The sequence below is a fragment of the Leptospira sp. GIMC2001 genome (genome assembly GCF_028462125.1).
GTDB lineage: Bacteria > Spirochaetota > Leptospiria > Leptospirales > Leptospiraceae.
Genome location: NZ_CP115468.1, coordinates 1,531,454 through 1,589,124, shown reverse-complemented (window position 1 = coordinate 1,589,124; position 57,671 = coordinate 1,531,454). Strand labels below are relative to the sequence as shown.

Here is a 57,671-nt window from a genome sequence, read left to right as displayed (position 1 = left end):
GAAGCTGCCATTTCGAGTTGGGTTGTATGTCGCACTTTTTTATTCAATACTAATCTTGGGGAATTTTAATAAAAATGAATTCATTTATTTCGTTTTTTAAAGAATCTAAAGGATTTCTCTGGGCGCTAGTTATTGTACTATGCTTCGAGCTTTTTCTAGGTTTATATCCGAAGACAGATTACATCGATCCAACAGGAGTTTTCTATACTACTTTAAAAAAAGAAATCGCTGAAACCAAGAATGATTTCGACTATATCATGTTAGGAGATTCAAGATCTCTTTCGATCCGAGGCAAAAAACCAGAAGGCAATTCCCCTAGTTTTTACAACTTTTCACTTCCAGCAGCTGGAACAAGGTATCTAAAATATTTTGTAGCCAAGTATCTTGAACACAATGCACGCCCGAAAGCAATTATTTTCGCTCTAGACCCAGAACAATTTCGTCCTGCACAGCAAACATCTGGTTTCAATGTGGATACAAAAATATGGGCACTTTTCAAACATAGATTGTTGAATCTTTTCTCAATTAGTGAGAACCTTCAGCAGTATGAAGGTAAGGAAGCCTATTTTATATTCAAAGAAGCGCTACCTAATATTGTACCAAGTGTACGGCATAGAGACGGTTTAGACAAAACATTTACAGGAATGAAAGGACGAGAAGTCTTAGAGGGAGATTTCCCTTATTATAAATCGAATACAAAATTAGCTGAGTTGACAAATGAAACTTATGGTCAGGTGAATCTGGGAACCTATTTGGAGATTCCTCCAGGGATCACTCTTGATATGATCCAAGAAACTGTAGATAGCTCAGTCAAAATTTTAAACCAGGAATCTGCTGATCTGCAGACTTTGGATGAATTTTTGGATTATTGCGAAAACTTGAATATTCCAGTCATACTTCTAGAAGTTCCTCATGCTGAAGGATTTACTTCCACGCGATTGTATAAGGAAGTGAGATTGGGATTTCTCGAACGAGCCGACAAAAGAAAGAATGTTCACTGGGTTCCTTTTCCAGACGCGAACTATCCATTGGATCATTTTGCCGAAGGCATCCATTTTAATGAAAAAGGTGAAGTTCGTGTGAATCGTGATTTTGACAATCATATCTGGCCGAAAATACTTCAACTTCCCTAAGCAAAACCTAATCGAAACCTAGATTTCTTCCGAAAATATAGAAGTGACATCTTCTAGAATCTTATTTATATTTTGCATTATTTTCTTTGGGACATTTGCACATATCCATTCCGAAGTAGATCTAGATTATAATTACGAATACGAAAAAAACGGACCTTATATGAAGTTTTCGGATTGGATTCCGTACAAACTCCATAAATGGGAACCACGCAATTTAGAAGACTTCTACGAATTGGTTGGATTGAAGCAACATTTCGGAGAAAATGAACTGAGGCGCGATATTTATTTCCTAAAGATTGCTTTACAGAAAAAATTCCGCCATCCAAGAAATGCATTATGTAAAATCGAAAGTGAAGAAGAATATTATAAATATCGAAATTTACTTTTCATGCATCTGAATTTGAGAATCATGCGTTCCTATATGAGGCTTGCTTCTCTGTATGACAAAAGACATTTGTATTTCTACAATCTCGACTTCGCAGAAGACTTAAACAGTTCATTCCAGATAGCTGAAGGATTCTATAAAGAAGCTGTTCCCTATTGGGAGAAAGCAAGAGAACATGCTGATACAGCAAATGAAATTCCTTTTGATTTAGATATTGGAACCATTGAGACCGAACGTTTCGAGATAGTGACAGGCAAATTAAACTATGGCTACATCATAGAAGATCATCTTGAAAGATTGTCAAAAAAACAAAAAACTGTTCGAGATGAATTGGCGAGAAGAGAATCCGAAGATAAATAAATATATCTATTACAATCTACCTGTTTATTTATGTTGATCTAGCCGATTCCAATTCACTTCATCCCAAGTCTTCATCTCATCTACGAAACGAACAGATTGTTCCAGAATCGATATAGCCAAAGTAGATCCCGTAGCTTCGCCCAATCTCAATTGTAAGTCCAAAATTGGTTTGACCCCCAGCCGATCTAGAACCAATTTATGTGCTTTCTCGAAAGATAGATGTCCGAAAAGAAGCTTATCTCGAAGACTCGAATCTATCTTTAAGGCGATGACAGCTGCCATCGTCGAGATAAGTCCATCTAACACTATTGCTATGGGTATATTCTTTGCACCAAGAATCACTCCGACCATTCCAGCAATTTCCAGTCCACCCACTGCAACAAGTGCTTCAATTCCTGGACTTTCACTATTTACAACGCGCTTTTTGAATTTCTTTAGTGCTGTCCCAACAACTGAAATTTTCTTTCTCAACTGCGAATCATCAATTCCCGTTCCACGACCCACAATTTCCTCGGGATCTAAATCATAGAAAAAACAAGCTAGAATCACAGAGACAGTTGTATTTCCAATTCCCACTTCACCCAAGGAGAGTACGTCAATACTTGAGTCCATTTCATTCCATAAGTTCTTTCCAACTTCAATAGCCGAGTTCACTTCATCTAAAGTTAGAGCATCTTCTTGCAAAAAATTACGAGTTCCCATTCGAATTTTTTTTCCAATTAGATTTGCGTGTGTTGCAAAACTATGATTCACTCCGAGATCAGCGATATAGAGTTTAGCTCCAACTCCGCGTGTAAGACTTGAAATTGCACCACCACCCGCAAGATATTGATATACCATCTTGTAAGTTGTATCTTGTGAATAGGCACTGATATTTTCTGCGGCGACAGAATGATCACCTGCAACAATGAGTACAGCTTTATTTTGTATAGTTGGATGATTGGTATTCTGAATCCGCGCCAATTGGAATGCAATTTTTTCCAATTCCCCTAAGCTTCCCATAGGCTTGGTTAGAGAATTCATCCGCTCAAGAAAAGCTTCAGGATCAAATTCAAAATTATTCGTATTGATGAAATTGTTTTGCAACTGAGTAGATTTTTTCTCCGAATCATTTGTAAAAATGTTAGAGGCCTCACCCCATTCTTCTTCAAAAACTAAATCTGAAAGATTTTCCCGTCTTGCCCATCCAGTTGACTCTAATATAGGATTATCAGGAAAATCAACGGGATAACCTAAGCATAAATAGGCGATAATTTTATATTCCTCGGGAATTTTTAACAATTTAGGCAACTCAATCGGGTCATAGATACTCATCCAACCAATGCCGATTCCCTCACTCCTTGCGGTAAGCCAAATATTTTGTATCGCAAGACAAGTTGAATAGATGTCGGAATCCGTTACAGTTGTTCTGCCAAGTCTATTGTCTGGGTTTCTTTCTTGATTGCATGTAACAACAAGATGGTGGGGAGAATCAAGAAGTCCTTGGAGCTTGAGGGATGCATATGTTTCGGATCTATCACCTTGCATGGAATGAATCACTTTCTTATTTTCTTTGGTGAAATGATCATAAACCAACTTTTTTGTATCGGAATTGGAGATTAGAAAAAAGTTCCAAGGCTGAGAGAAGCCCACGCTGGGTGCATTGTGTCCAGCTTCTAGAATTTTTTTTAATATTTTCTTAGAAACAGGAGCCGGTCGAAAGTTACGCACATCTCTTCTTCCATAAATTGCCTTGGTCAGACCTAATTTCTCCGCTTCATTAAATTCCATAGACATAAAGTTAGAATTTTTCAGTTTATTTAAGAGGAAACCGTAAAATCTTGGTAGCTATGGCAAAACAGGAAAAAGAAAATCCCTACTCACATACGGTCTTACTCCCTCAGACAGAATTCCCAATGAAAGCGGGACTAGCAACGAGGGAACCAGAACAGATTCGTATTTGGAAAGATGGGAAAATCCTACACAAAATGCGAGACCGCAACGAAGGGAAAAAGGAATTTAACCTACACGATGGGCCTCCCTATGCCAATGGGAATTTTCATTTAGGACATGCACTCAATAAAACTCTAAAAGATATCATCATCAAATCCAAATCACTTGCAGGCTACAAAGTAGATATGATCCCAGGTTGGGATTGCCATGGCCTTCCGATTGAAGTTCAGGTGCTAAAGAATCTAGGCAAAGAAGCTCGAAATATTTCACCGAGTGACCTAAGACAAAAATGTCGCGACTATGCAGAAAGTTTTGTTAAGAAGCAAGGAGGCGATCTCGACAGATTTTTATGTTTCTGGGATGAGGATCATCTCTATAAAACAATGAGCCCAGATTATGAGGCAAAAATTGTCGAAGTCTTTGGTGATCTATTTAACAAAGGCTATATTTATAAAGGCAAAAAACCAGTTTATTGGTGTATCGATTTGGCAACTGCTCATGCGGAAGCAGAAATTGAATACAAAGATCATACTTCTCCGTCAATCTATGTTTTATTTCCAGTTAAAGGAATGAACAATACGTCCTGTCTTATCTGGACAACTACTCCATGGACTTTGCCTGCCAATCTTGCCATCGCATTCAATCGAGAATTAGAATATTCTATTTATTCAACTACAGATTTTGGTGATCTAATCCTTGCAAATGGATTGATCGAATCTGTTACACAAAAGACTGGAGTTCAATTTACTTTTAAGAAAAAATTAACTAATGATGAATTGAGCAAATTTGTATTTCGCCATCCATTCTTAGAACAAGATTCCATTCCCGTTTTCGGAAGCCATGTTACACTAGAAGCTGGAACCGGCTGCGTACACACTGCACCCGGACATGGAACAGATGACTATAAAGTGGGTCTCGAATATGGTTTAGATACTTTTAGTCCTGTAGATCAGTATGGAAAATATACAGACGAATTCCCGATGATGCAAGGTGAGAAAATTTTTGCCGCCAATCCTAAGATAGTCGATCTACTAAGAGAAAAAGGAAAATTGCTACATTTTAGTGAGTTCCAACATTCTTATCCGCATAGTTGGAGATCTAAGAAACCTTTGATCTTTCGTGCAACTCCTCAATGGTTTTTTTCTATGGACGAGAAAGATCTTCGAAAGAACGCATTAGAAGAAATTGATAAAGTAAAATGGATCCCTGACTGGGGAATCACTCGGATTCGTTCCATGGTGCAATCCAGGCCAGACTGGTGCTTATCAAGACAGAGAAATTGGGGAGTGCCCATTCCATCTTTCACCTGTAAATCATGTGAGAAACCCCATATCAATGAAGAATCCATAAGATTTTTCACAAAGCTTGTTCAGAAAGAAGGAATCGAAGTATGGTATACTAAAACCGCGAAAGAGCTACTACCAGAAAATACAAAATGTACGGGCTGTGGATCAGACGATCTTGTCCAAGACAAAGACATTTTAGATGTATGGTTTGATTCTGGGGTTTCCAATTTTGTTGTATTCCCAGATTCATATAACAAGGAATCTACGAATAAACCAACTCCACCCGCAGACCTCTATCTAGAAGGATCTGACCAGCATCGAGGCTGGTTCCAATCTTCTTTATGGCCGTCTATGGCACTTCGTGGCATTCCTCCCTACAAATCGGTGTTAACTCATGGATATATCCTAGATGAGAAAGGACATGCAATGTCTAAATCTCTCGGCAATGGAGTGGACCCTACGACAGATGTAATTGATATCTATGGAGCAGATGTTCTTAGATTATGGATTTCCAGTCTTGATTTCCGTGATGATGTGAAGGCAAGCAAGGATGGAATCAAGGCTGTTGCGGAAAATTACCGAAAGCTAAGAAATACTTTTCGTTATCTATTGGGCAATACCTCTGTGGGAGACGACTCAATCGATCCAAAACAAATGACAAATGTTGATCGCTACTATCTCTCTAAATTGGCAACTCTTTCGGATGAGGTTCAAAAAGCTTATGAGAACTATCAATTCCATATTGTCTACCACCGAATTCTTAACTTCTGCACAGTAGATCTATCACAAGATTACTTCGAAATCATTCGTGACAGAATGTACTGTGATAGCAAGGATTCACTTGAACGAAACTCATCTGTTTCTGCTCTAAAGATCGTTCTAAAGACTCTAACATCACTACTCGCTCCAATCCTAAGTTTTACTTCAGAAGAAGTCTGGAAAGAAGCGGGACTTGCTCAGTCTGTGTTTCTAAATGATTTTCCAAAGATAGACCATCTAAAAGATCCTAATTTAGAATCATCCATGGAATGTATTTTTGCTTCCAAAGATGAGGCTCAAAAAGTTCTAGAAGAAGCTAGAAAAACAGGAAAGATTGGAAAGTCTTTAGATGCAAAGCTTACCATAAAACCTAACAAAGATGATGTGAATCCTCTTTCGAATTTTGATATATCCGAATTGGAACTCTTCTTTGTTACAAGCCAAGTCAGTTTTGAAAAAAGCGATTCCGAAGAAGTTGTATCGCAATTGCAAGGAACCGAATACCAATTTTCTGTAGTCTTACCACAATCAGAAGCCTGCCCAAGATGTTGGAGACATACGAGAGATATGGTAGCAGGAAAATTATGCAGAAGATGTGAGACGGCTATAGCTTAAGACAAATTGCTAGATAGTCCGATTGGTGATGAATGAAACAATTACTATAATCATCACCATAGGATTGTAATTACTTTTATTTCCAATTTTCCTTTTCCCAGCCTTGTTGGAATTTATGGCAATTATCTTCGCTATGGGTTTTTTATTCCGACCAAAAAGTATTTCTACCTATTCACCCTTGCGGACTAACTCTAAGACAAATGAAAAATTATGTTTAAACTCACCTACAGGAAATCACTTCATTCTTTGATATTCACTTATCGTGACAACTTGTTAAGATAGAAATTAGGATTTCAATATCTATATTCAGGGGAAAATATGTCATTCCACTACCTCTAGAATCTGGTACCGTGTTGCCAGAAAAAAATGAAATTCCGGGGGATCAAAAAGTCCAACACTCCTCTCACAAGAACTATACAATCCAGAAAAAGTTACGATCCATTTCGCGGTAATATTCTGATCAATCTTTAGAGGTACTAAATATTGTTTAAACCTGCTATCACGCGCATTGATCAACTCTTTGTGAGCAGAATCAGTTGGATTTTGCTTATGAAGTAATTTTGTGGCGGATCTTGTATCTGGGTTGTATTCAAATATGGATTTGTAAATAGAACTTGTATCCAATGTCGTTTCCGAATCAAAAATACATACACTCGCAATACTGACATTCTGTGTTTTAGAAACTTGATTAGCAGATAACTTGGATATAGTGATAGAATCAGCAGTCTCATTAACTATACGAAATAGATCACTTCTATTTTCAACAAAACAATGTCCGTTTAAATCTTTAACAGAATTTGGATCGGCACAACGACCTATGGAAGCGAGTATTGAGTATTCAAAACTTCTAGTATAATGATCATCTTCCATTTCACACTCTTTATCACCCATTGCCAATCCGATATTTTTGCAGTATTCTGTACTTCCAGGATCTGAAGAGTCTTTATTGTAGCAGTTTATCGCTGTTAGAAAAATTAAAATAAAAATTGTATATTTCATAGTCGGTTGATTATCTCATTACGTATTTGTATGTTAGCTATATTGAAAATATAGTATTATTGAATACAATAATGTTGAAAATCATATATTTTAGAAATATAGAATTTTCTAAATAGAGTATTAATGCCAATTTCGCAATAAATCGCAATTTTTAGTATTTTAAATAACTAATAGAGAAAATGAGGTTTGTCCCAACACAAAAAATGTTATTGTGTCGGTTGCTTAAGAAATGGGAGCTTAATGAGATTAAGTCGTTTCGTCTAAGTCTTGCGGAACTATAGAATCTGATTCAGATGTTGGGGCTGTATCAAGCTGATCCATTTCTTTTGGACTTTCATCGGAATTTTCTGAAACAGATGGGTTCAATTCATCGGAACCTTCAGATCCTGGTTCACCTTTATTTTGTTTTTTTAGACGCTTCTCATCTTGTTTTTTTTTCTTAGCTAGGTCTTTTTGGCGCTTTTCGTAGCTGTAGTTGTTTTTTGCCAATTTGTCTTCCTTATAGTGTCATTTTTACAGAATTTCAAACATCCATGAGCAAGACAGAAGAATTCTATAGTCAATTCAAAATTCAGTCATATACCTACACAATTCTGCAGAATTAAAACTAATTTAAATTTTTCTTGAGTCGTTTTCCACCAAATCTTTTAAATCAACTTCCTTAAGGCCAGTAATTTCCAAAATCTGATTCATCGCGATACCGAGATTTGACATTTTTTTGGCAGTCTCTAATGCTTTATCACGGATACCTTTTTCAATACCTTCTTCGAGACCTAACTGATACCTAGCTGCCAATTGATATACATAATTTTGATCTGTTCGCAGTCTTTCTTCAACTTGCCTTCTCATCTCAGGATCGGCTGAATAAAGCTCGAGAACTCCGTAAGCGTTTTTCAAGTCTGGTTGTTGTTTCAAAACCTTTAACATATCATCCTACGTCGCCTTATGTATATTATTGAATAGCCATAGCCAAATCTCTTGGGTATTCGAAAGTTTATCGACTTGTTTTTTTTGAAAACGCCATAATTCAACATATACAATTTTAAAATCGTTGGTGAGAATCAGATTAGGATTCAATTCTTCTCTAAGTTGAAATATCTTAACAATACTTTCCTCCTTAAATACGGGAAAGTCAACTAAATTTATCTGAATTATTGGATTGATTTTTTGATAGGATTCGCCAGCTTTCAGTTGGCTAGAAAGGTATTTCTAAAAATTGGAAGTAAAAGTGGATAGAGCTAGAAAAAACTTTATAAAAATTGTAAATAACAAAATAATTGAATCAAACCTAATGATCCAAAAATACACTCAGCTATTCGGCTAAAATTTAATTCTAATGTCGATTAGTCGACGTCGCGAATGATAATTTCTGACTTTGGTTTTTTGGAATCTTCGGCAAGCTTGTTCGATTCTTTATCAATCTCAGGCTCTTCTGTTTTCCTTTTTTCGAATTTGAATTTTGATGGATCAGTTGTGTCAAACTGCAACCACATCCGATTCTTGAAACCATTCACTAAAGCAAAATCAAAGAATTTATTTTCTACAATATTGATCGGATCATAATTGTTGCGAAATTGAATCTCGGGAATAACCGACCATTCATAATAGTTCGATGTTTCAATTCCGATCATATCTTGGTGAATCTCAGAAAATAATATATTGATTCCTTTTTTATTTTGGAAAAGAAGAAAAGTGGTTCGAAGATCTCTAGATACTACACCTTTTACATCGTTGAATTTAGTGATAACAATCAAAGTCTTTGTCTCATCCAGATCCGATACGGCAACTTTGAGATCCGGGATAATATCATTCAATTCATCTTCTGGAAAAATATAATAGATCATATCTCCCACGGAACTTTCTTTCTTAAATTTCAAATTGCCAAGAATGCCTTTCCATTGATCTTCTGTTATATTTTTGATAGGATGCTTTAAAGGACTTTCTTCCAAAAGCCTTCTATCTCTAGTTGCAATCGCATCAACCTCAAGACTGTAATAGCCCGCCTTATAGCTTCGATGGATCAATTTCCTTGCATTCACTCCCGATGCGCAATTCAGGACGAAGGTAAGGATCAATAAAGATACGGATAAGTGAATTCTATTCATGGTATTTACTCAAATATTTTTGAAATTCTGGAAATCTGTCTATGTATTCGTTCAATGTTAAGGTGGTTAAAATATGCTGCAAACCAGATAATCTAAAAACAGAAAAAAGTGTTTTGTTGAGATTGAAAACAGTGATATCAATTCCCTTTTCTTTGGCAAGATTTGTACACTTGATGATTGCTCCGATGCCAGAGGAATCCAAGAATCGAACTTCTCCGAAATTGATACTCAGATGCTTTACTTCTAAATCTTTACCAATTCCCATTCCTTCAAATTCTAGGAAAAAATTTCTAGAATTATCCATCAGGATATCTTCCATGATCGTCAGAAGTAAATGATTATTGGATTTATGAGACTCAATCAGCATGCCTTAGCCATGGTATGCGATAATATTCTGATTGTAAAGCAAACTGTCAATATTTCTTCTAAGTGAGAAGTTCCAATTCATTCGGAAGGAATTCAATCTCATGAGGAAATCCTTCCTTATCCAAATACTTGGTCTTAATTTTCTCAGAATTGATTTCTAATATCTCAACCGTTGAATTGGTATGCACAAAGATTCCTTGATTGAGGAAGGTTCTTTTTAAAATTTTGGCCTTATCTCCTGGTTTCAAGCAGGTGCTTCCTCTTTCTTCATATAGATATCCTTGCCTTCTTTCTTCATAACATCAAAAATATGCAAGTTCTTGGGATCAACTCGAGTTCCAATATCATACAATGCACCAGTAAAGTCCGCACCTTCCAAATTGGCACCTGTGAGCTTTGCCCATCTTAGGTCGGCTCCACGAAAATTTGCATTTGTAAGGTTCGATCCGTTGAAGAATGCTCCTTTTAGATTAGCCCCAGAAAAATTGGCACCTGAGAAATTGGATGTCTGCAAGAATGCATTGTGTAAGTTAGCATTTGTGAAATCTACATTTGATAGATCTTCTTTTTCTAACATAACACTTGATAGGTTTACATTCACCAAATTGCCTTGCTCTTTCAATGTGTTCAACGCCATAGATTTAGTGATTCTCTTTTCAGGAGGGACACCTTGTCCGGTTTCATGATCATTGACAGCTTTATGCAAAGCTTGAATCGCTGATTCGGGATAATTTTTTCTTCGCTCTGGGAATTCGAAGTAGGATTCAAGATCACTCGAAGTTAGAGCTTTGATTTCTTCTAAAGTTTTGCCTTTTGCTGCTTCACATGCGAAAGCAAGAGCAACGATGCCAAAACCACAGCCAGTGGTTGTGTAGCTTGCATCAGAGACACGATCGTTCTCATCAATTTTTAAATAGATTCTGTATCCGTCGCCACAACCAGTGTTTCTATAATAAGAAACAACTGTTGCATCTTCCATCTCGTGGTAGTTTAGACGTTGGTCGTTGATCTCTTTGTATTTGTCAAAATCCATGACCTTGTTCATGATAAACTCCTAAACGAAACTAATATAAAGATTAGACGATACCAAGTATCATCTATTTCATTTTATATTTTTTCTTAAATTTGTCAACTCGACCTGCAGTATCCAGAATCTTAGCCTTACCGGTAAAGAATGGATGGCAAGCAGAACAAATTTCTACAGAGATATCACCAGCTGTGGATTTGGTTTCATAAACCGCACCACATGCACATTTGATCTTGGCAGCTACATATTTAGGATGAATATCTACTTTCATAAGGATTTCCTGGATTAATTCGTGTTCATGCTGGCTAAAAAGGCTTCGTTGGTCTTCGTAACCCTCATTTTCTCCAACAATAATTCCATGCTTTCTGTGATGCTCATAGGGGAAAGTACTTTTCGTAACACGAAAACCTTCTGCAAAATATCTGGAGGAAGCAACAATTCTTCCTTTCTTGTTCCCGATTTATTGAAATCAATGGCAGGGAAAATTCGCTTATCCGAGAGTTTTCTATCCAAATGGATCTCCATATTACCCGTTCCCTTGAATTCCTCGAAAATAACTTCGTCCATTCTAGATCCCGTGTCTACAAGAGCCGTCGCAATGATTGTAAGCGATCCGCCCTCTTCAATATTTCTCGCGGCACCAAAGAATCTTTTCGGTTTATGAAGAGCATTGGAGTCAACACCACCCGAGAGAATTTTACCTGAAGTTGGAATTACTTGGTTGTAAGCTCTAGCAAGTCTTGTGATAGAATCGAGAAGAATTACCACATCTTTCTCGTGCTCGACTAGCCTCTTAGCCTTCTCAATTACCATCTCGGCCACTTGAACGTGGCGCTGAGCTGGCTCATCGAATGTAGAACTCACAACTTCCCCTTTAACATTTCTTGCCATATCCGTTACTTCTTCTGGACGCTCATCAATAAGAAGAACGATCAGAACAACCTCAGGATGATTCTTGGTAATCGCATTTGCAATATTTTGCATAAGAACTGTCTTACCTGTTCTGGGTGGTGCAACGATAAGTGCACGTTGCCCTTTTCCAATCGGACACATAAGATCCATGATTCTTGTGTCCATATGGGATGGATCAAATTCCATTTGGAATTTTTCCATTGGATAGAGAGGAGTTAAGTTATCAAAAAGGGCTCTCTTCTGAGCTTGGTCAACCGGATAACCGTTGATCGTCTCCACACGAAGCATAGCAAAGAAACGCTCAGCTTCTTTTGGTGGACGAATGAGGCCAGTGATCGTGTCACCAGTTCTCAATCCAAATAGTTTGATCTGAGATGGAGATACATAGATATCATCTGGTCCTGGCACATAGTTGTAGTCAGGCGACCGAAGGAATCCATATCCTTCGGGAAGTTTCTCCATTACGCCGGCTGCATGGACTTGTCCATCGCGCTCGGTCTGAGCTTGGAGAATAGCAAAGATTAAATTTTGTTTTTTGAGACCATGAGTGTTCTCAACTCCAAGATTTTTTGCAATCTCGGTCATTTCATTGATGCTGCGTTTTTTTAGTTCTACGATATCGATTGGCTCTGGGGCTTGGCCATCAAAGGATTTTCTTCGCTTCTTACCGCGATGTCCTTGGGGAGATTCACTGGGCTCTGTTTCAACTGTTGAAACACCGTTGGATACGGCTTCGTCTTGTTCTAGGTAATCATTTTTGTTCTTCACATGGGTTCTCTTAAGATGTTAGATTTCGGAATTTCAGGTTGAACCTGATAGATTAGTATTGAGAAGTAGAAACACTTGATTACAGCATTTCTATTCATAAGGTTTTTGCCTATTGGATAACAGTCAAGGGTTTATTTGTTTTTTTTAGCTTTTTTTGAAGGCTTTTTCTTTGGTGCTTTCTTGGTTCTATTGATCTTATTGCTTGATTCTAGCTGCTTTTTCGAATTCGATTTATTCTTTGTTTTAGATTGTATTTTAGATTTAGTTTCTAATTTAGATTTGTTTTCTATTTTTAACTTGGATTCAGTTCTAGATTGAGATTCAATTTTTTTCTTAGACGCAGGTTGCTTTTGGGAAGTGGATTTCCGATTATCCGAATTAGAATCCTCTGAGCCAGTTGGTTTTGTAGTCGATTCATTCTTCTTGGTTCTAGATTGAGGTGCCCTTTTTCGTGGAATCGGATCTTTGGAATGATTCGAGAATCTTTTTTCCAGCTCAAGAAATCGAATCCGATTCTGAAGAGTGGACCTAGGAATTCCCAATTCATCAGAAGTATGTGATACATTTCTATGATTTCGCAGAAGACTTTGGTAGATGTAAAAACTCTCCGTCTCTTTGAGGACTAACTCTAAAGGCAATTTATTGGCAAAAGCCTCTTCCAAAGATGGAAAAACAAATCCTTCATCATTTTGATTCTGGATACTCTGTCTAAGTAAACTAAAATGGTAGAGATAACCGACCATTTTGTCCGCTTGAGAGAGAGTTACAATTCGTACCATATATCCTATTTTGGGTAGAAGAGTCTGTAGAACTTTTCCATGCTCGTTGCTTGCATTGATATCTAAATCATTTGCTTTGAGAAATCCAGCGAATACGTCTTTGTTTAGATCACGAAGAAATCTCTCCGCAAAGGATACACTATTTCGGAAATGAGGTTGGCTTAGAATTCCTTTCTCAAATTTCTCATTATAAAAAATCGTATGACCATCTAAATCCGTTGCAAAAAGCGGATCGCTAAAACTTTCCAAAATCAATTGCATAAACCACTGAACTGGATTTTTTTCTTTTGATTCCTTTTGGTCTGCCCGCGATTCAGAATTTCGATCACCTTGTGCGGATCTATTACGAACAGTCTGTTCGGATTCCAATTCTGAGGCAGCAAGTTCATTGGTCGCCATTTTCGAATATTCGGCAAGTAGTCTTGGTTTATCCCAACTGTCCTTTCGAGTCCCTTGAAGATCGATAACAGGAATTTTGCCATGAATGGAAAAATAGCTTATCAGAGTCTCAGAAAGATCTTTGTCAATAAATCCTTCAGGAATAGATTCTATTTCCATGGATGACCTTGAAAGATCAGACATTTCTATCTGCAATTTTTCTTTGGAGAGAAAACCAATAAGCTTACTTGCTTCGTCGATCACAGGAATATGTGATACCTGTGTGAGCATAAAATGTTTATATAAAGACTCAGTCCGCATTCGTTGTCCCAATATCCAAGAATGCTCTAAGATGGTAAAGATTTTTTATTGAATCTTGTTAGTTTAGAACTTCGAATGTGGAAGCAGGAACTTTTCCCGTTTCGAGGTTTTGGCTCGAGCCTGGGATCATATCTTTCATCCAGTAACTATAAGTTGTGTGGTATTTGGTAGGAAGAGCCAACTCAGCTTCTCTATATGAATGAAAAGAATACAAAATTGAACGTTTCAATGCATGTAAAGAAAGATTCGGATTGTTCATAACTAAATATTTTTTGGCATTTTCTTTTTCTTTTTTAGCCATATCATAATAGCGTTGAACTTTTTCTTTTCGATTCAAATCTTTTGCTGTCTTATCGTGAGTCGCTGTGATCTGAGATCTAGCATAAGATTCAATCAATTCTTGACTGTATTGAAGAGTCGCTTCCGCATAGGAAATCTGCAACATATGCAAGTCACCCTCAAGAAATGTCATCACTCGCCCAATTTCGGCAGCGGTGTTCTCGCGGTAGGCTAGATCCAATTTTTCCTTAATCGATACAGATCTCTGAGAGTAACGTTCTAGATTCCAACCACCCATTGCAATATCCACTTCATCTACAATTTTCAGTTTAGAATCTATCTGTTTTTTACGTTCTCGAATAGAAAGCGTTGTGCCAGAAGCAACCAATTCCAGTCCTGCAATCAAAATTAGAAATAGGATAATTTTCTTATTCATACTTTGGTGTGCCATCCGTATTGAACTTAGGAATAGGCGGAACTTTTTCTCGGTCTATGGAATCGGTTTCTTTGATTTCGAAATTTGCTTCCATAATCAAATCCAAACGATTTTCTGTAATCATTCCATAATTATCATCGTGTTGCTCGAAAAGATCAAGCGGAGTTGCTTGAGGATTTGCTGGTGGAACAACTTTGCGTTCAAGCCTCTTATTATCAACGTAGTTGGACAGATTGTTCTTGACCTTATCATAATTTGGTTCTTTGGGCTCTTCCCGAGCCTCCTTTAAATCATCCAATGACCAATATTGGTATTCCGCTTTGTCTTCATCTGGAGTTTTGGATGCAAGCATTGCAAGAATTGCGTATCTTTTGCCTCGTCTTAGTATTGTTATACCTTCAGAATACAAAAGAATTTTATAACGATATTGATAGGGAGATGAATTGAATCCCATTAGAAAACGGTCTTCGCCAGTTCGCAAATCACGAAACCCAAGTCTGAGAAGTGCCTTTGCAACATTGTCATCTGAACGAATGATCGCAGGCGCAGTTGACTCAAGCAAAGCTCTAGTATCTTCTAAATACTTCTGAATAGCAAGTTCATATCCCTCTTTCATTCTACCTTGAGCTTCTCTCAATTGGCGGAATGCTAGACTGTAATTACTTTGAAGATACCACATATTTCCATTGAAGTCTAGTTGGTTGATATCTCGAATGATTCGATAGTAGTCGTGGTCAATATTTTTCTGAGCAGGTTGTCCTTCGGCTTCTCCAGATGGCTTACTTTCTTGAGCCGGAGCAAGATTGCTCATACAGACATTGAGAAAATTGATATTCTTCTTATTCTCATCAATCAATATACCAAGATTGGTTTGGTCTGGAGATACTGCCCCGATATGGGAGAGTTGTAAAATTGCTAGAAAGAAAACGAGTATGATTCTTATAGTTCCCATGATGTCTCCTTTAGAAATATCGGAGACTTGGAAAATTTCCTAGGTTTTTTTTTGGTGAAAAATTGCTCATCCAAATCTCTCAACTGGAATATGAGCCGATGCGGAGTATTTCATAGATCGATCTGCCCTGCAATGATGCATAGAGAACGTAAATGATTCCGAATAGATAGCTCATACCAGCCAAATAAATTATACCAATAGCCAAGTATTTATGCAAACCAATTGCGAATAGAATCCAAGCTAGTAGAGGCAGTATCTGCATTCCGTGCAGTCCAAAGAAATGAGCAATCCTTAGATCCCCACCTGTTTTCGCCCATCGGGTAAAGGGAATTTTTTGCGATGGATCTTTCTCGTTTACAGAATGGGATCCAAGAGTAAGACCAATTGGACTTTTGTTTTCTTGGATTTTTTGAATTTGTTCAGCTCCAGGTTTTGTCATCGCAAAGGCAACTCCCATGGATAGGAAACTGATCAAGAGACCAACTCGCATTCCATGATCAAGTATTGCATTTCCCGTTAGTGTTTGAAAAGAATTGTAAACATAGACCGACATCACAATCCATACAATAGTTATTGCAACTGCCATAATTTGAAAAAGAATCATATCTTCAACGGTTGTATAATTGAAATGACTCATTCGTCCGCGGTAGGCTTGCATGGAAATAATGATAAGCTCGATAGTCAAACAAATTGATATTATCCAATTCGTATAAAAGAGAATTCTGGTTTTGTCAAAATAAGAACTAAAAATTATAAAGGTTATCGCAAATATTAAACTTGATATCGCAAACTTCAATGGCTTAAGCCAAATCGGAGAATAGTCCAAGATACGTTTGTCAAAAATGAGTCCACCCAAAGAGAGAATCAAGAATCCAATTGATACAATTACAAGTATCTGTAAGCTATTATCACTCGCTTTGATATTCACAAATTTTGCTAATTCCATAATCGAAAATCCTCCTAACGATTTATAAACTTGTCTTAAGCTCTGATATATTTTCTAAAATGCGAACTATATAAAATAACAACTCAAAACTAGATTCCATATCATGACTGCTACCAATATTCAAAATGATATGCATATCAAGCTTCGGTGAATAAAAAAGATGGGTTCCCAAAATTCCAGAATGCCCATAGAAGATAGCAGTCTTAGGCATAAAAAATGACATGGCACCAAAATCCAATGTCATAAGCCCTAGCCCATAAAATATTCCATCATGGAAAAGGTATTCACCTTTCATCGACTCATACGTTTCTAATCTTATAATTTTACCTGAGACCAATGCATTCTGAAATAGAAAAAGGTCATTGGTTGTTGATATGATTCCTCCACCTGCCCAGTCAGCTGATACGCTATCTGCCTTTGTTAGATCGGCTTCATCTAACATAATCGTAGATAGTGGATAAGGGTTAGATACTAAAGGTTTCGATCTAAGATGCACATAGGTATTTTGCATATTCAATGGAAGAAAAATTTCCTGCTTCAGTTGATCCTCCCAAGAAGATCCATTCAATTTTTCTAATAGCAATCCCAATAGAATGTAGCCCGTATCAGAATAGTGGAATTGTTTACCTGGAATACCAACTGCTGATTGGTTCTCTCTAGTATAATTCAAGAGATCCTTAGGTGTCCAAAATCGATTTCTATCTTTTTTTATTAGATCAATCATTCTCTCTTCGTTCGAATTGAACGATTCAAAATAATCAGGCAGACCAGATGTATGATTAAGAAGCTGTCGTATTGTAACTTCATTTGAATAATCAACTCCTTCAAAAACAAAAAGCTCTCGAAGAAAATCTTTGCCGAGAATTGAAATTATTTTTGTATCTAAATCCAATTTTCCTTTTTCGATTTCTCTGAGAATTAAGACAGATGTGAATATTTTACCAACGCTTGCGATATGAAATGGAATTAACGTTGGATTATCTAGCGGCTTCAGTTGCGACTCATCAGATTCAACTCCAGGTCTTTCATATGCATTTGCAAATTGAAAATTAAGACTAGGAGATCGAATCAGGATTGATGCTGATTTGATATATTTGGATTCCAATATGGTATCTTTGAAATATTCATCTAACTTATCTCTTCCCTCTTCTTCTGACTGAATTTTGCAATTTGCAGAAAAGAAAATTAGGAATATTAAAAACATTCTAGCAATTATCGAGATCGGATTGGATGATATCAGACTATTTCGTTCAATGAGGTTATGACTTATCAAATTCATTTTTTGTTTTTCCATTTTTTTTCGATATTTTGAATGGTTTCATTCAACCATTGAATGTACATTTCTTCATACATTTCACCCATTCGACGAGTTGATTCCCAAAGCAGTGTATCATTTTTCCATTCAGGATGTGATTCTCTGGATGCTTGAATTATTTCCTTAGTTGTTGTCTGATAGACTTTTAATTTGTCTTCGTGTAACTTATGCATCAATCTTAAATCCATTAGTATATCAGATTTATTTAAACTGCCTCCGAAGAATAACTTCAGCAACAATTCATCCTTGGTCTGTGATAGAGTCATAAGTGGAGTCGCAAGCCAATTGTCCAAATCGGCGATCCCGGATTGTGTAATTGTATATCTCTTTCGGTCAGGTTTATCATCTTGATTCTCTATTTTGGAAAGAAGTTTTTTCTCTGCCTCTAGAGTTTTGAGTGTTGCGTAGATTTGGCTTAGCTTCGAATTCCAAAAATGCTGGATAGACCCATCCATCGCTTGCTTGAGCTCATAGCCGAACATGGGTCGGTATTTTAGAAAACCGAGAATTGCGTATTTTAACAATTTCTGACTCCTTGTACAGAATTCTATACAACTTAAAAAAAACTCTATTTGATAAACTTTCGCTATATATCAGTAGCTACAAAAACCAAATAAAATGGGGCATCCCTTTATTCATTTAATTTACTATAAATACACATATATAAATATTTATATATGTAATCAATAACTTTTTTAGGAGATTCGGTATTTTTTTAGTTTGTTGAAAATAACTTAGAAATTAAAATTAATTTAAAAAATAAATGGATAAAGGCATTTTTGTTTGCTTTAAAGTATTGGAATTAATTAATTGATATTTACGAAAATAAGGTGGTTCCATCGTGAATTATATTCAAATATTAAGGTTTTCCTTCTTTGTAATGATTGTTTCATTGGGTATGATTCAATGTCAGCAACTAGACGGTGGAAGCTCGATTACGGGTAAGGAAGCAACCCAACAAATAGCTGCTGCTGCTTTTACTGGTGCTGCAATAGGAGAAAGTTCACCAGAATATCCTGTAGGTTCGAGCATTACTTGCAATAATGGAACTGTTCGATCAGTTACAGAAAAACCGATTTCCAGTGGAATTGATACTCTATCGGCATTAATTTTGGGCTCTGCGATAGGTCTCAAGGAGACAACCTACTATTCAAAAGCTGATGTAAACGATTGCTCGAATGCTGTCACTTTTACTTATGCGCAATCAGTTAGGTCTTCGGCTGCAGTAACTCAAAAAAACAGATTATGCAGCGAAGAAAATCCAAGTCCAATCAGTTCGGTAATCACATCCATACTGGCTTGCGACATTGAAACCAAAGCGAGAATTAGGATTACTACTGGCGACGATTCATCTTCATCAGAAGAGGAATGATGAGTATTCTTCAATCAGAGAATCAATGGAATCGTAGAAACCTACGACAATGATTGTATTTATAAAAAAAACAATTGTTGCATTTTAGGCAAATTTATCGATTAACAACCATTTGATTGAACAGTGCAAGTTCCGTTGGATCATTCTCGAGTGTTTTTCTCGAGAACTCAAGCAAAGACTCATCTGCATGTTCAAAAATTATTTTAAACTGATCGAATAAAGTTGGGTTTAGTCCAGCTTTTAGAACTTCAAGAATGCGAGTTTCTCCAAAATTTTGAAAAAGCTTGAGAACTCGCGACTTGTCTTGGCAATTGTAAGTTATCAGTATCAAATGATCTGGATTAGGAATTCCCCGAGCAATCTTGTCCACAGACTCAATTGGAGTATAATCAATAAGAGAACCTATTACAAAAAAATTCCCTCGATTGATCAATTCATTCACAGCTCTACGCATTTGATCAAATGGTGTCAATGCGATCATCTCACTGATTCTTTCAGGTACAAGATGTTCGATGATATCAGAAAAAAAGGAAGTAGAGAAATGACTGGCTATACTAATCGCTTCTTTCGGTGATAAAAAATAAGATAGGTTTGCAGTAATTTGAGGTCCCAGAATATCATGCGAGACTTTTGCATTCAGGAAATTCGGCATAAATCGACTGACTTTTGCTATAGTCTCAAATATTTCTCTTTGTCCATCTTGCATAGATGTTAGAATTTGATTTTTTAAAAGAGCAAGCTCATCGACATTTAATTTTGTTAAAAAATGAAAATCTTCAGATGAGACACCCAATAAATTCCTTAAAGAATGAAGTTCAAATTCTTTTTTTTCTTTGTCTTCTTGCATTAATATCAACATACAATTGGACATTTAGACGTAAAGTTGGTTTCATCACTTATTGCGAGTTCAAGTAAATTTTTTATTGAGTTAAATATTTACGTTAGAAAATAGTTCTGTATCCTATTTCAATTACAAAAAGATTGCGAACAATTTTCTGACTTGTGATACTTTGATACACAATGTTTGCCATTGCGGGATCATTAGAAACAAAAGACAAAATTTGATCTTGAATAATTTGATTATTGAGACCGTATAATTTGGACGGATCGGCAATTCTGCCATCATTGCTATTGGAGTCGTAGCGATCATAGACATCCAATTCCGGTCTGTATATCCAAGAACCTCCGAAGTAGAATTTATCAATTATAAAGCGTAGTGAGTTTGTGATATTTGAAACTCCAGATCTGCGATTTAAATTATCATTCTTGATTAAATAACCGAGATTGTCCCAAAAACCGTTAGAAATCAATTAGGCGGATAAAGATATATTCATCTCTGTAAAGTTTTCTTCAATTACTTTTTTATTGGCTAAATAATTGGATAGAAATTTTTCTATTTCTTTGTATCCTTTTACTTTTCTGAAATGAAGCTCTTGTGCATATAGGAGAGCTGCTGTCCATCGTGTTGTCATGTCTCGATTTTTACGCCACCTTTTTACTCGGTTCATTTGAAATCTTGGATGTGAAAAGGCTGAATCAATGGGATTCGTTGATTGAAATGTTTTTCGAATTTCGATTGGTAATTGGATTCTATGACAAGTCAATAGATTGTCTTGACCTTCTAACAGACTCATCTTAGCTGTTTCACTGATATTCCCTAACCAATGTTCCATTGCTTTCAAAGATTCTTTAGCCTTCGAGTATTCATTCAAATTGAAAATTGCTTTATATTCAATTTGAAATTCATCATGATATTCTTTGGGCAAGCACGCTTTTATATTTCTCATTTTATGTAAAATACACCTTTGGTGATCATAGTTTTCACCAAAGTATTGCTTAATGCCTTTCTCAATTCCTTTTGAACCATCTGAGACAACCAAAACCCGTTCAGTAAGTGAAATTTCACGATCTTGTAGTTTCCTTAAAGCAGATAATACTATTTCAGAATGTTCACTTGAGCCTTGTACCACCGACAAAAAATGCTTGTGTCCTTCTTTATCTACACCTAATACAACTACTATCACTTCATCCGCTACATGAATACCATCAATGAAAATGGAAAAGAATTCTTTGCCTGGAAATTTTCTCGTATTCAGTTTGTTAAAATGTGCTCTAGAAGCATTTACAAATTCTCTGGATATCTTTGATTTTGAAACTCCAAGTTGCTCAGATACATCTTTCAAGCATTCTCTAAATCGCCGTGTCGTTAGACCAGATACCATCAGTTTGAAAACAATTTCTCCAAGATCTGCTTCGGATTTTAAATTTGCATAGCTTTCTAGTAAAACTTCTTGTCCAGATTTTCTGACTCTTGGTTTTTTGATTTTATGTTTCTGACCCAATATTGGAACAAAAACATTCTCTGAACCTGCACGATATGCTAGACTTTCTTCTACTTTACGGCTAAATCTTTTTCCGCATAGGGCTTCGATTTCCTCTTCCATGATCTCTTGGATAAATTCTAAGGATTTTTTTCGGATTTCAGTTTCTATGTTTGATTTTAAAAAAGATCGAAAACTATCAATATTCGATTGACTATTCGATGTGGTTGTGTTTTTATTTTTCATTGGTGGAACCCCTTTATGATTTTGTTGTCCAAAACTATATTATGGACGGGTTCCGCTTTTTTCAATTCCTAACGGTTTTTGAGTCTAGCTCAAATAACCAAAATGGCTGGATACTTCAACTTCAATCAAATTACCTTCCCAAAAGCTATGCTCCAGATCTAGAGAAATATATTTTTGACCATTTACATTGCTGTTCTGCTGCAAAGCATTCACTTGGTTACTTGCAGAAGTATTTATATAAAAACCGAATTCTGGATTGAGAAAACTGAGTATGGGTGGTCTGTATCTAAAAAACCATTCATGCCATATATACTTGCTTGCGGGATCGGAACTTGCCCAAAACCAAGTTCCAAAACTAAGACCTCCAAGCCGTGTATCCCAAGAATAATCAGATCCCAAAAATGCACTATTCCAACGTGCTGCTCCATTTTTTTCTTTATATCGTTTCACTTGATTGGGATCAAATCCCAAATCTCCATTGTTCAGCATTCCAAGAATTTCATTCGTGCGATCAAGCTCTCCTGCACCATTTTGGAACAAATATTGATCACTGTCTCGGTCGCCATAATGTTGAAGATTGATATTTCCCCATAGAAATACTACTAAACCATCAATCGGTGTTAAAAATCGAAGCTCAGGTTGTAAGTTCCATGCGTCCGAGTAGGATGAACTCTTAGTATTGTATTTATCATTTACCAAGGCACCATTAAAGGATTCACCTCGAAATATTAAATCATTGGAGATTAGAACATCCAATTCCAGAAAAGGTTTATCTTCCGCATAAAGGGAAATGGTCAAAATAAACAAAATCCAAAAATATAAATGCTTCATGTATTCAATAGACAGAAGAAATTTATAAACTAGATATCAATTTAAAAATAAAATTGGGATTTCGAAATAATCGTCACCCGCTAAAATATTTCGAAGTATCATTTCTGGCATTCAACTAGATATTTCTAATTCAATAGTTTTCTAAATCAAGAGATAATGTTAAAATTCTATTAGCGAAAATTCACCTAATCGTCGCAAATACATTGGTCCAGTAATGAGAATACTGTGCATTTGTATTGATCGTAGACTTATCTGTATATCCGATACCTACATGTGTATAATTGCAATTCTCAATATTCGATCGATGTCCTGAAGAATTCCACCATTGATTGAAAGTATTCTCTGCACTTGCATTGCCAGCTGCTATGTTCTCACCTGCTCCAACATTCAAGCCTTCTGCTCGAACGCGACTTGAAGGAGTCGAGCCATCTTGTCCCGTATGTGAAAAGAAATTCAATCTTACCATATTGTCATTGTGCTTTTGTGCTGCTCGATTGAGAGCTGGGTTCTGAGCCGTTCCTCCACTGCATCGAGAAGAATTCAAGAATGTACGTGTTGTTCCATTTGTAAGAGTGTAAGATCCATTAGATCGATAAGATTCCAAAATATTATAAAACTCTAATGCCTTGCCCTCTAGAGAATTCCCTGATACAGAGCTTCCCGCCGAAGCCGAAGCAGCTGCTATTCCCAAAATGAGTAATAGATTCTGTTCTTCCTCTTTCTTCGCTGCTTCACATTCTGTCTTTAAAGTGATAGTGTCCATAGGACATTCAGCAAGATTCTGAATACAGTTTAATGATAATAGTAAAGAAGGAACTAACAAAATAATGAGTTTTTTCATAATATTAAATCCAATCTAAAATCCAATACTGTATTGTAAATCGAATATTAGAAATAAATTATAAACTGTGTCCTTAAAAAGCTATGATGGAAGTTTAACTGTCGATTGAATGAATTGGTAATACGCTAAGCACAAAAAAAGAAGGGGAAGGAATCCGTTTTAGAATCCTTCCCCTTCTTGCGGGAATACAATTTTGCCGAAGGCTTAACCTTCGTCGGCTTAAGAGGAAATAACTTCCTCGACATCTTCTTTGCGAATTTGATTTGGCTTTTCATTACCTTTCTCCATTTCTTGATATTAGATTGTCTCGGTAGAAAATAAGCAAGAAAAAAAATAGAGACTCAACTTGATCATATATTCCTATTGCAATATAAATTATCTTGCCAATTGATATATTTCTTATCTGCGCTATGCCTTGGGAATTGGAGATCTTTGATTACATTTATTTCTATTTTTTCTAAGGATTTCAAATTAGGAAATCTGTAAATGAATCCGTATAATTTTCCTTTTCTTTCAAAAATGTTTAAAGACTCATTAGATTTATTTGTAAATTTAAAACTAAAGTTACGCGAAGGATAACCTATAAAAATGGGTCTCTCAAATGTAATTCCGAAAAAACTATCAATCAAAAATGATCTTTCATACTGATATAATAATTCCAATTCTTGATTCAAATTGTTCACCTTAAAATTATTTGATTTGTATTCTGTTCTATAATTTGTGTAGTCTTCAAGCAAAATATAATGAGCAGTATTCTCCAAAAAAGAAAACTCTTCCGATTGCTCATCTTCGTTCAATGTAAATGCGAGCACATCTCGAACTTGGTGAGACCTCAGTATATAGACTAGCGGATTCACCTCAACAGAAATGTCGTATGTAGAATAAAGTAAACAGTCACTGTGAGTAAAGTCTCCAATTTTCCATTTAGGGCTATAAACACTTCCAAATGTACAATGATTCAATAAAAACAGTAAAATCCATAGAAAAAAAATTCTGAAATTAGATGTCGTGATCATTTTCAATAATTTGAGATTCATAATGTTAAGGTAAGATAGTTTCCAGGATTCGAAAACTGATTTTTTTCCCAAATTGTATCTTAAATTACAAATCCCCACATATATTCAATTCCAGGATAATTTCGAATCATTTTTTTAGACGAGTCGAATCAGAAAACAATTTAACATCCGTTTCAATTTTACTCTATTAAATGTATTTATTATGCATTAATTGTGGCAATTATCGCTCGGAGCAAACACTAAGCTGCCTCAATCTATGATTGGAAATAATTTTTTGACAAATTGATTTTTTCAACAGGAATTCAATTTTTATTTAGAATAATTTCATCTAATCTTATATAAGTTTTGTAATGTTGGTCAACTAAATGTATACAAATTTTTTCAAAAGAAAGTTTTGGGAAGAAAGTTCGATAAAGTTCATTCAAGAAAGAATCGAAGAATTATTTAAAGTAAAGGATCTCAGTTATTTCTTTTCTCTATTAAATTCTAATTCAAAAACTAAGGATTACTTTATTTACTATTGTTGGTTTTTTAGCAATGAGTCTTCAATAAGTGTTTATCTGAGTAGAAAGGATTTACCTTTGGAGCATATACTAGATATAATTCTTGCAGGCCTATCGTTAAATGAAGCTGAAATGCGACCCATTGATTATTACTCTTTCTGGTCAGAGAAATTGAATTCAGAGCAATCATTGAGGTTACTTGAAAAATCGAAAAAGCTTGAACTGCATCCTGTCTTTATAGCTTGCTTATTAATCAATCTAAATGCAAAATCTTGGGAAGACTATTTCAACTCTCTAGCAACGGATGATAAAGAAATATATGATTTGTTGAAATTATATGAAAATTTTTCTATTTATGATCGAGAGAAAGTTTTCGCAAGGAACTCGATTTTATATAAATATTTTAATTTATTGATTTCTTTGATCATAACTAGTTATAATGATCAATTCCTTTTGTCACTGAAACAGTCCATCGATAAGCTTGTACAATGGGAGGATTATGTGAATGGAATGAAGTCTGCCTTTTCAATAGAAGCAGAAAGAACTCTGTCTCTAAGACAGCGAAATAGCAATAGGATTTCTTGTATTATTCATGATGCAAATACTATGAATGTTGAAGACTCGTCCGTCTTCCTGACTTTTCTTCTTCAACATTCTGTAATCATAGACGAAGCTGAAATGAAATTGATAGAGACTGTGATTAATATGCAGAATTCTACTCCAAAATTTCGTTTAAAGAAAGGCATGACGCGCAAACGTTGATTTTTATTAAGAGAATAACAATTTGGATCGAAATTGGAAGTCTATTCAGAAAAAGTTAGACTTCCAATGAGCTAATGCTTTCAATCAGAATGCAATACTTAGTAAATTTAACAAGAATGAAAAAGTGAGTTTATTCATAGAAATTTGGAAACATTTTCTATTTTCTTACTGCCCATGCCCAATATATAAAAACAGCTTGGAAAGGAAGTCTTAAGACTAGTCCCCACACAGGCACTGTTGGGTTTGTTGCGTTCATAGCCTCTGTCAGCATATATATATTGGCTGGAAATACCGCTAATAGAAGTGCGATCACTCCATAGCAAGACCAGAGACGAAGCTTGGGAATAAATACTCCAATGCCAAGGGCAACTTCTGCAACACCGCTCAAGTAATTGAGAAGTTCTGGACTCGGCAGATACGGTGGAATCATTTTGAGATAGAATTCAGGTGAGGCAAAATGATTCAACCCTGCCACTATATAAAAAATACCCATTAAAATTGTAAAAAATTTCTTCATCATTTTAGAATTATACAATCAACATTTATTGGAAACTTCTTTTTGATTCACTGATAGATTATTCCATATCCTCCTTAAAAAAAAGCTCTAGGATTGGCATACCAAACTAGCCACTGGGCGCTGGGGAGGTATGCACTACAACTTACAAACTCGCAATTCTCTTCAATGCTTCTGTGACATCTTCTCTTTTGCCAAATGCACTGAGACGAAAGAAGCCCTCGCCTGCGGGTCCAAATCCAGATCCAGGAGTTCCAACAACTTGCGCTTCATTTAGCAAATAGTCAAAAAATTCCCAAGATGTTTTGCCTTTAGGCGTTCTTAGCCAAATATATGGAGCGTTGATTCCACCAAAAGTTTCGAATCCGGCAGCATTGAGTCCTTCGCGAATTAAGTCAGCATTCTTCATATAATACTGAATAGACTCTTGGATTTCTTTTTTGCCTTCAGGAAGATAGCATGCTTCTGCCGCTTTCTGAGTAACATAAGATACACCGTTGAACTTAGTTGAATGTCGACGATTCCATAAACTATTCAGTGTTACAGCTTCGCCCGAACGAGTTGTACCCTTCAATTCTTTAGGGATAACTAAATAAGCACAACGAAGACCAGTAAACCCTGCTGTCTTGGAAAAAGATCTAAATTCCATTGCAACTTCTCGAGCACCTTCAATCTCAAATATCGAATGAGGGATATGATCTTCACGAATGAATGCTTCGTAGGCTGCATCATAAAGAATGATGGAATTATTTTTCTTGGCATAAGCAACCCACTCTGCCAATCTTTCTTTGGTTGCAACCATTCCCGTTGGATTGTTTGGAAAACATAAATAAATTATATCTGGTCTTTCAGTTGGGAAATCTGGTTGGAATCCCGTTTCTGCAGTGCAAGGCATATAGATGATACGATCATAGCGACCATCACTTCCGACTTCACCTGTTCTTCCAGCCATGACATTTGTATCAACGTATACTGGATACACAGGATCAGTCACAGCAATCTTTGCATCAACAGGAAACAACTCTTGGATATTGCCACTATCACACTTGGAACCATCCGATACAAAAACTTCATCGATAGAAAGTTTAACACCTCGAGGTGCATAATCATTATCAATAATTTTCTGAATCAAAAAATCATAACCTTGCTCAGGACCATAACCATGAAAACCTTCACTCGATCCCATTTCTTTGGATGCCCCAATCATAGCTTCAACAATGGACTTGGATAGTGGAAGCGTTACATCACCAATACCTAAACGAATGATTCTCTTGCCTGGGTTTGCTTCTGAATAAGCTCTAACTCTTCTTCCAATTTCTGGAAAAAGATATCCTGCTTTTAATTTTAAATAATTTTCATTGATATGAGCCATGCGTTTACTCGATCCTTGGTAATTTGATTCCGCTGTGGAAAGCGTCTCTATACCAAGAATTCAAAAATAATTCTAAAATACAGAAAAAAAATACAAAGTTTAGTTTTTGAATCGGCAAAAATTCCAATATGAATTGATTATCCGATTAGGTTCTTTGCTAACATGAGATCAAAAGGAATTGGATCCAATGATTATTTAAGAATCAGTTAAGATTAGGTATATTTGGAGGTATTCATGGATTTATTTTCTAGTCTCAGTGCAACTTTTCTTACTCCGATGGTTCTAGCTTTTTTATTAGGAATCATCGCTTCTGTTCTGAAAAGCGATCTCAAATTTTCTGACGGTCTCTATCTGGGACTCACAATCTATCTATTGTTTGCAATTGGTCTCAAAGGTGGAGTAAAATTATCCAAATCTTCTATTATCGAAGTCTATCCGATCTTTTTGGTTGCGATTGCATTTTGTATCGCAATTCCCATTTGGTGCTTTTATATTTTAAAAAACTTACTAAAAATTGATGGAATCAATGCTTCCGCAATTGCAGCTCATTACGGTTGCGTTTCTGCTGTGACCTTTAGCAGTGCAATCATTTATCTAGAAACTCTGAAAGTAAGCTTTGAAGGTTTTATGCCAGCTCTTCTCGCGATTATGGAGATACCTGCTATCATCATTGCGCTTTTTCTTGCAGCAAAATACAATACCCAACAAACAACATCTATGCGAAGAATTCTCCACGAACTCTTGACTGGTAAGGGAACCATACTGCTTATGGGTGGGATTTTGATTGGTTTACTATCTGGCGAAACAGGTTTTACAAAAATTGCTCCTCTTTTTGATGCCCCATTCAGCGGAGTTCTAACGTTGTTTCTCTTGGATGCAGGAATTGTTGCTGGGAGAAAATTGAAAGATACTCTCTCTGCTGGAATCTATCTCTTCCTATTCGCAATCATCATGCCTGTATTGCATGCAATTCTTGGATTATTTGCAAGCCATGCGATCGGTTTGTCATTAGGCGGGGCTACAATTTTTGCCACTTTATGTGCCTCTGCATCCTACATTGCAGCGCCTGCGGCTGTTAGGATGGCACTGCCAACTGCCAATCCAAGTTACTATCTGTCCATGTCACTTGCGATCACTTTCCCGTTCAATGTGATCTTTGGAATTCCTCTCTATTACAAAATCGCTGGAATGGTATACGGAGTATAAAATGAAATTAGAAAAAAGAAAATTAGTTACAATCATCATTCAAGATACGATGGAAAAAGATGTGATCGAGAATATAAAAAGTCTTGGTATCAAAGGATACACAATCAGTCCAGCTTCAGGAGAAGGAATTTCTCAAGTGAGAAATAATGCTTGGGAAGGAAGCAATGTTCGAATTGAGACAATTCTGCGAGAAGAGACCGCTTTAAATCTTATGAAGTTAATGGGTGAATTGTATTTTGACTTATATGGAGTTATCGTATTCAGTCAAGATGTAGAAGTGATTCGAAAGGATAAATTCGATTCTTGAATTAATCAATCACCAAAAGGAACTTTGAGCAAGGTGCACAAAAGAACCATCCTCATAACAACACCATACTTCGCCTGACGAAAGTAAGCTGCATTAGGTAAGTCGTCAATATCTGTCGATAATTCATTCACGCGAGGCAATGGATGCAGAACAGTTGTATTCTTTTTGGATGCAAGAATCAATTCTTTGTTGACTTTGTAAGTTTCCTTGAGCCTTTCATATTCCATATGATCGGTAAATCGTTCCTCTTGAATTCGAGTAACATAGGCAACATCACAATCCCAAATAGCTTTGATGTCTTTGGTTTCTTCAAAGCTAATTGGAAAACCGGAAAGATTTTTCTTGTAACTATCAGGAAGCTTCAATTCGTCCGGACTGATAAGATACAAATGAACTTTATAATGTCGTAATAGATTGATGAGAGAATGGATCGTTCGTCCGTATTTAAGATCTCCAATAAAAGCTATAGATAGACCATCGATTGTCCCTTTCTCGCTTATGATTGTATATAAATCCAAGAGTGCCTGCGTTGGATGCTGACCTGCCCCGTCCCCTGCATTGATTACTGGAATGGAAACAGCACCCGCAGCTATGCGAGACGAGCCTTCTACTGGATGGCGAATGATTGCAATATCTGCATACGCTTCAACCATTTTCATTGTATCATACAAAGTCTCACCTTTGGATATTGATGAGAACTGAAAGCCTACAGTGGAAATAATTCTTCCACCCAATCTCTCCATAGCAGCCTCAAAAGAAAGCCTCGTCCTTGTTGATGCTTCAAAAAAAAGTGAGGCGAGCAACTTGCCTCGAAGAATTCCAAATGATTTACCCGACTCAAGTAACTTTTCCATTTGCTTGGTCTTTGTGATTAGAAAGTCTAAATCTTCTTTCGAAAATTGGTCTGTATCAAGGATATTCTTATGTTTGAATTCGAACATTTAAGACAGGGTTGATTGACGTTGCATTCGTGACAATTCTAAAACACCAAACAGGATTCAAAGTATTCTCGTTCTATTGTTTCAATTGCATCAAGCATCAATTCTTTCTCATGGCTCTCCAAGCTACCCAAAATATCTCGACCTTGAACGAGAATGGAAAGCCCGAGTGCGATTCCATCTTTCTCAGATTCCGTATATAAATCCGAACGTGATGTCATCTTAGCCAAAATATTTTCCATTATCAATATGATTCTTCCAACCAACTCATCATTGGAAAGCGTTCTAAACAAAGATACTGTATCCTTACGAAATTCATCTGCATCGGCCTTGGGAATTCTAGAAAGTAATTTCTTGAAATTATTCTCTAGATACAAATCTTCATTCTTTGCGATAAATTCCTTTGCACCTTCAAGAAGAATTTTCTCGAATTCATGAACCGTTAGATATGAAGATAGAGCAGCTATTCCCGCACGAAAAGCTTGTGGTAGATAGCGTCCGATTTTCCAAAGAGAAATCCCAAGACTTCCAATGAGTCCAAAAACTTTTGCAGGAGAATGGACAAATCCTTTTAGTGAATCAAAAGCCTTATCCAATCTAAGTCTTTCATTCAATTCTGGATATAGAAGTTCCAGAAAAAATCGCACTAAAGTCTCTACTTTTTCCTGGCGAATCGCATTGAATTTAGGATATTTTTGTATATGTTCAAAGTTGTATTTAGTTAAAATATTATTTCTATAGGCACCGATAAGCAATGGAAAATCTGGATCAGAAGTAATAGTTGTTTTCATTCGCTTACAATTTTGAAATAGTTCTTGCCTTCATAATTCTCATATCGCTTGAAATTTACTTGCTTGCCTTTCGGAATATACGGCATTCCTTTTTTATGAATTGGCTTGACGCCACGAAACAACGAATAGATTCCAACTGCTAAGGATTCTGCAACCTGCTTTTTATGACCTTGTATGTATTTCATATCGCGATCATTATCAATATATCCAATTTCCAAAAAAGCACATATCGCATTTATGTAAGTAGGAAGACTGTATGTGGAAATATAGGGTGGTTGGATTGGTCCAAGTGAAGGTGGATTGCCTTTCTCATCTTTTACATGCCTTCGAAGACCATACTGGACAAAACGTAACAATTCATTTGATGCGTACAAATTATCTCCACCCAAGCCCTCCCGTCCATAATCGCGCCTCCAAGCCTCTGCTTGACCTCGCTCCCGATTCCAAAACTTTCCTCGTGCAATAAAATCATTATGATTCTTAGCGTAAGCTCCACGGCCACCTAGCTTAGCTTGCTCTTCCCATCCGATCGGATCAGCATATCTCCATGTAACCATATTTTGACGATAACCAGCAAATTTATTGAGATCAGTTTTCTTGCCAGAACGATCCGACCAATACCCATTGAAGTATATCCATGTATCTGTCATCGCATTTTCCAAATGGTTCCAACTAGATACAAATTGTAGCCAGTTGCCGTATGCAGAATTAGTAAAGCTTGATGATTTGCCTTTACCATTCGATATCAACCTCAACTGTTGGAAAACTCTGTATGGTGGTGCGATAACAGCTGCCATTCCACCCGGATGTCCTGGATAACTGGGATTTAGATGAATAGAAACCACTAGATAGGGTTGAAATTTATTGATAACAGACATTCGCCCTAATACTTTTTTTCCAGACTTCTTATCTGGAAAATCGTAGAGTCGATATTTATAATTTTCATCTAGACCCGACTCTTGCTTTAGGGAAGTATAATCATCCGTTCTTGTCATGAGAACATTAAATTGGATTGGAGTAATTTCAGATTTCGTATAATTAGATGCAATTTTTTTGAATTTTGCAAAACCTTCTTTTGTTTTGGTCAATTCAAGAATTTCTGTTACTTCTTTAGATAGCTCAAGAACAATTTCGCGTTCCGTGCGACCTTTGTAACTTGTTCCAGGTTTGTATTTTTCTAAAAATTTACCTGTTATCGTATCATATTTATCTCCAAACTCTTCATAGGGATTCTGGTTATTGCCACCATGTCCCGGATCAATTACAATTTTATAACTTGGAGCGTCCCAAGAATAAATTGACTGATTCCATAAAAGTATAAAACCCAATAAGATTGCGCAAAGAAAAGGCATATGCTGTCCATGATTTGAATAGGAATCTGCATTTTCCACTCTAAAAAAACCTAAATCCAACCATTTCGTTTTTTGGTCTGAGAGTTTTTTTAAAAAAGTCCTTGCACGATAATTTAGTTTCAATAAGTTAAAAAGATAAACATTGAACCAATAAGTTTATTAGATTTTTCGAATATATTAAGTTCAATATTTAGGATTATTCATTTTGAAAAAAATTGAAGCATTCATTAAACCTTTTCAGCTGCAGACAGTTAAGCAAGCCCTTCTCGATCAAGGAATAACGGGAATGACGATCATGGAAGTACAGGGTTTTGGAACCCAAGCTGGTCATCATGAAACTGTAAATGGAACTGAGTATCGAGTCGATTTCCTTCCAAAAGTCTTAATCATTTTGGTCATTGAAGATCATCTCGAGGACACAGTTGTTAATCTTATTTTAGACCAATGTTGTACAGGCCATATTGGTGATGGTAAAATTCTAGTTACAAGTATAGAAAAAGCAATCCGTATTCGAACTAGAGAGGAAGGTGTAAAAGCTATACGGTGAAGTATACTCATTACAGTATTATAATTTTCCTTTTCTCTTTTATTTTTTACCCCATTCAATCAAATCCTTTTGATAATAGGCAAGACGAATCCAGATCCTTTCCCAAATTTATTCAGAGAGATATTACATCCGACACAGGATACTTCACAATAGAATGGAATCCGAATTCAACACCGATTGTGTTATATTCAATACATAACAAAAAAATCCAAATCATCTATTCAGGAAATGATCATTTAACTACACTTAGTGGACTAAAATCCGGGAATTATGATTTAGTCCTCTGTCCTTTCGAAGAAGATAAAGATTCTAATAATATAAACTTATCTGAATTGGATCTACAGACTATAAAGTCCAATCCCGATACAAAAAATTGTGACAGAATTCAAGCAAAAGTTCAGCATCATAGCGATTTTAAAACTATTTTATTTTTTGGGACAGGTGCTTTTCTTTTCCTTAGTATTCTTAGCTTTCTGTTCTATTCACTGAGATTCCAAGACAAGGAGAATTCATAAGTATGATTGAATCTTCTATTCTTTCTTGGCAGTCAGGTATGCTTCTCATTGCTGGGTTCAGTGTAACCTGGATTGCTTTAGGTTGGTATTGGGGTCGTAACAATAAATCCAGTGATGACTTCCAACTTGCAGGTCGAAATGTTGGATTCGCTCTTGCAACAGCTACTTCGATGGCAACTTGGGTAACAACCAATACGACCTTGGTTGCGCCAGAATTAACATACGAAATGGGAATCTGGGGAATGGTAGGCTATTCGATGGGTGCTGTCGGATTGATATTATTTGCACCACTTGCGAGAAAGATCAAGAAAATTCTTCCCAACGCTTATACATCCGGAGACTTTTTTCGTATTAGATATGGCAATGCGTCATGGCGCCTATTTCTCGTTATATCATTGATCTATAGTATTGGATGGCTTGTAAGTCTTGGAATGGCTGGGGGAATACTTCTGCAATCACTCACTTCCATTCCGTATGAGATAGGTCTCACTGTGATTTTATTTGTATGTGTAAGTTATACTCTATTAGGTGGTCTAAAAGCAGTAATCGGAACGGATTTCTTGCAAACGGTTTTGATTCTAATTGGTTTAGTAATAATGGGGACTCTCGCTTGGCAGAAAGTTGGAACGATGGAAATTCGGGAGACGATAATTGCAGAGAGGCCAGAACTTCTCAATATTTTATTTCCAGCCGCATTGATATTTTTATTTAACAATATACTTTTTGGAATTGGAGAGATTTTTCATTCCAATGTTTGGTGGACTCGAGCTTTTGCATTCCGAGATGGAATCGGATTTCGAGCATTTTTATGGAGTGGAATTCTCTGGATACCTGTTCCAATAACCGCCGGATTCATTGCTTTTCTTGCACCTGTTTACAATATAAATGTTCCCTACCCTGATATGGTTGGTCCACTTGTTGCGGGTCAGATCTTAGGCAAGACTGGAGCAATCATTGTTTTTGTATTGGTATTCAGTGCGCTTGCATCTAGTTTAGATTCCCTGCTTGCAGCTACATCAGATTTGATTTCAGAAGATATTTACAAAAGGCATATCAATCCTCAAGCATTGGATGCTCAGATGCAAAATGTTTCAAAAATTAGTATTCTTTTACTTGGTTTTATTGCTTGGATAATATGCCTTCCTAGGATTTCGAATCTTGCGGCTGTCCTGCATTTCTCAGGTGCATTAGTTGCATCAACTATATGGCCAGTATTGCTTGGACTGTATTGGGATCGAGCCAACCGCAATTTTATATTCTTTGCAATGTTAGTTGGCAGCATTAGTGGACTTACTGCCTATTTTTATATTGGATTCTATACTGCAGCCTTAGTCGGAACGGCAGTATCGATGGTCATATCAATCAGTTCTGGAATTATAAAACCAGAAAAATTCAATTGGGATAAAATTAAGGGATAATTATGTATATAAGTTATGAATGGATGGAAGCCTTACGTTTGAGTAGTTTAGCTCTAATTTTTTTTGGTGTGGGCTTTCTTTTATATTATTTTATCAAAGATTTCTTACAAGGTGAAATCTGGTGACGCATTCATTTAGAAACGATTTACCAGCGAATCTCCGAGAAAGCATTGGCCCTCGGGATGGACAGACAGGAATTGAGAAACCTAAAGCATTTCTCGACTTCGTAACAGAAAAACCAGAAGAGCTATTGTATCTAGCACAACGTCATATAATCTCTGCTAAACAATTTACCAAAGAACTTGTAATACAATTGTGCAGATTGTCCGCACATTTCGAGGTCTACCCAACACTTTTTCACAGACCTCTCCAAGGTAAAATTTTGATATCTGCATTTTATGAACCATCGACAAGGACAAGGCTATCCTTCGAAAGTTCATGGCATAGACTCGGTGGAGACATCATGTCGATTACAGATCGCTCAACAACTGGAATCGCTAAGGGAGAAAGTCTCGAGGACATCGGAGAGATGTTCAATAATTACGGCGATGTTGTTGTACTTCGAGATAATTCTGATGATTCGGTAACTCGGATGAGCGAGAAACTTCGGATTCCAATTATCAATGCAGGAAATGGAACGGATGAACATCCTACACAAGCTCTTTCCGATATCTACGCTATACTCAAATGGAGACCAGATTTAACTCTAAAAAACTTGCCCGAGAAGGATAAAGTAAGAATTGGAATCATAGGAACTCCTGGAAGGATGCGAACAGTTCGTTCACTAATGATACTTCTGTCTTTATTTTCCAGTTCCATTTCGGAAGTTGTGGTGATTAATCCAGAAGAGGATCCCTTTGCAGATGGACAGAAAGAAGAATTAGAACAATCAGGATTGAAAATAGTTAAGACGAATTCTCTCAAAGAAATCCTTCCAAGTCTAGATATTATTTATATCAATAGCATTGCATGGGTTGGTGAAAGTTTTGAAACATTGACTGGTGATATTAAGTTAAGCAAAAAATTACCAATCAAAGAATCTGCAATCATCTTACATCCATTAGCTCGAGGGGATGAGTTAGACAAAGATTTGGATGATACACCACACAATTGGTATTTTGCTCAGGCTCGTGGCGCGGTATTTCTTAGGATGGCATTGCTTACATGCCTAGTTCAGAGAACAAGTCTTGTTACCGATATGAGCGATCCTAACCTAGAACCCAATCCTTTAAAACGAGAGATCTTATGAATGTAAAAGTTAATTTTGACAGATTGAAAAATGACATTCAAACTCTAGCTGAGATTGGCAAAAGTCCAGATCGCGGGATCTATCGAATGGCTTTTAGTCCAGGTGACATTGAAGCTAGGAAATGGCTAATTACATTGATAAATAAAGCGAATCTGGAATCGAGAGTTGATTCGGCAGGAAATATTTTTGCAAAGCTTACAGGAGCAGATGATTCCAAATCATGGATAATTGGATCTCATATTGATACTGTTCCAGCTGGCGGTCATCTTGATGGAAGTCTTGGAGTATTGTGTGGAATAGAAGTTCTTAGATCCCTATTGGAAATAAATTATAAACCAAAAAATTCAATAGAAGTCGTAGCTTTTACGGATGAAGAAGGTCGATTTGGAGGATTGTTTGGCTCTGAGGCGTTTATCGGTGAGTTGACACCTGAAAGAATTCACAATGCAATTGATCTCTCAGGAATTAGCATAACGGACGCTATGTTAGAAATCGGACTTCATTCTATGGATGCTCTAGATGCCAAAAGAAATCCACAGACTATTGCAGGATACATCGAACTTCATATTGAACAGGGTCCAATCTTGGATCTTTCAAAAATCCCAATCGGAATTGTCGAAGACATAACTGGCTTATTCAAATGGCAAGTTAGGTTAACTGGAACTGCTAATCATGCAGGAACAACTCCAATGAATATGAGAAAAGATGCATTTCAAGGTCTTGCAGAATTTTCTTTGGAGATACCGCGGATTCTAGAAGAAATCGGAAGCGAAAAGTCCGTTGCTACTATTGGTCGAGTCAGTCTTTTCCCAGGTTCCGCAAATACTGTTCCGGGTCGGGTGGATTTCTCTTTGGACGTTCGGGATACTAGTTCAGAGGTTCTACAAGCTTTGTCGGATAGTTTTAGAAAAACCATTTCAGCCATAGCTAGAAGAAGAGGATTGATGTTTGATTTTGAAGTATTGAGTTCTGTCACACCTGCTGCATCAGATCCGAAAATTCTATCCGCAATAGAAAACGCATGTAACAGACAAAAGGTGAAGTATATCAAAATGAGCAGCGGAGCGGCACATGATGCGCAGATTATGGCTCGGGTAACAAATATGGGAATGATTTTTGTTCCATCTAAGAATGGAAGATCTCATAGCCCAGCTGAATGGACGCCTTGGGAAGATATACAAATCGGGGCAGACATACTATTGGAAACAATACAAGAGCTGACAAAATAAAATTAAGCAAAAATGAGAAAAATATGGAATTAAATACAGGAACAGAAATGGAATTAAACATTGATATGATCAATGAAGATCCTCTTAAAGATATTTATCTTGAATCAATTATCGAGAACCCCGAAAGAGAGGAATCAATACAGCAAAAACATATCGCCTTGCTAGTAATTGATATGCAGTATCTGGATGCCGCACGTGGTTGCGGAGTCTTTGCAGAAACTGGCAAATCTGGAGTTCCGCCTGAAGCAGAAGAATACTATTTCTATACATTAGAAAATACTGTAATTCCCAATATCCAAAAATTACAAAAATTATTTAGAGATCAAAAATTAGAAATCATACATACAAGAATCCAATCACTCACAAAGGATGGTAGAGACAGGAGTCCAGGACATAAGCGACTCAATCTTCTTGCATCCCCTGGTTCAAGAGAAGCTGACTTCTTAGATGAAATCGCACCGATTGGTGATGAGATCATAATCAACAAGACAGCCTCAGGAGTTTTTACATCCACAAATATTGAATATATCTTAAAAAATTTAGGGATAGACACTTTGTATGTATGCGGAGTTTACACAAATGAATGTGTATCGACAACAGTCCGAGACGCAAGTGATCTTGGATTTTATGTAAATTTAATTGAAGATGGATGCACAACTGTTACAGAAGAATTCCATGAATTCACTATTCGAATATTAAAAGATCGTTATGCTAGGGTTTTGAATACTGAGGAAGCAATTGCCGAACTCAAATCCAAAATATTGACAAAAGGTAAAAACTAGGAGTTATACATGTGTGGAATAGGTGGAATTTTCAATAAGGACAAAGGCAATATCCCAGATCACGATACTTTGCTCGGGATGGCTGCGATCCAATATCATAGAGGTCCAGACGGTTTCGGAGTAAATATTTTTGACGACTCAGGTGTTGGGTTCTGTCATACACGTCTCTCAATAATTGATCTTGAGTCTAATCGAGCAAGACAGCCATTTGTGTCAGATAACAAAGAATTAATGCTTGCACATAATGGCGAATTTTATGACTACCAGAGAATTCGAGCAAGACTCACTTCGAAAGGATATAAATTTCGTACTAAATCGGATTCTGAAATTCTTCTCCATCTATATAAAGAATATGGCTTTGAGAAAAGTCTTGAGCATCTACGAGGAGAATTTGCATTCTCTCTTTATGATAAATCAACAGACAGTTTGTATCTAACTCGAGATCGATTTGGAATCAAACCTCAATACTGGGCTCTGACTAAATCTGGTGATTTGGTTTTTGGTTCAGAGATAAAGGTGATATTAGCCCATCCAGATATTGAGAGAAAACTTTCTGAGTCTGGAGTCTTTCACCAATTGATTCAAGTGATGGTTCCTGGAAGCACAACATTCGAAGGAATCAATCAAGTTCTTCCTGGACATTATCTAAAAGTAAAACGACGTTCTGGCAAATTGACAATTCAAGAAATAAAATATTGGGATATCGATTTTCCTACTTTAGAAGAGAGAATGACCGATAGGACTGAAAAATATTGGGTGGATGCTGTACGAGATCAATTATTGCAAGCTGTAGAACTACGCCTCAATGCTGATGTTCCTGTTGGATGCTATCTGAGTGGGGGAATTGATTCTTGCTCGATATTAGGTTTGGCTTCTGCAATTCGTCAGGATAGCGTCAAGGCTTTTACAATTGGTTTCGATAATGATGCCTACGATGAAAGTAAGATAGCAACGAGAATGGCAAAGTCCGTTGGTGCAGAACAAGATATTCTAATGTTAGATGCAAATCAACTCTATGATCACTTCATAGAAACTCATTGGCATACAGAACGCACAATTTACAATACATTAGGGGTTGCTAAATTGCTAATGTCTCGGCATGTCAATGCTTCCGGATATAAAGTAGTTATGACCGGTGAAGGATCGGATGAATTGTTTGCTGGATATCCATCTTTTCGTAAAGATTTCTTTCGATATGGCTTAGATGATCTACCTGCTAAAGAGAAAAAGGAATGGGAGAGCATGCTCAATCAGACCAATAAATTATTTCGTGGAGCAATGCTATCATTGAATGATTTTAATCATCCTGCACTAACTGCAAAAGTGGGATTTATGCCTGCGTGCATAGAGAATTGGGTTTCACTTACACCGAATGCAAGAAAATTATTGAATTCAGATGTTGCTAAGCATTTGAAGAATTATGATCCGGGAAATGCGATCGCAAGCAAATTGGACTCGAATCAGCTTTCCAATAGACATGCCCTTGACAAAGCACAATATGTTTGGATCAAAACAATGTTGGAAGGACAGATTCTTACTTGGGGCGGAGATCGAGTGGATATGGCAAATTCTATGGAAGCAAGACCGCCTTTTCTAGATCATCACCTCGCTGAACTCGCAGTACAAATTCCTCCTAATCTTAGAATTAAAGGTAAAACGGAAAAATATGTTTTAAGAGAAGCGATGCGCGGAGTTCTTCCGGACGAATTGTACAAAAGAGAAAAGTTTGCTTTTATGGCTCCACCAGCTCATACAGATCTCTCAAAACTAAACGCGTTAGACAATCTAAAATCTGAATACCTAACTGCCGATCGAATCAAGGACTTAGGTCTTTTAGATTATAAATCCATAGAGAGTCTGTGGAGTTCTTATACGGATAAGGCAACTCCGGTTGGAGAGCTAGTACAGCAAGACGCAATTCTAAATCATGCTGTTGGAGTTCAAATCCTCCATGACCAATTCGTAAAAACGGATATACCGAAAAAAGCCGCACAACTTGTTCGTAAGAAAGTAGCTAATAAAAAATCAGGTACCTATGCTAATTAAAAAGATCTAGTTCATCCATGACAAGTTCTCGGGAGCATTATGATGAGCTCCCGAATGTTTTCAATCTGCAGATTTTGAAAAAAGTCGGTTTCTATTATCTGCAAGATGCTTATTGTTTTTGTTCAAAAGATCTTTCTTCTTATCGTCATTCAATTCCAAATCAGAAGAAAGCTTGATTGCAAAATCTTTCGCCAAACGAAAATGTACGAGAGCATCGGAATATCTTCGATCGCGGATCATTTCATCTCCGCGAGCCATTTGGAAATATGCAAGATTGAGTTTAAATTTTGCTTCTTCCATATCTCTATATCGAGATTGCCTCTCACTTGTCTTTTCTCGACGAATTTCATCCTGTTCAAGCTTAGATAATTCATCTACACTTGATATCAACAGTTCTTCAGCTTGTCTTTCATAGAGTAGAGCAAACTTCTGGAAAAGATTTTCTGACTTTTTATAAACCGATAGAAAATTCTTACCGGACACAACGTACGCTCTTCTATAATGATAACGAATTCCAATTTGATAGTCTTTTTCTAGGGTTTCTAATTCTTCTTTCGAGCCTGGAACTTCATCTCCAAAATTGCCAACGATTACCTGTAGAGATCGTAAATCCTGCAACAATCTATCTTTAAAAACAAATGAAATATTTCTATATTGAGCTTTTTCTAAATATGATGCAGAATTCTTTTTATCAAGTTCTTCTCTGGATTCTTTTCCATCTCCATCCTTACTAGATTCTGGAGGTGTAGCCTCTTGAGCTAGTACGGAACTTGTTAACAAAAGAAGAAAGAGAGCAGAAAAGCTAAATTTTGAATAATTGGATAGAGACATAGTGTCAATTTAGATCCGACTGCTATTTCAGATCAAACTTTTTTCTAGAGTTCCACATACAAAAGTCCGTCTCCAGACGGAATCAACGTGAAATTAAGATTTTCATTGTGAATCATTGCAAGAAATTCCCTCATTGCCAAATCAGAAGGTTTAGTTGACGAAGTATCCAAAATTCTTCCATGCCATAAAACATTATCAAATATTAAGTTAAACTTATGATTCGGATATGTTTGTTTTCGATTCAAAATTAATCTCAAAATTTCCGGATAGGCAACTTTGTCGCAGTCAATAAATATTAGATCCCAACCATCTAATGGAATCAGACCAGCTTTTATATCATCCAAAATCCATCCACAATGGAAACGAACATTCTGCACTCTTTTGAAATCACTCGATTTCCACAATGCTTCAACTTTCTGAACGAAGGCTTGATTGCGATCAACTGAGAGAATTTTTATAGCTTCGATATCTTGAACAGAACTGATATCACCATTTGAAATTTTTCTACCAGTATCCGATTGGCTTTCAAAAGAATGGCTATTGATGATTCCTAAGAGCATCCAAAAAAGTGAATAGCCTGCACCCATTCCCAATTCCAATATTGATTTCGGTCGAATCCAAGAAACCAACTGAGAGAGGATTGCACCAGACACAGGACTCAAAATTGGAATGGATTCTGAAATTGCCCATTTTTCTATTTCATCAAAAATCGGATGAGATCTCATTACAAGATTCTCATTCATATATGATTCTAGTTCTTGAATAAAAATAGTTCCAGATTTTTTCATTTCTTCTTAGAAGGTAAGAATAATTCAACGCGATCATAGAGAGAAGATGGCAATTTATTTTTTACGGTTTCTCGTATTTGTTTATAACTGTAACGAGGTGAGAAATGTATAAGAACGAGTTTCTCATTTTTAAAAGAATCAGCATAGTGAGCGATTTCATCCAAATGGATATGTCCCCACTCTCTTGCATCAGCTGTCTTTTTTTTATCATCAATATAAGTACATTCTAAAAAAAGAACCTTTGATCGACTAACATCGTCATTTTCCAAAACATATTCAATCTTTGTATCACCCGAAAAACTAAAAATTGGTAATTCAATCAACTCTGTCACTTGAGTTTGATTTTCGCGGAGTTGCTTAATTGCAGCACCATCTAAGTTTTGGTATTCGGGACGAAGCTTGTATTTTGACTCATACACAGTATATCCTTGACTTGGTACTCTGTGAAATGTTGGATGCGCAGAGAAACTAAATTGCTTATTGATAGGAAATCGCTCACCATGTCGCGCTTTCACCAAATTCAGTTTATACGGAAAATTTTCCAATTCTGCATAAATTTCAAGAAGCTTACTCACCTTGTCGTAAATCGCTTCCGGAACATAAATATTAGGAGGCTTTAATCTTTGCAAGGAACGCTGCGACACATAATAAGGCATCCCAGCAAAATGATCCAAATGAGAATGCGTAAGCAAAAGATTGTCATACTGAATCTGACCTGGATAGGTGTTACCCATATCAAAGATAAGACTCAAGCTTGGCCAGAACACGGAAGTTCGAATCCCGCCCTCCGAATAACCAGATACTTTTATTTCGCCATATTCAAAAAAAGCAAGATCCACTAACGCAAAATATCCTCTGGTTGACTTACTTGAATTTTTTCATTGGCTAGATCTTTGCCAATTGATTTTGGACCAACTATGATGGTTCGAAAGTTTTGAGGTTGAAAGTACATTTCCCCCACTCGCTTCAAATCATCCAAACTCACCGATTCTATTTTAGACCGAAAGCCTTCCAGGTAACCTTCGGGCATATCATGATCCATAAATCTTACTTGGTTTGTAAGAATCTTTTTGTTAGAATCGAAAAGAAAAACAAATTGATTCACAATAGCATTCTGTGCGCGAACCAATTCATCTTGCTTGATATTGTTTACAGTATTCAATGAAAGAATTGACTTCATCAAAGATAATACTTCTGCAACTGATTCATTCTTGGTTAGCGTATAAGCAGTAAAAACTCCATGAGTCCTTTCAAAACTTATTTGGCTTGCTGAAGAATATGCAAGACCCCTATTGTTTCGAATCTCAGTCATCATATAGGAATTGAAACCACCGCCACCCAAAATATAATTTAGAACTTGTATCGCATAGAAATCAGGATGATTGTGTTCGGGCATAATACCTGTTAGTAAAACCATAGATTGATTGGTTTCTTTATCGATCAATCGAATAGATTTATCTTTAGACTTTATACTTTTTAGCAAATCATCATACTGAACATCCTTGCTCAATTTTGATTTCTTTTGACTCGTCTTAGCAAGAAAAGATTTCACACGAGTTGTCAATGATGAAGGATTGCCATCACCACTTACTGTGACGTAAATCTTAGATGCATTCAATACTCTAGAATGGAATTCTTTGATTTGTTGAATAGAGACAGAATTAAGAGAACTCAATTGTTCTGTTTTTCCCCTTAAGTGATCTCCATAAATAAATTCTTTTGCTTTGCGCATTCCAATTCCTGGAACCGAATCGTTTCTTCTATATAAGGCTTCGGCAAGTTGCTTGCGAACTGTTGCAACATTACGCTCTTCTAATCTTGGATTGATCAACCAATCTTCAAGCAATGCAAAAATTTCTTCTTCATCACGAGACAGATAAGAAATTGATAATACAACCTTTTCAAAATGTCCTGATAGATTGATTTTTGCACCAAGGAATTCTAATTTCTCTTGAAATTTGGAATCCGGGAATTTGGAAGTTCCACCTAATTTCCAAGATCCATACAGCAATGGTCCTGCTTCTAAAGGTAAATCCAATTGATCACCCGAATAAAAATGAAATTCCATGTAGGTAAGTGGGAACTCATTAGAAGTTAGGCTTAAAATTTCAGCTTCATTATTGATTTTTGTTCTTTCAATTTTTGGAAAAACAAAATTCAAACTTGGGAATTTGATATCTTTTACAAATTCTCCCATGGCTCTTCCATTTGCTTCGAGAATTCCAAAAGTTCCGAATAATAGTAAACCGATCAAAACTAAAAGATTGAAGTAGATCATTTTTGTTTGGAAAAAAAATTTAGAATGATTTTTTAAATTTTTAAATAATATATTCATATTATAACTCACTTCTTTCCTTTATCATTTTCTTTTAGGTTCTTAGCTTGAAGTCTTGGATCTTTTAAATATCCAATCGTCACATTATCTCGTTTGAGATAGATGCTAGCTACTCTTTGTAAATCTAGTGAAGTTACTGAATTCATTTGGTCATAAATACGAAATAAATTTCTCCAATCTCCTGTGACCAATGCATAGTATCCGAGAGAATCGGCAAGAGAGCCATTAGAATCTAGATAGCGAAAGAAATCAGATATTGCATCATTTTTTACTTTTTGGATTTCTTCTGGATTCACTCCGTCCTTGGCAATTTTTTCTATTTCTTCCCAGACAATAGATTCTATTTCTGAAGTGTCAGCTCCTTGGTTATTTCTCATAGATATTAGAAAAATATTTGTATATCTTTCTCCAGGATAACCATTGGATGCATTGACTTCCGAACAGAGATTTGCATCCAAAACCAATCTTTTATAAAGTCTAGAAGTAGAGCCTTTTGCGAGAATTGCATCTAACATATCAAAGGCTGAATTATCAGGATGTGGAATTGTAGGTTTACGCCAACCCATAAGAATGGATTCACCAGCTGGATAGAAAACTTCAACTTTCTTAGCTCCGCTAGATTGGATTTCTGAGATCTTGATCTCCTTTCTTTTCTCACCACGAGCTAAATCAGAAAAATATTTCCGAACAATTGATTCTGTATTCTCAAAATCCAACTGACCAACGATCGTAATTACCATATTGCCTGAATGATAATTCTTCCTGAAAAATTCCTTGGTTTCAAAAATATCCAAAAATGGAATCACGGATGGATAACCGATAACAGGTCTGCGATATGGGTGAGCCTCCATTGCAACAGACATAAAACGCTCTCGAAGCAAACCCGCACCAGAATTTTCTGTCCGCATTCTTCTCTCTTCAATTACAACGTCTCGCTCTGTATAGTATTCGCGAAGGATTGGATTTTTCAATCGATCACTTTCCATCTTAGCCCATATTTCAAGACGATTCGAAGGAAGTTGGATCTGGTAATTGGTTACATCTTGGGAAGTATATGCATTGAATCCAACTTCGCCATTCTGTTCATAAATATAAGAATCTTCGCTTTTTATAATAAATTCATTTTGTAATTTTTCTAGATTCCTTAAGCGTCGAGACTGGGCTGTAATTTTATCAGACAAATCTTTTGGAACGAGAATTCCTTTTTCCTTATATGATTTTTCTTCTAGGCGAAGTTTATCCAGCCGAGAACCCCATACTTCGATTTGATCTTGGTATTTTTTCTCACGAGCATAATCCCTAGTTCCAACATTGGGAGTACCTTTAAAAAGCATATGTTCAAGCAAGTGGGCCGTACCTGATATCTCGGGAGTCTCATCAACTGCACCCACTAGAAATTTTGTATAGATTGCGATCGTTGGAGATTCATTTCTTTGCACCATAATCAAACGAAGACCATTTTCAAACTCGACGGTTTTTATCTTTTTTTCAAGATCAATCGAAACTTGTTTGAAAAGATCATCGGATACAATTCCAGAGAGTGGAATGCATATAACTAACGCTGATAATAAAAATTTATAGATCTGTCTCACAGAGCCAGAATACGGGAAAGGAATGGATTGTCGCTTTCTTTATTGAAGGTTTGAATATTACTTGCGAAGCCAAACCTGATAGAAACAATAACAGAAAATGCCTAGGAGCGGTGACGAAACTAGGATAGTCAGGAAATATGGTAGTGTTTCAATTGCAGTGTTCATGGTTCCCTCAATGTCAACGGTAAATAATTTATTTCAAACTATCACAATTGTCAATTTATTTTTTATAATAAATTGTTCTTTTATTAAGCCCGCAGATCCAAATTTTCGCATCAAACCATTAGGCAATGAAGAACACAATGGTTTCATATCTAGGGATTTTTTCCAAATTGTTGTCGATGTGGATAAGACGAAAAAAGAGATTCCAATCCAACAAAAAAGAGAAGATTGTAAGAGAAGATCCGTATTGATTCGAAATGAGAAAACCATTCCAATTCTCTTCAATGTTTACAAAACGGAAAATGATACGCGCTGGAAAGGAATCAATTCATTGGGTAATGATGGAAAATCCTTTAGTAAACTTGCCCCATCCGGACAAACATCAAACCTCCCTCAGGCTCCTGGCCAGCAATCAAATCAGCAAAATTCGAATCAAACCAACCAGACAAATAACAATCAAGCAACTGGAACAACTGGGAATACATCAAACACAAATAATTCGAATAATGCAAATAACTCTGGTATCCAAGGCCAAAATTCTGGTCAAAATCGTCAGGCTCAAGAATTATCAGAAGAAGAATTCTCAGAGCGAACCTTGCTTGCGCTTAGAGGGGAATTTGCCTGGTTTATTGATTCCTATATGCTTTACAAAGAAGACTACACCCCAAAGGAGAAATGCAAATTTATTTACCGAGTAGCAAAAAAGGGGCTTTACGAAAAAATTGAAAAATCTAAAATTTTTATAAAACCCGAATACAAAAAAAAGAAAAAAGACAAGGACGAACTCCAAACAGAGGAACTATGAGAATTTTAATCACATTACTAACCGTTGCTATCCTTTTTTATCAATGCAAAAGCCAGGACACAAAACCACCAAAAGATTCAACCAACAAAACAGTTTTGGAAGAATCGAAACCAGTTGCTCAAGAACAGGATGGATTTGAAAAATTGCCAGAAGGCTTTATCAATAGTTCCACTTTTCAAATTGTTGTTTCTTCTTTAAAAGATGATCCATCTCAGGCCGAGTCAGAAGCTCTTTCTGTAGCCAAGAAAAAAGCCGTACAAGTTATGCTATCTTATCCAAAAACCGCCCTCTCACAAGAAGGTAAGAAAGAAATCAAAGAAATTGCGGAATCAGGTAAGATTACAACCAAGTCTCAACCCAATTCAGGAAGATCCTATTTTGTCTACCAAGTCCAAAAAGCTGGAATTGAGACTCTAGTAAAATCTAAGATTCGTTAATGAAATTTTCGTTCGATTTAAAATTCTAATCTCATATTCGCAGAATCTTTGCTTGTTGTGATTCTGCGAAAAATATCAGTAGTTGTTTTCCAATAATTTTCACCCCAAATATTTAAAAAAGTTGATCAGAATATTCGCTTTTCGCAGAGCGTTTTATTCAACGATTAATTTTGAAAAAAGTCATATAAAAATTCTTTTGCTTACTTGACTCAGATGAACCTAAAACTAATATAAGTTCTATTTTTCATCAGTTGTAACTGATGGGGCGGAGCTATCTCAATTTTTCATTTGCTTTTTTTTCGAACAGAATACATACTAAACATATGTATATATTCGTTGATTTCCCGCTACAGAAATTTACTCGAGTCTGTTCCGTTTCCATTGAATACAATCCTGAAATCATTGAGTTTCTTAAGTATAAAAAAGCGCGATGGACACCTAGCGAGAGAATCTGGATTCATTCGGATATTAGAGATTTCCCTATCGAATTGGAACAACGATTTGGTAGTCAGATCGTGTATTCTTTGGAAGCTCTGTTGTGGAGATCATTGAGAGGACTGTTGATACAAAACTATAGTCGAAGAACCATTCAAACCTATAATACTCAGATCCGACTATTTTATCAATGGGCTATTCCAAATTTAGACAATAAGGATCGCTTTGCCTACAGAAATGTTGATGAATCTAAAATAAAAACCTATCTCGATCACTGCCGTTTTGAAAAAAAACTGAAATCATCGTCCATTCGTTCGGCGATTCAAGCACTTCGTTTTTTCTGGAAAGAATGTCTCAAAAAACCTTTCCCCGAGGAAATTAAATATCCTAAAAAAGAAAAAACTTTGCCTGAAGTACTTTCCCGATCTGAGGTTTTTCAATTGGCTAAATCTTTGCCCAATCTAAAGCATAAGCTACTTATTCTTCTTACCTATTCAACAGGTATGCGTCTTAGCGAAATAGTCTCCCTCAAAATATCCGATATTGATCTAAATAGAAAAATCATTCACATCAAAGAAGCAAAGGGTAAAAAAGATAGGATTGTTCCCTTCTCTAAGAAAATTTCGATCTTATATGACAAATACCGCCAGATCGAACAACGCAATTCAAATATATACTTATTTCCAGGTCAATATCCAAATACTCATCTTTCTACCCGCACAGCCGAAAAAATCTTCGAAAATGCAAGAAACTCAATTCAGATTCAAAAAAAGGTGAGTTTTCATTCCCTTCGTCATGCCTTCGCTACTCATTTACTAGAAGCCGGAACGGGAATTCGTCATATTCAAAAATTACTTGGACATGAGTCCGTTCGTACCACCGAACGTTACGCACAAATATCTAAAACAGAACTCCAGAATATTCCGAGCCCCCTAGATCTAGATTAATTTCAATTTACAATTACGCATATACTCATTTTACTGCAGTATAGTAGCGGAAAAAAGCCAAGTTTTAAACAAACAACGGCTATACCGCATTTTTTAAATACTACTTGCAATACCAAACAAGCCCAACTCCGCTTAATCCTTTCTTGCAAAACGGATATAAGGAGTTATCTGCAATTGGTGAAGAAAAAATAAAATCAACATGAAAAAAATCTCAACCTTAATCTTTTTACTAATAATAACATGCATATTTCTGGATAAATCGGTAAATAAGATCTATGATAACTTTGAAGTCCATTTTACTAACGCCGATATTTTAAATATAAGAACAAAACCTTCACTAAGTTCAAAAATTATCAATCAGATTCCATTCGGTTCTAAAATTAATACTTCTAATACAAATATAATGGAAACTTATGAAAATAAATTAAATTCGTGGCATTTCGTAAAAGAGGCAAACGGATTCGTTCTCGACTCCTTTTTACAAAAAAATGAAACGGATTTAGCAAGAAAAAAAATGATATTGAAATCATCTTATTCTTACAACCGATGCAATTTATATGGTCTTGAAATTTATAAAACGATAGAATTGTATAACAATACAGCATATTTCACTGACGAATTTATCGATTTTGATTTTGGAAAAAAAAGAATATTTCTTGGAAATTATCAAATAGAAAATGATTCAATTTTAATTAATGTAGTAGAACAGGAATTACAAAACATATCATATGCGGATGAAACATCAAATATTACTGAAAAAATAAAAACAAAAGAAAAAAAAATAAGCAATCTTAATCTTATTTGGAAAGAAAGCATAAAAGGATTTATCACAAACGATCAAGTTAAATATCTTGAATCTACGACTTACAATGTTGATATTAAAAAATGTATATTTACTTCTAAGAATTGCATAGATTACGATCCATCCAAAAAAAAATGCTCAGAAAAATATGAAAATTCAGACATTTGTGATCAAATTGGCTATTTTTGTAAAAGATAAAAAATCAACTTAGACATCACCAACAGCAGATAACTCCGCGTTACTGGAAACGTCTTCGCTCCTTTGTCTTGAGTGAAGCGGAGCTTCAGACCCATTCGGGTGTCACTTCGATTGCTTTTCTCGACTTTGTCTCGAAGCAATCTCGTGCCAACGCCAACGTCTCCCTTGGAGACTCGGCTATCCCGAACGGCAGCAACGCTCCCCGTTATTCGCAACCGCCTAGAAGAGCGGACATCGTGTCCGCTTATTGAAAATAAAAAGAAATATTTTAAAAGAATAGATAGTTATTTCCGAGGGAAATGCTCGTGCTGTTCGAATTTCTAAAGTAGGAATTAATTTAAAAAGAGAAAATACAAAAAGAATGTCCCAAACCAATTCGAAAGAGAGATTTTATCTTCATTGAAAATACTAATTGAGAATGTTCTTACTTAAATTGGAAATGACCTTGAAATTGGTAATCTAAAATGAAAGATGAAGTTGGATGTTGAACGTATCTAAAAGTAATTTTATACGAAAGAGATTTAAAGAAAATGAAAGACTTTTTGAATTCGTTTTACATGATATTCATTGCTTCAATGAAATAGGAAAGCTGGTTTTGAAAAATGCAAATTAAGAAAAGGAAGATTTTGCTATCACGTTTAACCACGTAGTAAATTTTTAAAAAGTAATAAATTTCTAAAAAGAAAAATCCGAAGATCGCCAACAAAGTTCATTGATTAGTGGATGTATTTTATTTCAGAGAAGGTTTGAATATTTAAAACGTTTCACTTATTTTCCACAATTTAAGTTTCCAAACGGACGTTCCAAGTTGAAAGACCAAAGAAATCAAATTTCACCTAGGCAGTCTGTGTAATCTGAGATTTAAATTGATATACAAAGAGATTCTGATTATTAGACTTTATCTTGAAAGTTATCGGCATCCCTGCCTCGAAGACGGCGGCAGCGAATAACACCAACTATCCGCTGCGCCTGAAATACAGGCTTGGTCTGCGACACATAAATCCTAGTCACGATTCTTGCAAGGCAAGAATTCGTGCCAACGCTACCGCCTCTTTGAGGCTCAGCTAGGATTTACGTCGGATAGTCAGACCGTTATTCGCAACCGCCTAGAAGAGCGGACATCGTGTCCGCCTATTGAAAATAGAAAGAAAAAATTTAAAAGAATAATAGCTATTTCCGAGGAAAATGGTCGTGCTGTTTGAATTTCTAAAGTAGGAATTAATTTAAAAAGAGAAAATACAAAAAGAATGTCTCAATTCAATTAGAAAGAGAAATTTAATATTTATTAAAAATACAAATTGAGAATGTTCATACTTAGATTGGATTTGACCTCGAAATTGGTAATTTAAATTGAAAAATAAAGATGAAGTGGGATGCTCATCATATCTAACGATAATTTTATCTGAAAATGATTCAAAGAAAATGAAAGACTTTTTGAATTCGTTTCCTATGTTATTCATTGCTTCAAAGAAATAGGAAAGTTTTCTTAGGACAAAGCAAATCAAAGAAGTCAAATTTTTGTACATCGATAAACTACGAAGTAAATTTTTAAAAAGTATTAAATGACTAAAAGAGAATTCGAAGATCGCCAACAAAGTTATTTGATTAGTGGATGTTTTTTATTTCCGTGAATGTTAAAATTTTTAACACGTTTCACATTTTTTCCACAATTTAAATTTCCAAACGGACATTCCAAGTTGAGAGACCAAAGAATTTAAATTTCACCTAGGCAGTAGGTGTAAACTAAGATTTAAATTGATTTACAAAGAGAATCAGATTATTCAAGTTTATCTTGAAAGTTATCGGCATCCCTGCCTCGAAGACGGCGGCAGCGAATAACACCAACTATCCGCTGCGCCTGATATACAGGCTTGGTCTTCGACACATAAATCCTAGTCACGATTCTTGCAGAGCAAGAATACGTGCCAACGCTAACGCCTCTTTGAGGCTCAGCTAAGATTTACGTCGGATAGTCTGACCGTTAGGCGTTATAATTTCAATGGAGTTTTAAACGAAATGAAAAAATATTTAAAAACGATAAATATAATAATAGTTACTTCTCTAATTATAAATCTTTTAAAAAGTATTATATATTTAGATGGATATAAGGTGGCATTCTCTAATGCTGATAATTCCGCCATGTTAATCGGACATTTCATGGTAAATATTTTTATCAGCCCAATTGTTTTTTTGATAATACTGTTAATCATAAATATTTACCTTAAAAAGAATTTAAATTTTATTGCATACTTTGTTTTCTTAATTGTGTTATATGATTTCTTCACATTCCAAAAAATCGATAAGCCAACAGCAGTGCTGAGTAACAATATTTTAGAAATTGAAAGAGATATAAAAATAAATTTTCCTGAAGTCCCAATTGAAATTAATGAAAAAGATTTAAAAAATAATTTAATGTCTGGTTACAAGTATGATTTGAAAGGGGAATATTACGGGGTTATTTTTACTAGGACAACCAATGCTTACTATTCTCAAAACGAGATAGTAAATCATTTTTATCCATATTTGAAAAATAATTTAATTGGTTCGGATTATATAGTAATCAGTGAAAATTTGGAGTTTAAGGATGATTCAATTATATGTAATCTAGAAACTGAATTGAATGGTAGAAACATGAATTTTAAAGCACTAAGCAAAGATGGCATTCTAGTGATGTTAATTTCTAATAGAAACCTTCAAGATGATTTTTTTAAAATTACATACTAATTCCGAAATTACAACGCCTAACTCCGCGTTACTGGAAACGTCCTCGCTCCTTTGACCTGGGTGAAGAGGAGCTTCAGACCCATTCGGGTGTCACTGCGATTGCTTCTTCGCTTTCGCTCAGGCAATCTCGTGCCAACGCTAACGTCCAGCACCATTCTTAACGTTCGCACAGCTCACTGAATGGTGCTGGACTCAGCTATCCCGAACGGCAGCAACGCTCCTCGTTAGTAGTAATTTTCGCTTTTAATTGAAAGTCTAGTTTTATTCTTTTCGAAAACCGCTTAATAAATCAAAAAGTAATAAGGTTTTGCTTAGTTTAAATTTGAACGATTCAACTATGCTATTTATATTTAATTCGTAAGTGAAAAATTATTGATAGAAGTCTGCAAAATCTTAAGGTAGAAAGATGCTTTAGTCGGATCGCGGTTTTCTCAAAGAAAGAAAAATTCAAGCAAGCGTGCGAAAACTACTACTAACTCCGACTACCCACTGCGCTCTGAACGTCGCTAAAGCGACCGCAGAGCTTGGTCTACGACACATAAATTCAGCGCTAACGTCTCTTCGAGACTCAGCTCGAATTTACGTCGGGTAGTCTGAATCGTTAGGTGAAAGCGATTTCATTAAAATGAACAATTATATTTTAATTTATTTTATATTGATTATCCTATGCTGTGGTTCTGTCAAATTAAAAGAAAGGTATGTTTTAGCCAAGTCAGGCGTAAATCTCAGATCAAATCCAGATGTAAATTCGAAGATATTGGTTTCTATTCCAAAAAATAAAATTGTATTTATAGATCCTAAAAAATGCATTTTTTCAAAACTTAATGAAGAAAAATATTGTTGGTATCAAAGTAGATATTTAGATCAAACTGATTTGTTTGAATATAAAGGGTGGATATATTCTATATGCTTAGGAGATCAAATAGAGCAAGTAAGGAATTCTGGTTATTGGAAAGGAAATAAATTTATATTTATAGAAGCATCGGAAAGGGGGATATTAGAAATACTTGACACTGATTTTTTGCCTGAAAGTCAAGATTATTATAAATTTGTTAGCGGTTCGATTTCTTTTAAAGAAAAAAAATTTAAATTAAAGGATGGCTCATTTCATCTTAAAAAAGAAATATTGGTAAAAGACTGGACTGGAACTCCAGGTGAATATTATGAAAATAGGATGTTGGTTTCAGGAAAGTATAGGAATAACAAATTAGAAGGTCAAATTAAGTTGAAGGATTATTTAAATGATTCAGTGGATTTATATTACAATTATGAAGCTGCTGGATTATTTGTGAACGGTTACTGCAAATCATTTGAGATTTCCGGAATCCTAGGACATCGTATGAAAAAAGCAAAAATAAAAATATTTGATCCATTAGAATGCTCACATAAATACATAATGTCTTTAATGTGGGATACGGTTGAGTAAGTAATAGATTAGCAAGAATCGCCTTCACCTAACTCCGCGTTACTGGAAACGTCCTCGCTCCTTTGTCTTGTGTGAAGAGGAGCTTCAGACCCATTCGGGTGTCACTACGATTGCCCTGCTCTCTTCGTTCACAGCAATCTCGTGCCAACGCCAACGTCTCCTTTGGAGACTCGGCTCTCCCGAACGGCAGCAACGCTCCCCGTTATCTGTAACCGCCTTTAAGAGCGGACATCGTGTCCGCTTTTTTATATTTAAAAGAAATAATTCAAGGAAAGAGAGTTATAACCACCTATTATTGTAAAAACTAATTAGAATATGAATTTAAGGTATTATTCAAATGATATTGCTGTTTCAGCTTATTTCATGTTTACAAAAGATCAAAGAAGCTTCATTCAGATTTCAGTTTTGCTTTTCATTTTTACAGTATTGTTGTCTTTTCTAATTCGAAATTAACTTGTTTGGTTTCAGTTTGCATTTTAAAAAGAAAATAAAATCGGAAAACCATTTATGTTTGTTAGTCCTTTTTCGCATGCGATTGTTAAAAAATAAAAAAAAGGAAAGTATTCACGTCGTATTTTCCAACAAAGTTTTGCCATTGCAATTTTCGCAATACGTATAAATTATATGTTATACGCAATCTCTAAACGCCAATCAGCTTTTTCAAGATTGAAAGAATGAAAGATTTAGTGACGGATGCGAAATTCGAGAGATAATTTCTCACTTCAGATTCAATTTGCACTTATTTGAATTGAAAGCAATTAAATGCGATAAGAAAATTGTCTAAGAACGTCGGCATCCGTGCCGAAAAGATGGCGGCTACAGATAACACCAACTATCCGCTGCGCCTGAAATACAGGCTTGGTCTGCGACACATAAATCCTAGTCACGATTCTTGCAAGGCAAGAATTCGTGCCAACGCTACCGCCTCTTTGAGGCTCAGCTAGGATTTACGTCGGATAGTCAGACCGTTGGGCGAAATTTTGGAGAATTAATTTTTGAACGCATATCTACTTAACTGGAACCCTGAACACTTTGACTGGGAAGCTGCGGACCTAGCTGGTGACATTCAAACGGTCTCGGAAACCGGGTCACTTAAAATGCGCTGGAGCTGCGGCAAGCTCAAACGAATCGTGAAAGGCGATCGAATTTTCCTAATTCGATTAGGCGTTGAACCCAAAGGAATTGTTGCCTCAGGATATGCTTGGTCGCAGCCGTACGAAGACACAACATGGAATGATCCTCAGAAGAAGGCATTATACATTGAGATCAACTTTGACCGTATTCTCGATGCAGAGACTAATGATATTTTGCGCCTAGATTACCTGAAAAAAATACCTTATCATTGGACTATCCAGACGGCGGCATCAATTCCGAATAATGTACTCAAGAACCTGGAAGATAGCTGGGCCGAAATATCCCAAAGCCCCACCTTGTATCCGAATGAAGTCATCGATGATAAGAGCATTTTTGAAGGGACATTTGAACCTAACCCGATATAGTAGCCACACGTTTCACGCGGCCTTCATTTGTTCAAATTCCATAGGGCTTTTATAACCCAAATAGGAATGCATCCTCTCCGTGTTGTAGAAGCATTCGATATAGTCAAATACTTCGCGCCGTGCCTCGGCGTGTGATCCGAAAACATTCGCTGAGAGTTCGCTCTTGAGCGTACCGAAGAAAGATTCGGCGCACGCGTTGTCCAGGCAGTCGCCTTTGCCGCTCATGCTCTGTACGAAACCATGTCGCTGCAGCAGCTGTCGAAATTCTGTGCTGGCATATTGCACGCCCCGATCGGAATGAACAATCAATCCGGCCGAAGGGCGACGGTTGCCTACCGCCATTTCCAGAGCACGACAGGTGGCCGACGCTTCCATAGTGTCGCTCATAGACCAGCCCACGACTCTGCGTGAAAATAAGTCCAGAAACACACAAAGATAGAGCCAGCCTTGTGCGGTGCGCAGGTAAGTCAGATCACTCACCCAAACACGATTTGGCTTATCAGTCGCAAAATTGCGCTTCAGCAAGTTCGGACTGATTGCGTGGTCGTGGTTAGAATCCGTCGTGCGGATGAACCGCGGTTTACGTATCGCGCCCTGTATTTGCAGGCTTTTTTGTAGCTTCTGCAACCGGCCGGTGCCACATTGAATCGCTTTTTCTTTGAGAGCTTTCATGAGCCGCGGCAGGCCATAGGTTCTGCGTGATTTTTGGTAAATCTGCAGAAGTTCTGCTTTCAATTCTACATCCGCCTCATCGCGCTTCGTTGCCTTTCGATTCAGACGCTTGTAGAAGCCAGCACGCCATGACCCAAGAGCGCAGGCCATTCTGTCGAGTGGGTATGATTTGCGATTCTTCAGCAGAAACGCGCTCACTTCTTCTCTTTTGACAGAATGGCCGCAAACTTTTTTAGGATTTCATTATCCATCTTCAGTTCTGCATTTTCGCGGCGCAGAAGCTTCAGCTGCTCTTCGGCCGACATTTTGCCGCGCTTGCGCAGCTCGTCTTGGTTCTCCCGCAAATAGGCCTTTCGCCACTGCTTCAGGCTCCAGACGCTGACTCCCAGCGAAGCGCTGACCGCTTCCGCCGTTTTGCCACCCTCGATCATCAGGTCAATGGCCTGTTGCTTAAATTCATCCGAGTATCTCTTTCTGCTCATCATGTCCTCCATTGTTAAGAGGCCACATGAAAGGTTGTCTACTTTTTCAGGCTAGGCTCAATTGACTAAGGTTCTGGTGAACTCTTATGAAAGAAATCCGGAAGCCAGACGCCTTTGCGTCGAACACTACGGGCATAAATGCGCTGTTTGTAATTTCAATTTTGAAGAGAAATATGGCAAATTGGGCAAAAATTTCATACACGTGCATCACGTAAAACCGCTAAATTCAATACGCAAAGCATATGCAGTTGACCCCATAAAAGATTTAATTCCCGTATGTCCAAATTGCCACGCCATGCTACATAGAAACAAAGAGACGCTTTCAATTACAGCTCTGAAGAAAATACTCAGAAGCCGTTGATGCCGACCCAAAACTTCGCCCAACAAGATTTACCTGCTGCGCTCGCTGCGGTGCTGTGGCTCCTCGCGTGCTCGGCCTCCGGTGGCCTGAAATGCGTTGACGCCCGCGCTCTATCGAGCTTTATTGGCGGGCGCAACGCAGCCACCTACGGCACATCGATGGCGCGCCAAGAGCGGCTTCACCAAGAAGCCTGCATTTATTGTGCGGCGCACCATCGACGTCAGGTAAATCCAACGTTATTTGTAATTTTGGCTTTTAATTGAAAGTCGGGTTTAACTCTTTTCGAAAACCGCTTAATAAATCAGAAAGTATTAGGGATTAGCTTGGCTTAAACTTGCTCGATTCAATTATGCTAAGTGAATTATCTCTGAAAGTGAAAGTTTGTTGAGAGAATTCGGCAAATTCCTAATGTAAGAAGATGCCTCAGTCGGATCGCGGTTTTCTCAAAGACAGTATTTTTAAGTTAGCGTGCCAAAACTACAAATAACTCCGACTACCCACTGCGCTCTGAATGTCGCTAAAGCGACCGCAGAGCTTGGTCTACGACACATAAATTCTTCGCTAACGTCTCTTCGAGACTCGGCTCGAATTTACGTCGGGTAGTCTGAACCGTTATCTGCAATTGTCCAAATAAATGAAAACACAAAAAATACTCAAAAATTCATTACATTTTAGATCAGCAATAGAAAAGATAAGAAAAAATCTTTCAGTGAGCTTTATAAACTTTCCCCGCGGATCCTGTGGATATGCAACAATTTTACTCGGTACTTATCTGCTAGAAAATAATCTTGGTCAATTTTTTTATACACTAGGAGATTATCACAGTTCGAATAATGAATGGTCTTCTCACGCTTGGCTCCAGCAAGGAGAATTGATTGTTGATATTACAGCCGATCAATTTGAGGAGATTGAGCAAAAAGTAATAGTAACAAAAGATTCAACTTGGCACCAGAACCTAAAGGGA

The 57,671-nt window shown here is 36.5% G+C and carries 60 protein-coding genes and 2 pseudogenes (2 of these 62 running past the window's edge); 26 read left to right on the top strand and 36 right to left on the bottom strand.

From position 1 onward, the window contains the following. The 3 genes in view from O4O04_RS08700 to O4O04_RS08690 are tightly spaced (at most 43 nt apart) and all read left to right on the top strand, a layout consistent with a single transcriptional unit that may run on beyond the window. Positions 1-100, top strand: the final stretch of a protein-coding gene (locus O4O04_RS08700; protein ID WP_272535472.1) for an MBOAT family O-acyltransferase. Its footprint begins 1,319 nt before the window's first position; the window shows 100 of its 1,419 coding nt (coding positions 1,320-1,419); its start codon lies off the left edge, out of view; the stop codon is at positions 98-100. Then, on the top strand, positions 75-1,133 hold the full coding sequence (locus O4O04_RS08695) for a DUF1574 family protein (protein ID WP_272535470.1): 1,059 nt from the start codon (positions 75-77) through the stop codon (positions 1,131-1,133). The genes O4O04_RS08700 and O4O04_RS08695 overlap by 26 nt, the downstream gene beginning before the upstream one ends. Positions 1,134-1,176: 43 nt before the next feature. Then, on the top strand, positions 1,177-1,878 hold the full coding sequence (locus tag O4O04_RS08690) for a hypothetical protein (protein WP_442915936.1): 702 nt from the start codon (positions 1,177-1,179) through the stop codon (positions 1,876-1,878). Positions 1,879-1,902: 24 nt separating this feature from the next. Here the strand turns inward: O4O04_RS08690 and cobT are convergent, their stop codons facing one another. Beyond that, on the bottom strand, positions 1,903-3,654 hold the full coding sequence (gene cobT / locus O4O04_RS08685; RefSeq protein ID WP_272535469.1) for a nicotinate-nucleotide--dimethylbenzimidazole phosphoribosyltransferase: 1,752 nt from the start codon (positions 3,652-3,654) through the stop codon (positions 1,903-1,905). 53 nt (positions 3,655-3,707) lie between these two features. Here cobT and ileS point away from each other — a divergent pair, with 53 nt between their 5' ends. After that, positions 3,708-6,470: an isoleucine--tRNA ligase gene (gene ileS / locus O4O04_RS08680; protein ID WP_272535468.1), complete on the top strand. Its 2,763-nt coding sequence runs from the start codon at positions 3,708-3,710 to the stop codon at positions 6,468-6,470. Between the two features lie 81 nt (positions 6,471-6,551). Here ileS and O4O04_RS08675 read toward each other — a convergent pair. The 17 genes and pseudogenes from O4O04_RS08675 to O4O04_RS08600 all read right to left on the bottom strand — a co-directional run. Then, positions 6,552-6,704, bottom strand: a pseudogene (locus O4O04_RS08675) (type II toxin-antitoxin system Phd/YefM family antitoxin); the annotation flags it as partial. An 87-nt stretch (positions 6,705-6,791) separates the two neighbouring features. Beyond that, positions 6,792-7,469 carry a hypothetical protein gene (locus O4O04_RS08670; RefSeq protein WP_272535467.1) on the bottom strand — a complete coding sequence of 226 codons (678 nt, stop codon included), beginning with the start codon at positions 7,467-7,469 and terminating at the stop codon, positions 6,792-6,794. Positions 7,470-7,715: 246 nt separating this feature from the next. Then, positions 7,716-7,958: a hypothetical protein gene (locus tag O4O04_RS08665; RefSeq protein WP_272535465.1), complete on the bottom strand. Its 243-nt coding sequence runs from the start codon at positions 7,956-7,958 to the stop codon at positions 7,716-7,718. Between the two features lie 123 nt (positions 7,959-8,081). Further along, entirely contained in the window at positions 8,082-8,396 is a 315-nt protein-coding gene (locus O4O04_RS08660; protein ID WP_272535464.1) for a hypothetical protein, read from the bottom strand. A 6-nt stretch (positions 8,397-8,402) separates the two neighbouring features. After that, a pseudogene (locus tag O4O04_RS20465) lies at positions 8,403-8,663 on the bottom strand (PD-(D/E)XK nuclease family transposase); the annotation flags it as partial. A 149-nt stretch (positions 8,664-8,812) separates the two neighbouring features. Further along, on the bottom strand, positions 8,813-9,574 hold the full coding sequence (locus O4O04_RS08655) for an LA_1326/LA_4305 family lipoprotein (protein WP_272535462.1): 762 nt from the start codon (positions 9,572-9,574) through the stop codon (positions 8,813-8,815). Continuing rightward, positions 9,567-9,941, bottom strand: coding sequence for an STAS domain-containing protein (locus tag O4O04_RS08650; RefSeq protein ID WP_336297497.1), 375 nt, complete (start codon positions 9,939-9,941; stop codon positions 9,567-9,569). Before O4O04_RS08650 ends, O4O04_RS08655 begins: the two co-directional genes overlap by 8 nt. A gap of 58 nt (positions 9,942-9,999) precedes the next feature. Beyond that, the gene (locus O4O04_RS08645; RefSeq protein WP_272535460.1) at positions 10,000-10,188 is read right to left on the bottom strand and encodes a hypothetical protein; all 189 of its coding nucleotides are present in this window, start codon (positions 10,186-10,188) and stop codon (positions 10,000-10,002) included. Further along, complete coding sequence (locus O4O04_RS08640; protein WP_272536054.1) at positions 10,185-10,973, bottom strand: pentapeptide repeat-containing protein; 789 nt, start codon at positions 10,971-10,973, stop codon at positions 10,185-10,187. Before O4O04_RS08640 ends, O4O04_RS08645 begins: the two co-directional genes overlap by 4 nt. 64 nt (positions 10,974-11,037) lie before the next feature. Continuing rightward, positions 11,038-11,238, bottom strand: a complete 201-nt coding sequence (rpmE, locus tag O4O04_RS08635; protein WP_272535459.1) for a 50S ribosomal protein L31 — start codon at positions 11,236-11,238, stop codon at positions 11,038-11,040. Between the two features lie 14 nt (positions 11,239-11,252). Then, positions 11,253-12,647 (bottom strand): transcription termination factor Rho, encoded by a 1,395-nt coding sequence (gene rho / locus O4O04_RS08630; protein WP_272535457.1) that lies wholly within the window; start codon positions 12,645-12,647, stop codon positions 11,253-11,255. A 131-nt stretch (positions 12,648-12,778) separates the two neighbouring features. Continuing rightward, positions 12,779-14,125 (bottom strand): transcriptional regulator, encoded by a 1,347-nt coding sequence (locus O4O04_RS08625; protein ID WP_272535455.1) that lies wholly within the window; start codon positions 14,123-14,125, stop codon positions 12,779-12,781. Between the two features lie 58 nt (positions 14,126-14,183). Beyond that, positions 14,184-14,840, bottom strand: coding sequence for a hypothetical protein (locus O4O04_RS08620; protein ID WP_272535454.1), 657 nt, complete (start codon positions 14,838-14,840; stop codon positions 14,184-14,186). Beyond that, the gene (locus O4O04_RS08615; RefSeq protein WP_272535453.1) at positions 14,833-15,792 is read right to left on the bottom strand and encodes an adhesin OmpL37 family surface protein; all 960 of its coding nucleotides are present in this window, start codon (positions 15,790-15,792) and stop codon (positions 14,833-14,835) included. The genes O4O04_RS08620 and O4O04_RS08615 overlap by 8 nt, the downstream gene beginning before the upstream one ends. A 79-nt stretch (positions 15,793-15,871) precedes the next feature. Further along, complete coding sequence (locus tag O4O04_RS08610; RefSeq protein WP_272535451.1) at positions 15,872-16,738, bottom strand: hypothetical protein; 867 nt, start codon at positions 16,736-16,738, stop codon at positions 15,872-15,874. A gap of 22 nt (positions 16,739-16,760) precedes the next feature. After that, positions 16,761-18,017 (bottom strand): serine hydrolase domain-containing protein, encoded by a 1,257-nt coding sequence (locus O4O04_RS08605; RefSeq protein ID WP_272535450.1) that lies wholly within the window; start codon positions 18,015-18,017, stop codon positions 16,761-16,763. Further along, positions 18,014-18,577 carry a PadR family transcriptional regulator gene (locus tag O4O04_RS08600; RefSeq protein WP_272535448.1) on the bottom strand — a complete coding sequence of 188 codons (564 nt, stop codon included), beginning with the start codon at positions 18,575-18,577 and terminating at the stop codon, positions 18,014-18,016. Before O4O04_RS08600 ends, O4O04_RS08605 begins: the two co-directional genes overlap by 4 nt. A 356-nt stretch (positions 18,578-18,933) precedes the next feature. Here O4O04_RS08600 and O4O04_RS08595 point away from each other — a divergent pair, with 356 nt between their 5' ends. Continuing rightward, positions 18,934-19,425, top strand: a complete 492-nt coding sequence (locus tag O4O04_RS08595; RefSeq protein WP_272535446.1) for a TIGR04452 family lipoprotein — start codon at positions 18,934-18,936, stop codon at positions 19,423-19,425. Between the two features lie 94 nt (positions 19,426-19,519). Here the strand turns inward: O4O04_RS08595 and O4O04_RS08590 are convergent, their stop codons facing one another. From O4O04_RS08590 to O4O04_RS08565, 6 genes are all read right to left on the bottom strand, one after another. Further along, positions 19,520-20,272, bottom strand: coding sequence for a hypothetical protein (locus O4O04_RS08590; RefSeq protein ID WP_272535444.1), 753 nt, complete (start codon positions 20,270-20,272; stop codon positions 19,520-19,522). 94 nt (positions 20,273-20,366) lie between these two features. Then, entirely contained in the window at positions 20,367-20,735 is a 369-nt protein-coding gene (locus tag O4O04_RS08585) for a hypothetical protein (protein WP_272535443.1), read from the bottom strand. Then, positions 20,736-21,992 (bottom strand): IS256 family transposase, encoded by a 1,257-nt coding sequence (locus O4O04_RS08580; RefSeq protein WP_272532316.1) that lies wholly within the window; start codon positions 21,990-21,992, stop codon positions 20,736-20,738. A gap of 84 nt (positions 21,993-22,076) precedes the next feature. After that, a complete protein-coding gene (locus tag O4O04_RS08575; protein WP_272535442.1) occupies positions 22,077-22,790 on the bottom strand; it encodes a hypothetical protein in 714 nt (237 codons plus the stop codon). Positions 22,791-23,004: 214 nt separating this feature from the next. Continuing rightward, a complete protein-coding gene (locus tag O4O04_RS08570; RefSeq protein ID WP_272535441.1) occupies positions 23,005-23,664 on the bottom strand; it encodes a CAP domain-containing protein in 660 nt (219 codons plus the stop codon). Positions 23,665-24,014: 350 nt separating this feature from the next. Further along, a complete protein-coding gene (locus O4O04_RS08565; RefSeq protein ID WP_272535438.1) occupies positions 24,015-24,626 on the bottom strand; it encodes a hypothetical protein in 612 nt (203 codons plus the stop codon). Positions 24,627-25,045: 419 nt separating this feature from the next. Here O4O04_RS08565 and O4O04_RS08560 point away from each other — a divergent pair, with 419 nt between their 5' ends. Next, positions 25,046-25,945 carry a hypothetical protein gene (locus tag O4O04_RS08560; RefSeq protein WP_272535436.1) on the top strand — a complete coding sequence of 300 codons (900 nt, stop codon included), beginning with the start codon at positions 25,046-25,048 and terminating at the stop codon, positions 25,943-25,945. Positions 25,946-26,102: 157 nt separating this feature from the next. On the opposite strand, the gene O4O04_RS08555 is transcribed toward O4O04_RS08560, so the two are convergent. Continuing rightward, the gene (locus O4O04_RS08555) at positions 26,103-26,465 is read right to left on the bottom strand and encodes a DoxX family protein (RefSeq protein WP_272535435.1); all 363 of its coding nucleotides are present in this window, start codon (positions 26,463-26,465) and stop codon (positions 26,103-26,105) included. Between the two features lie 139 nt (positions 26,466-26,604). Then, a complete protein-coding gene (locus tag O4O04_RS08550) occupies positions 26,605-27,831 on the bottom strand; it encodes an LL-diaminopimelate aminotransferase (RefSeq protein ID WP_272535434.1) in 1,227 nt (408 codons plus the stop codon). Between the two features lie 234 nt (positions 27,832-28,065). Between O4O04_RS08550 and O4O04_RS08545 the strand changes: the two genes are divergently transcribed. Both O4O04_RS08545 and O4O04_RS08540 read left to right on the top strand, forming a co-directional pair. Continuing rightward, positions 28,066-29,037 carry a sodium-dependent bicarbonate transport family permease gene (locus O4O04_RS08545; protein WP_272535433.1) on the top strand — a complete coding sequence of 324 codons (972 nt, stop codon included), beginning with the start codon at positions 28,066-28,068 and terminating at the stop codon, positions 29,035-29,037. Between the two features lies 1 nt (position 29,038). Then, a complete protein-coding gene (locus O4O04_RS08540; protein WP_272535431.1) occupies positions 29,039-29,344 on the top strand; it encodes a P-II family nitrogen regulator in 306 nt (101 codons plus the stop codon). A gap of 5 nt (positions 29,345-29,349) precedes the next feature. Here O4O04_RS08540 and pyrB read toward each other — a convergent pair whose 3' ends face one another. Genes pyrB through O4O04_RS08525 form a run of 3 tightly spaced genes read right to left on the bottom strand, consistent with a single transcriptional unit; the run spans position 29,350 to position 32,425 of the window. Beyond that, entirely contained in the window at positions 29,350-30,285 is a 936-nt protein-coding gene (gene pyrB, locus O4O04_RS08535; protein WP_272535430.1) for an aspartate carbamoyltransferase, read from the bottom strand. Between the two features lie 38 nt (positions 30,286-30,323). Beyond that, on the bottom strand, positions 30,324-31,073 hold the full coding sequence (locus O4O04_RS08530) for a hypothetical protein (protein ID WP_272535428.1): 750 nt from the start codon (positions 31,071-31,073) through the stop codon (positions 30,324-30,326). Further along, entirely contained in the window at positions 31,070-32,425 is a 1,356-nt protein-coding gene (locus O4O04_RS08525; RefSeq protein ID WP_442915955.1) for an N-acetylmuramoyl-L-alanine amidase CwlD, read from the bottom strand. Before O4O04_RS08525 ends, O4O04_RS08530 begins: the two co-directional genes overlap by 4 nt. Positions 32,426-32,630: 205 nt before the next feature. Between O4O04_RS08525 and O4O04_RS08520 the strand changes: the two genes are divergently transcribed. The 8 genes from O4O04_RS08520 to asnB are packed head-to-tail and all read left to right on the top strand — an operon-like array spanning position 32,631 to position 40,211. Continuing rightward, a complete protein-coding gene (locus O4O04_RS08520) occupies positions 32,631-32,972 on the top strand; it encodes a P-II family nitrogen regulator (RefSeq protein WP_272535425.1) in 342 nt (113 codons plus the stop codon). Beyond that, complete coding sequence (locus tag O4O04_RS08515) at positions 32,969-33,487, top strand: hypothetical protein (protein ID WP_272535424.1); 519 nt, start codon at positions 32,969-32,971, stop codon at positions 33,485-33,487. Before O4O04_RS08520 ends, O4O04_RS08515 begins: the two co-directional genes overlap by 4 nt. A gap of 2 nt (positions 33,488-33,489) precedes the next feature. Next, complete coding sequence (locus O4O04_RS08510; protein WP_272535423.1) at positions 33,490-34,905, top strand: sodium:solute symporter family protein; 1,416 nt, start codon at positions 33,490-33,492, stop codon at positions 34,903-34,905. 2 nt (positions 34,906-34,907) lie between these two features. Beyond that, on the top strand, positions 34,908-35,030 hold the full coding sequence (locus O4O04_RS08505; protein WP_272535421.1) for a hypothetical protein: 123 nt from the start codon (positions 34,908-34,910) through the stop codon (positions 35,028-35,030). Further along, complete coding sequence (locus O4O04_RS08500; RefSeq protein ID WP_272535420.1) at positions 35,027-36,154, top strand: aspartate/ornithine carbamoyltransferase family protein; 1,128 nt, start codon at positions 35,027-35,029, stop codon at positions 36,152-36,154. Before O4O04_RS08505 ends, O4O04_RS08500 begins: the two co-directional genes overlap by 4 nt. Further along, a complete protein-coding gene (locus O4O04_RS08495; protein ID WP_272535419.1) occupies positions 36,151-37,383 on the top strand; it encodes a Zn-dependent hydrolase in 1,233 nt (410 codons plus the stop codon). Before O4O04_RS08500 ends, O4O04_RS08495 begins: the two co-directional genes overlap by 4 nt. A 23-nt stretch (positions 37,384-37,406) precedes the next feature. Next, positions 37,407-38,165 carry a cysteine hydrolase family protein gene (locus O4O04_RS08490; protein ID WP_272535418.1) on the top strand — a complete coding sequence of 253 codons (759 nt, stop codon included), beginning with the start codon at positions 37,407-37,409 and terminating at the stop codon, positions 38,163-38,165. Positions 38,166-38,174: 9 nt separating this feature from the next. Further along, a complete protein-coding gene (gene asnB, locus O4O04_RS08485) occupies positions 38,175-40,211 on the top strand; it encodes an asparagine synthase (glutamine-hydrolyzing) (protein WP_272535417.1) in 2,037 nt (678 codons plus the stop codon). A gap of 60 nt (positions 40,212-40,271) precedes the next feature. On the opposite strand, the gene O4O04_RS08480 is transcribed toward asnB, so the two are convergent. The 5 genes from O4O04_RS08480 to O4O04_RS08460 form a co-directional block, all read right to left on the bottom strand. After that, entirely contained in the window at positions 40,272-41,042 is a 771-nt protein-coding gene (locus tag O4O04_RS08480) for a hypothetical protein (protein ID WP_272535416.1), read from the bottom strand. 44 nt (positions 41,043-41,086) lie between these two features. Then, positions 41,087-41,830, bottom strand: a complete 744-nt coding sequence (locus tag O4O04_RS08475) for an O-methyltransferase (RefSeq protein WP_272535415.1) — start codon at positions 41,828-41,830, stop codon at positions 41,087-41,089. Further along, entirely contained in the window at positions 41,827-42,522 is a 696-nt protein-coding gene (locus tag O4O04_RS08470) for an MBL fold metallo-hydrolase (RefSeq protein ID WP_272536053.1), read from the bottom strand. Before O4O04_RS08470 ends, O4O04_RS08475 begins: the two co-directional genes overlap by 4 nt. A gap of 146 nt (positions 42,523-42,668) precedes the next feature. After that, on the bottom strand, positions 42,669-44,165 hold the full coding sequence (locus O4O04_RS08465; RefSeq protein ID WP_272535413.1) for a M16 family metallopeptidase: 1,497 nt from the start codon (positions 44,163-44,165) through the stop codon (positions 42,669-42,671). A gap of 8 nt (positions 44,166-44,173) precedes the next feature. Beyond that, complete coding sequence (locus O4O04_RS08460) at positions 44,174-45,757, bottom strand: M16 family metallopeptidase (protein WP_272535411.1); 1,584 nt, start codon at positions 45,755-45,757, stop codon at positions 44,174-44,176. Positions 45,758-45,932: 175 nt separating this feature from the next. Between O4O04_RS08460 and O4O04_RS08455 the strand changes: the two genes are divergently transcribed. The 7 genes from O4O04_RS08455 (at position 45,933) to O4O04_RS08425 (ending at position 55,192) form a co-directional block, all read left to right on the top strand. Further along, the gene (locus O4O04_RS08455; protein WP_272535410.1) at positions 45,933-46,724 is read left to right on the top strand and encodes a hypothetical protein; all 792 of its coding nucleotides are present in this window, start codon (positions 45,933-45,935) and stop codon (positions 46,722-46,724) included. Then, positions 46,721-47,161, top strand: a complete 441-nt coding sequence (locus tag O4O04_RS08450) for a hypothetical protein (protein ID WP_272535409.1) — start codon at positions 46,721-46,723, stop codon at positions 47,159-47,161. The genes O4O04_RS08455 and O4O04_RS08450 overlap by 4 nt, the downstream gene beginning before the upstream one ends. Positions 47,162-47,484: 323 nt before the next feature. Next, positions 47,485-48,543 (top strand): tyrosine-type recombinase/integrase, encoded by a 1,059-nt coding sequence (locus tag O4O04_RS08445; RefSeq protein ID WP_272535408.1) that lies wholly within the window; start codon positions 47,485-47,487, stop codon positions 48,541-48,543. A 199-nt stretch (positions 48,544-48,742) separates the two neighbouring features. After that, positions 48,743-49,543, top strand: a complete 801-nt coding sequence (locus O4O04_RS08440) for an SH3 domain-containing protein (protein ID WP_272535359.1) — start codon at positions 48,743-48,745, stop codon at positions 49,541-49,543. Between the two features lie 2,016 nt (positions 49,544-51,559). Continuing rightward, on the top strand, positions 51,560-52,267 hold the full coding sequence (locus tag O4O04_RS08435; protein ID WP_272535407.1) for a hypothetical protein: 708 nt from the start codon (positions 51,560-51,562) through the stop codon (positions 52,265-52,267). A 625-nt stretch (positions 52,268-52,892) separates the two neighbouring features. Next, a complete protein-coding gene (locus tag O4O04_RS08430) occupies positions 52,893-53,693 on the top strand; it encodes an SH3 domain-containing protein (protein WP_272535405.1) in 801 nt (266 codons plus the stop codon). Between the two features lie 995 nt (positions 53,694-54,688). Further along, a complete protein-coding gene (locus O4O04_RS08425) occupies positions 54,689-55,192 on the top strand; it encodes a hypothetical protein (protein WP_272535403.1) in 504 nt (167 codons plus the stop codon). A gap of 12 nt (positions 55,193-55,204) precedes the next feature. Here the strand turns inward: O4O04_RS08425 and O4O04_RS08420 are convergent, their stop codons facing one another. Together O4O04_RS08420 and O4O04_RS08415 are read right to left on the bottom strand one after the other, a co-directional pair. Then, entirely contained in the window at positions 55,205-56,062 is an 858-nt protein-coding gene (locus tag O4O04_RS08420) for an IS3 family transposase (RefSeq protein ID WP_272535401.1), read from the bottom strand. Beyond that, on the bottom strand, positions 56,059-56,349 hold the full coding sequence (locus O4O04_RS08415; protein WP_272535400.1) for a transposase: 291 nt from the start codon (positions 56,347-56,349) through the stop codon (positions 56,059-56,061). Before O4O04_RS08415 ends, O4O04_RS08420 begins: the two co-directional genes overlap by 4 nt. Before the next feature lie 73 nt (positions 56,350-56,422). On the opposite strand from O4O04_RS08415, the gene O4O04_RS20460 reads away from it, so the two are divergent. From O4O04_RS20460 to O4O04_RS08405, 3 genes are all read left to right on the top strand, one after another. Then, the gene (locus O4O04_RS20460; RefSeq protein WP_442915954.1) at positions 56,423-56,707 is read left to right on the top strand and encodes an HNH endonuclease; all 285 of its coding nucleotides are present in this window, start codon (positions 56,423-56,425) and stop codon (positions 56,705-56,707) included. Beyond that, complete coding sequence (locus O4O04_RS08410) at positions 56,707-56,970, top strand: hypothetical protein (protein WP_272535399.1); 264 nt, start codon at positions 56,707-56,709, stop codon at positions 56,968-56,970. The genes O4O04_RS20460 and O4O04_RS08410 overlap by 1 nt, the downstream gene beginning before the upstream one ends. Positions 56,971-57,341: 371 nt before the next feature. Beyond that, on the top strand, positions 57,342-57,671 hold the 5' portion of the coding sequence (locus tag O4O04_RS08405; protein ID WP_272535397.1) for a hypothetical protein. Its footprint extends 105 nt past the window's final position; only the first 330 of its 435 coding nucleotides appear in the window; it begins with the start codon at positions 57,342-57,344; its stop codon lies beyond the right edge, outside the window.

Coding starts and splice junctions, on each gene's coding strand:
- O4O04_RS08695 (WP_272535470.1), top strand. CDS start 75: ATGAATTCATTTATTTCGTTTTTTAAAGAATCTAAAGGATTTCTCTGG.
- cobT (WP_272535469.1), bottom strand. CDS start 3,654: ATGTCTATGGAATTTAATGAAGCGGAGAAATTAGGTCTGACCAAGGCA.
- ileS (WP_272535468.1), top strand. CDS start 3,708: ATGGCAAAACAGGAAAAAGAAAATCCCTACTCACATACGGTCTTACTC.
- O4O04_RS08670 (WP_272535467.1), bottom strand. CDS start 7,469: ATGAAATATACAATTTTTATTTTAATTTTTCTAACAGCGATAAACTGC.
- O4O04_RS08660 (WP_272535464.1), bottom strand. CDS start 8,396: ATGTTAAAGGTTTTGAAACAACAACCAGACTTGAAAAACGCTTACGGA.
- O4O04_RS08655 (WP_272535462.1), bottom strand. CDS start 9,574: ATGAATAGAATTCACTTATCCGTATCTTTATTGATCCTTACCTTCGTC.
- O4O04_RS08650 (WP_336297497.1), bottom strand. CDS start 9,941: ATGCTGATTGAGTCTCATAAATCCAATAATCATTTACTTCTGACGATC.
- O4O04_RS08640 (WP_272536054.1), bottom strand. CDS start 10,973: ATGGATTTTGACAAATACAAAGAGATCAACGACCAACGTCTAAACTAC.
- rpmE (WP_272535459.1), bottom strand. CDS start 11,238: ATGAAAGTAGATATTCATCCTAAATATGTAGCTGCCAAGATCAAATGT.
- O4O04_RS08625 (WP_272535455.1), bottom strand. CDS start 14,125: ATGCGGACTGAGTCTTTATATAAACATTTTATGCTCACACAGGTATCA.
- O4O04_RS08620 (WP_272535454.1), bottom strand. CDS start 14,840: ATGAATAAGAAAATTATCCTATTTCTAATTTTGATTGCAGGACTGGAA.
- O4O04_RS08615 (WP_272535453.1), bottom strand. CDS start 15,792: ATGGGAACTATAAGAATCATACTCGTTTTCTTTCTAGCAATTTTACAA.
- O4O04_RS08610 (WP_272535451.1), bottom strand. CDS start 16,738: ATGGAATTAGCAAAATTTGTGAATATCAAAGCGAGTGATAATAGCTTA.
- O4O04_RS08605 (WP_272535450.1), bottom strand. CDS start 18,017: ATGAATTTGATAAGTCATAACCTCATTGAACGAAATAGTCTGATATCA.
- O4O04_RS08595 (WP_272535446.1), top strand. CDS start 18,934: ATGATTGTTTCATTGGGTATGATTCAATGTCAGCAACTAGACGGTGGA.
- O4O04_RS08590 (WP_272535444.1), bottom strand. CDS start 20,272: ATGCAAGAAGACAAAGAAAAAAAAGAATTTGAACTTCATTCTTTAAGG.
- O4O04_RS08580 (WP_272532316.1), bottom strand. CDS start 21,992: ATGAAAAATAAAAACACAACCACATCGAATAGTCAATCGAATATTGAT.
- O4O04_RS08570 (WP_272535441.1), bottom strand. CDS start 23,664: ATGAAAAAACTCATTATTTTGTTAGTTCCTTCTTTACTATTATCATTA.
- O4O04_RS08560 (WP_272535436.1), top strand. CDS start 25,046: ATGTATACAAATTTTTTCAAAAGAAAGTTTTGGGAAGAAAGTTCGATA.
- O4O04_RS08555 (WP_272535435.1), bottom strand. CDS start 26,465: ATGATGAAGAAATTTTTTACAATTTTAATGGGTATTTTTTATATAGTG.
- O4O04_RS08550 (WP_272535434.1), bottom strand. CDS start 27,831: ATGGCTCATATCAATGAAAATTATTTAAAATTAAAAGCAGGATATCTT.
- O4O04_RS08545 (WP_272535433.1), top strand. CDS start 28,066: ATGGATTTATTTTCTAGTCTCAGTGCAACTTTTCTTACTCCGATGGTT.
- O4O04_RS08540 (WP_272535431.1), top strand. CDS start 29,039: ATGAAATTAGAAAAAAGAAAATTAGTTACAATCATCATTCAAGATACG.
- pyrB (WP_272535430.1), bottom strand. CDS start 30,285: ATGTTCGAATTCAAACATAAGAATATCCTTGATACAGACCAATTTTCG.
- O4O04_RS08530 (WP_272535428.1), bottom strand. CDS start 31,073: ATGAAAACAACTATTACTTCTGATCCAGATTTTCCATTGCTTATCGGT.
- O4O04_RS08525 (WP_442915955.1), bottom strand. CDS start 32,425: ATGCCTTTTCTTTGCGCAATCTTATTGGGTTTTATACTTTTATGGAAT.
- O4O04_RS08510 (WP_272535423.1), top strand. CDS start 33,490: ATGATTGAATCTTCTATTCTTTCTTGGCAGTCAGGTATGCTTCTCATT.
- O4O04_RS08505 (WP_272535421.1), top strand. CDS start 34,908: ATGTATATAAGTTATGAATGGATGGAAGCCTTACGTTTGAGTAGTTTA.
- O4O04_RS08495 (WP_272535419.1), top strand. CDS start 36,151: ATGAATGTAAAAGTTAATTTTGACAGATTGAAAAATGACATTCAAACT.
- O4O04_RS08490 (WP_272535418.1), top strand. CDS start 37,407: ATGGAATTAAATACAGGAACAGAAATGGAATTAAACATTGATATGATC.
- asnB (WP_272535417.1), top strand. CDS start 38,175: ATGTGTGGAATAGGTGGAATTTTCAATAAGGACAAAGGCAATATCCCA.
- O4O04_RS08480 (WP_272535416.1), bottom strand. CDS start 41,042: ATGTCTCTATCCAATTATTCAAAATTTAGCTTTTCTGCTCTCTTTCTT.
- O4O04_RS08475 (WP_272535415.1), bottom strand. CDS start 41,830: ATGAAAAAATCTGGAACTATTTTTATTCAAGAACTAGAATCATATATG.
- O4O04_RS08465 (WP_272535413.1), bottom strand. CDS start 44,165: ATGAATATATTATTTAAAAATTTAAAAAATCATTCTAAATTTTTTTTC.
- O4O04_RS08455 (WP_272535410.1), top strand. CDS start 45,933: ATGTCAACGGTAAATAATTTATTTCAAACTATCACAATTGTCAATTTA.
- O4O04_RS08450 (WP_272535409.1), top strand. CDS start 46,721: ATGAGAATTTTAATCACATTACTAACCGTTGCTATCCTTTTTTATCAA.
- O4O04_RS08445 (WP_272535408.1), top strand. CDS start 47,485: ATGTATATATTCGTTGATTTCCCGCTACAGAAATTTACTCGAGTCTGT.
- O4O04_RS08440 (WP_272535359.1), top strand. CDS start 48,743: ATGAAAAAAATCTCAACCTTAATCTTTTTACTAATAATAACATGCATA.
- O4O04_RS08435 (WP_272535407.1), top strand. CDS start 51,560: ATGAAAAAATATTTAAAAACGATAAATATAATAATAGTTACTTCTCTA.
- O4O04_RS08430 (WP_272535405.1), top strand. CDS start 52,893: ATGAACAATTATATTTTAATTTATTTTATATTGATTATCCTATGCTGT.
- O4O04_RS08415 (WP_272535400.1), bottom strand. CDS start 56,349: ATGATGAGCAGAAAGAGATACTCGGATGAATTTAAGCAACAGGCCATT.
- O4O04_RS08410 (WP_272535399.1), top strand. CDS start 56,707: ATGCCGACCCAAAACTTCGCCCAACAAGATTTACCTGCTGCGCTCGCT.